At 65.6% G+C, this 56,247-nt stretch carries 55 protein-coding genes and 8 pseudogenes (1 of these 63 only partly in view); 22 read left to right on the top strand and 41 right to left on the bottom strand.

The genetic code is table 11. The features are described 5' to 3' along the window. Positions 1–188: 188 nt before the first annotated feature. From hcaB to GFS60_RS30245, 4 genes are read right to left on the bottom strand one after another with little or no spacing between them, the layout of a single operon-like run. Positions 189–1,004 carry a 3-(cis-5,6-dihydroxycyclohexa-1,3-dien-1-yl)propanoate dehydrogenase gene (gene hcaB, locus GFS60_RS30230; protein ID WP_159927764.1) on the bottom strand — a complete coding sequence of 272 codons (816 nt, stop codon included), beginning with the start codon at positions 1,002–1,004 and terminating at the stop codon, positions 189–191. 5 nt (positions 1,005–1,009) lie between these two features. Continuing rightward, positions 1,010–1,282, bottom strand: a complete 273-nt coding sequence (locus tag GFS60_RS30235; RefSeq protein ID WP_005253629.1) for a hypothetical protein — start codon at positions 1,280–1,282, stop codon at positions 1,010–1,012. A gap of 13 nt (positions 1,283–1,295) precedes the next feature. Further along, positions 1,296–1,814, bottom strand: a complete 519-nt coding sequence (locus tag GFS60_RS30240; RefSeq protein WP_159927766.1) for an aromatic-ring-hydroxylating dioxygenase subunit beta — start codon at positions 1,812–1,814, stop codon at positions 1,296–1,298. A 3-nt stretch (positions 1,815–1,817) separates the two neighbouring features. Beyond that, complete coding sequence (locus GFS60_RS30245; RefSeq protein ID WP_159927768.1) at positions 1,818–3,224, bottom strand: Rieske 2Fe-2S domain-containing protein; 1,407 nt, start codon at positions 3,222–3,224, stop codon at positions 1,818–1,820. A 253-nt stretch (positions 3,225–3,477) separates the two neighbouring features. Here GFS60_RS30245 and GFS60_RS30250 point away from each other — a divergent pair, with 253 nt between their 5' ends. Next, positions 3,478–3,873 carry an SCP2 sterol-binding domain-containing protein gene (locus GFS60_RS30250; protein WP_007298130.1) on the top strand — a complete coding sequence of 132 codons (396 nt, stop codon included), beginning with the start codon at positions 3,478–3,480 and terminating at the stop codon, positions 3,871–3,873. Positions 3,874–4,341: 468 nt separating this feature from the next. Here GFS60_RS30250 and GFS60_RS30255 read toward each other — a convergent pair whose 3' ends face one another. Beyond that, positions 4,342–5,013, bottom strand: a complete 672-nt coding sequence (locus GFS60_RS30255; protein ID WP_159927770.1) for a V4R domain-containing protein — start codon at positions 5,011–5,013, stop codon at positions 4,342–4,344. Then, positions 5,010–5,699, bottom strand: a complete 690-nt coding sequence (locus tag GFS60_RS30260; RefSeq protein ID WP_159927772.1) for a GntR family transcriptional regulator — start codon at positions 5,697–5,699, stop codon at positions 5,010–5,012. The genes GFS60_RS30255 and GFS60_RS30260 overlap by 4 nt, the downstream gene beginning before the upstream one ends. A gap of 467 nt (positions 5,700–6,166) precedes the next feature. Here GFS60_RS30260 and GFS60_RS30265 point away from each other — a divergent pair, with 467 nt between their 5' ends. Further along, positions 6,167–6,427: a rubredoxin gene (locus GFS60_RS30265; RefSeq protein WP_005253614.1), complete on the top strand. Its 261-nt coding sequence runs from the start codon at positions 6,167–6,169 to the stop codon at positions 6,425–6,427. Next, positions 6,424–8,235 (top strand): FAD-binding protein, encoded by a 1,812-nt coding sequence (locus GFS60_RS30270; protein ID WP_159927774.1) that lies wholly within the window; start codon positions 6,424–6,426, stop codon positions 8,233–8,235. Before GFS60_RS30265 ends, GFS60_RS30270 begins: the two co-directional genes overlap by 4 nt. 24 nt (positions 8,236–8,259) lie before the next feature. On the opposite strand, the pseudogene GFS60_RS39370 reads toward GFS60_RS30270, so the two are convergent. From GFS60_RS39370 to GFS60_RS30290, 6 genes and pseudogenes are all read right to left on the bottom strand, one after another. After that, positions 8,260–8,622 (bottom strand): annotated as a pseudogene (locus tag GFS60_RS39370) (hypothetical protein); the annotation flags it as partial. A 165-nt stretch (positions 8,623–8,787) separates the two neighbouring features. Continuing rightward, a pseudogene (dmpG, locus tag GFS60_RS30275) lies at positions 8,788–9,568 on the bottom strand (4-hydroxy-2-oxovalerate aldolase); the annotation flags it as partial. Then, the gene (locus GFS60_RS40155) at positions 9,550–9,813 is read right to left on the bottom strand and encodes an acetaldehyde dehydrogenase (RefSeq protein WP_328799851.1); all 264 of its coding nucleotides are present in this window, start codon (positions 9,811–9,813) and stop codon (positions 9,550–9,552) included. The pseudogene dmpG and the gene GFS60_RS40155, both read right to left, overlap by 19 nt. Positions 9,814–9,875: 62 nt before the next feature. Further along, positions 9,876–10,163, bottom strand: coding sequence for a hypothetical protein (locus GFS60_RS30280; RefSeq protein WP_159927776.1), 288 nt, complete (start codon positions 10,161–10,163; stop codon positions 9,876–9,878). A gap of 29 nt (positions 10,164–10,192) precedes the next feature. Beyond that, positions 10,193–11,155 carry a 3-carboxyethylcatechol 2,3-dioxygenase gene (locus tag GFS60_RS30285; RefSeq protein WP_159927778.1) on the bottom strand — a complete coding sequence of 321 codons (963 nt, stop codon included), beginning with the start codon at positions 11,153–11,155 and terminating at the stop codon, positions 10,193–10,195. Positions 11,156–11,210: 55 nt separating this feature from the next. Continuing rightward, positions 11,211–11,723, bottom strand: coding sequence for a flavin reductase family protein (locus tag GFS60_RS30290; RefSeq protein WP_005253601.1), 513 nt, complete (start codon positions 11,721–11,723; stop codon positions 11,211–11,213). A gap of 452 nt (positions 11,724–12,175) precedes the next feature. On the opposite strand from GFS60_RS30290, the gene GFS60_RS30295 reads away from it, so the two are divergent. The 6 genes from GFS60_RS30295 (at position 12,176) to GFS60_RS30320 (ending at position 17,909) form a co-directional block, all read left to right on the top strand. Further along, positions 12,176–12,817: a GntR family transcriptional regulator gene (locus GFS60_RS30295; RefSeq protein WP_012687233.1), complete on the top strand. Its 642-nt coding sequence runs from the start codon at positions 12,176–12,178 to the stop codon at positions 12,815–12,817. Between the two features lie 598 nt (positions 12,818–13,415). Beyond that, on the top strand, positions 13,416–14,276 hold the full coding sequence (locus GFS60_RS30300) for an alpha/beta fold hydrolase (protein WP_159929023.1): 861 nt from the start codon (positions 13,416–13,418) through the stop codon (positions 14,274–14,276). Continuing rightward, positions 14,273–15,769 carry a 4-hydroxyphenylacetate 3-hydroxylase family protein gene (locus tag GFS60_RS30305; protein WP_159927780.1) on the top strand — a complete coding sequence of 499 codons (1,497 nt, stop codon included), beginning with the start codon at positions 14,273–14,275 and terminating at the stop codon, positions 15,767–15,769. The genes GFS60_RS30300 and GFS60_RS30305 overlap by 4 nt, the downstream gene beginning before the upstream one ends. After that, the gene (locus GFS60_RS30310) at positions 15,766–16,530 is read left to right on the top strand and encodes an SDR family oxidoreductase (RefSeq protein ID WP_159927782.1); all 765 of its coding nucleotides are present in this window, start codon (positions 15,766–15,768) and stop codon (positions 16,528–16,530) included. Before GFS60_RS30305 ends, GFS60_RS30310 begins: the two co-directional genes overlap by 4 nt. A 10-nt stretch (positions 16,531–16,540) precedes the next feature. Beyond that, a complete protein-coding gene (locus tag GFS60_RS30315; protein WP_159927784.1) occupies positions 16,541–17,020 on the top strand; it encodes a cupin domain-containing protein in 480 nt (159 codons plus the stop codon). A 7-nt stretch (positions 17,021–17,027) separates the two neighbouring features. Further along, a complete protein-coding gene (locus tag GFS60_RS30320) occupies positions 17,028–17,909 on the top strand; it encodes a VOC family protein (RefSeq protein ID WP_159927786.1) in 882 nt (293 codons plus the stop codon). 2 nt (positions 17,910–17,911) lie between these two features. Here GFS60_RS30320 and GFS60_RS30325 read toward each other — a convergent pair whose 3' ends face one another. After that, entirely contained in the window at positions 17,912–18,061 is a 150-nt protein-coding gene (locus GFS60_RS30325; RefSeq protein ID WP_159927788.1) for a hypothetical protein, read from the bottom strand. Between the two features lie 547 nt (positions 18,062–18,608). Next, on the bottom strand, positions 18,609–19,088 hold the full coding sequence (locus GFS60_RS30330) for a hypothetical protein (RefSeq protein WP_236603554.1): 480 nt from the start codon (positions 19,086–19,088) through the stop codon (positions 18,609–18,611). 496 nt (positions 19,089–19,584) lie between these two features. Between GFS60_RS30330 and GFS60_RS30335 the strand changes: the two genes are divergently transcribed. The 3 genes from GFS60_RS30335 (at position 19,585) to GFS60_RS30345 (ending at position 21,635) form a co-directional block, all read left to right on the top strand. Further along, a complete protein-coding gene (locus GFS60_RS30335; RefSeq protein ID WP_159927790.1) occupies positions 19,585–19,824 on the top strand; it encodes a hypothetical protein in 240 nt (79 codons plus the stop codon). Positions 19,825–19,878: 54 nt separating this feature from the next. Further along, positions 19,879–21,110, top strand: a protein-coding gene (locus GFS60_RS30340) for an IS3 family transposase (protein WP_159927925.1) whose coding sequence is annotated in 2 segments (ribosomal slippage) — positions 19,879–20,200 and positions 20,200–21,110 — 1,233 coding nt in all. Because the reading frame shifts where the segments join, the coding sequence is not laid out codon by codon here. 99 nt (positions 21,111–21,209) lie between these two features. Next, entirely contained in the window at positions 21,210–21,635 is a 426-nt protein-coding gene (locus GFS60_RS30345; RefSeq protein ID WP_159927792.1) for a hypothetical protein, read from the top strand. A 296-nt stretch (positions 21,636–21,931) separates the two neighbouring features. On the opposite strand, the pseudogene GFS60_RS30350 reads toward GFS60_RS30345, so the two are convergent. Continuing rightward, positions 21,932–23,138 (bottom strand): annotated as a pseudogene (locus GFS60_RS30350) (IS4 family transposase). A gap of 128 nt (positions 23,139–23,266) precedes the next feature. Here GFS60_RS30350 and GFS60_RS30355 point away from each other — a divergent pair. Beyond that, complete coding sequence (locus tag GFS60_RS30355) at positions 23,267–23,614, top strand: hypothetical protein (RefSeq protein WP_159927794.1); 348 nt, start codon at positions 23,267–23,269, stop codon at positions 23,612–23,614. Between the two features lie 451 nt (positions 23,615–24,065). Here GFS60_RS30355 and GFS60_RS30360 read toward each other — a convergent pair. The 14 genes and pseudogenes from GFS60_RS30360 to GFS60_RS30415 all read right to left on the bottom strand — a co-directional run. After that, positions 24,066–24,290 (bottom strand): annotated as a pseudogene (locus GFS60_RS30360) (integrase core domain-containing protein); the annotation flags it as partial. 43 nt (positions 24,291–24,333) lie between these two features. Next, positions 24,334–24,639, bottom strand: coding sequence for a hypothetical protein (locus GFS60_RS30365; protein WP_159927796.1), 306 nt, complete (start codon positions 24,637–24,639; stop codon positions 24,334–24,336). Further along, complete coding sequence (locus GFS60_RS30370) at positions 24,636–26,549, bottom strand: tyrosine-type recombinase/integrase (RefSeq protein ID WP_159927798.1); 1,914 nt, start codon at positions 26,547–26,549, stop codon at positions 24,636–24,638. The genes GFS60_RS30365 and GFS60_RS30370 overlap by 4 nt, the downstream gene beginning before the upstream one ends. After that, positions 26,515–27,345, bottom strand: coding sequence for a tyrosine-type recombinase/integrase (locus tag GFS60_RS30375; RefSeq protein ID WP_236603555.1), 831 nt, complete (start codon positions 27,343–27,345; stop codon positions 26,515–26,517). The genes GFS60_RS30370 and GFS60_RS30375 overlap by 35 nt, the downstream gene beginning before the upstream one ends. Further along, positions 27,243–27,590, bottom strand: coding sequence for a site-specific integrase (locus GFS60_RS39380; protein ID WP_236603556.1), 348 nt, complete (start codon positions 27,588–27,590; stop codon positions 27,243–27,245). The genes GFS60_RS30375 and GFS60_RS39380 overlap by 103 nt, the downstream gene beginning before the upstream one ends. A 107-nt stretch (positions 27,591–27,697) precedes the next feature. After that, positions 27,698–28,698 (bottom strand): annotated as a pseudogene (locus GFS60_RS30380) (IS3 family transposase); the annotation flags it as partial. 483 nt (positions 28,699–29,181) lie between these two features. Beyond that, complete coding sequence (locus GFS60_RS30385; RefSeq protein WP_159927800.1) at positions 29,182–29,703, bottom strand: hypothetical protein; 522 nt, start codon at positions 29,701–29,703, stop codon at positions 29,182–29,184. Between the two features lie 253 nt (positions 29,704–29,956). Continuing rightward, positions 29,957–31,255 (bottom strand): vWA domain-containing protein, encoded by a 1,299-nt coding sequence (locus GFS60_RS30390; protein ID WP_159927802.1) that lies wholly within the window; start codon positions 31,253–31,255, stop codon positions 29,957–29,959. Positions 31,256–31,430: 175 nt separating this feature from the next. Then, positions 31,431–31,772, bottom strand: coding sequence for a hypothetical protein (locus GFS60_RS30395; protein WP_159927804.1), 342 nt, complete (start codon positions 31,770–31,772; stop codon positions 31,431–31,433). After that, positions 31,769–32,035, bottom strand: coding sequence for a hypothetical protein (locus GFS60_RS30400; protein WP_159927806.1), 267 nt, complete (start codon positions 32,033–32,035; stop codon positions 31,769–31,771). Before GFS60_RS30400 ends, GFS60_RS30395 begins: the two co-directional genes overlap by 4 nt. A gap of 3 nt (positions 32,036–32,038) precedes the next feature. Further along, positions 32,039–32,551: a hypothetical protein gene (locus tag GFS60_RS30405; protein ID WP_159927808.1), complete on the bottom strand. Its 513-nt coding sequence runs from the start codon at positions 32,549–32,551 to the stop codon at positions 32,039–32,041. A gap of 126 nt (positions 32,552–32,677) precedes the next feature. Beyond that, a complete protein-coding gene (locus GFS60_RS30410) occupies positions 32,678–33,319 on the bottom strand; it encodes a 3'-5' exonuclease (protein ID WP_159927810.1) in 642 nt (213 codons plus the stop codon). Between the two features lie 86 nt (positions 33,320–33,405). Continuing rightward, positions 33,406–33,537, bottom strand: a complete 132-nt coding sequence (locus tag GFS60_RS39985) for a hypothetical protein (protein WP_268962629.1) — start codon at positions 33,535–33,537, stop codon at positions 33,406–33,408. Between the two features lie 159 nt (positions 33,538–33,696). Then, positions 33,697–33,876 carry a hypothetical protein gene (locus GFS60_RS30415; RefSeq protein ID WP_159927812.1) on the bottom strand — a complete coding sequence of 60 codons (180 nt, stop codon included), beginning with the start codon at positions 33,874–33,876 and terminating at the stop codon, positions 33,697–33,699. Positions 33,877–34,209: 333 nt separating this feature from the next. Between GFS60_RS30415 and GFS60_RS30420 the strand changes: the two genes are divergently transcribed. Further along, positions 34,210–34,452, top strand: coding sequence for a helix-turn-helix transcriptional regulator (locus tag GFS60_RS30420; protein WP_159927814.1), 243 nt, complete (start codon positions 34,210–34,212; stop codon positions 34,450–34,452). 1,554 nt (positions 34,453–36,006) lie between these two features. Here the strand turns inward: GFS60_RS30420 and GFS60_RS39990 are convergent. Continuing rightward, the gene (locus GFS60_RS39990) at positions 36,007–36,129 is read right to left on the bottom strand and encodes a hypothetical protein (protein WP_268962630.1); all 123 of its coding nucleotides are present in this window, start codon (positions 36,127–36,129) and stop codon (positions 36,007–36,009) included. A 567-nt stretch (positions 36,130–36,696) separates the two neighbouring features. Between GFS60_RS39990 and GFS60_RS30425 the strand changes: the two genes are divergently transcribed. The 4 genes and pseudogenes from GFS60_RS30425 to GFS60_RS40430 all read left to right on the top strand — a co-directional run. Further along, positions 36,697–37,698 (top strand): AraC family transcriptional regulator, encoded by a 1,002-nt coding sequence (locus GFS60_RS30425; protein ID WP_159927816.1) that lies wholly within the window; start codon positions 36,697–36,699, stop codon positions 37,696–37,698. A gap of 133 nt (positions 37,699–37,831) precedes the next feature. Continuing rightward, positions 37,832–38,233 (top strand): annotated as a pseudogene (locus tag GFS60_RS39385) (VOC family protein). Between the two features lie 125 nt (positions 38,234–38,358). Beyond that, positions 38,359–39,552 carry a serine hydrolase domain-containing protein gene (locus tag GFS60_RS30435; RefSeq protein WP_159927818.1) on the top strand — a complete coding sequence of 398 codons (1,194 nt, stop codon included), beginning with the start codon at positions 38,359–38,361 and terminating at the stop codon, positions 39,550–39,552. A 102-nt stretch (positions 39,553–39,654) separates the two neighbouring features. Then, positions 39,655–39,883: pseudogene (locus GFS60_RS40430) on the top strand (SDR family mycofactocin-dependent oxidoreductase); the annotation flags it as partial. Positions 39,884–40,662: 779 nt separating this feature from the next. On the opposite strand, the gene GFS60_RS30445 reads toward GFS60_RS40430, so the two are convergent. Both GFS60_RS30445 and GFS60_RS30450 read right to left on the bottom strand, forming a co-directional pair. Further along, complete coding sequence (locus GFS60_RS30445; protein WP_159927820.1) at positions 40,663–41,067, bottom strand: Lsr2 dimerization domain-containing protein; 405 nt, start codon at positions 41,065–41,067, stop codon at positions 40,663–40,665. Positions 41,068–41,189: 122 nt separating this feature from the next. Next, a complete protein-coding gene (locus GFS60_RS30450) occupies positions 41,190–42,362 on the bottom strand; it encodes an IS30 family transposase (RefSeq protein ID WP_442972221.1) in 1,173 nt (390 codons plus the stop codon). A gap of 685 nt (positions 42,363–43,047) precedes the next feature. On the opposite strand from GFS60_RS30450, the gene GFS60_RS30455 reads away from it, so the two are divergent. The 3 genes and pseudogenes from GFS60_RS30455 (at position 43,048) to GFS60_RS30465 (ending at position 46,183) form a co-directional block, all read left to right on the top strand. Continuing rightward, positions 43,048–44,220 (top strand): ATP-binding protein, encoded by a 1,173-nt coding sequence (locus GFS60_RS30455; protein WP_159927824.1) that lies wholly within the window; start codon positions 43,048–43,050, stop codon positions 44,218–44,220. Positions 44,221–44,325: 105 nt separating this feature from the next. Further along, positions 44,326–45,263 (top strand): annotated as a pseudogene (locus GFS60_RS30460) (phosphatidylserine/phosphatidylglycerophosphate/cardiolipin synthase family protein). A gap of 350 nt (positions 45,264–45,613) precedes the next feature. After that, on the top strand, positions 45,614–46,183 hold the full coding sequence (locus GFS60_RS30465; protein WP_236603560.1) for a helicase associated domain-containing protein: 570 nt from the start codon (positions 45,614–45,616) through the stop codon (positions 46,181–46,183). A gap of 125 nt (positions 46,184–46,308) precedes the next feature. Here the strand turns inward: GFS60_RS30465 and GFS60_RS30470 are convergent, their stop codons facing one another. The 5 genes from GFS60_RS30470 to GFS60_RS30490 all read right to left on the bottom strand — a co-directional run bounded on the left by GFS60_RS30470 (position 46,309) and on the right by GFS60_RS30490 (position 50,205). Further along, positions 46,309–47,106, bottom strand: a complete 798-nt coding sequence (locus tag GFS60_RS30470) for a hypothetical protein (protein WP_159927826.1) — start codon at positions 47,104–47,106, stop codon at positions 46,309–46,311. Beyond that, on the bottom strand, positions 47,106–49,100 hold the full coding sequence (locus GFS60_RS30475) for a hypothetical protein (protein WP_159927828.1): 1,995 nt from the start codon (positions 49,098–49,100) through the stop codon (positions 47,106–47,108). The genes GFS60_RS30470 and GFS60_RS30475 overlap by 1 nt, the downstream gene beginning before the upstream one ends. After that, positions 49,097–49,489 (bottom strand): hypothetical protein, encoded by a 393-nt coding sequence (locus GFS60_RS30480; RefSeq protein WP_159927830.1) that lies wholly within the window; start codon positions 49,487–49,489, stop codon positions 49,097–49,099. Before GFS60_RS30480 ends, GFS60_RS30475 begins: the two co-directional genes overlap by 4 nt. A gap of 193 nt (positions 49,490–49,682) precedes the next feature. Then, positions 49,683–49,868 carry a hypothetical protein gene (locus GFS60_RS30485; protein ID WP_159927832.1) on the bottom strand — a complete coding sequence of 62 codons (186 nt, stop codon included), beginning with the start codon at positions 49,866–49,868 and terminating at the stop codon, positions 49,683–49,685. 109 nt (positions 49,869–49,977) lie between these two features. Further along, positions 49,978–50,205 carry a hypothetical protein gene (locus tag GFS60_RS30490; protein WP_159927834.1) on the bottom strand — a complete coding sequence of 76 codons (228 nt, stop codon included), beginning with the start codon at positions 50,203–50,205 and terminating at the stop codon, positions 49,978–49,980. Positions 50,206–50,470: 265 nt separating this feature from the next. On the opposite strand from GFS60_RS30490, the gene GFS60_RS30495 reads away from it, so the two are divergent. After that, positions 50,471–51,415 (top strand): phospholipase D family protein, encoded by a 945-nt coding sequence (locus GFS60_RS30495; protein WP_159927836.1) that lies wholly within the window; start codon positions 50,471–50,473, stop codon positions 51,413–51,415. Between the two features lie 605 nt (positions 51,416–52,020). On the opposite strand, the gene GFS60_RS30500 is transcribed toward GFS60_RS30495, so the two are convergent. From GFS60_RS30500 to GFS60_RS30515, 4 genes are all read right to left on the bottom strand, one after another. Then, the gene (locus GFS60_RS30500) at positions 52,021–53,667 is read right to left on the bottom strand and encodes a flavin-containing monooxygenase (RefSeq protein WP_159927838.1); all 1,647 of its coding nucleotides are present in this window, start codon (positions 53,665–53,667) and stop codon (positions 52,021–52,023) included. A gap of 151 nt (positions 53,668–53,818) precedes the next feature. Further along, positions 53,819–54,964: an acyl-CoA dehydrogenase family protein gene (locus GFS60_RS30505; protein WP_159927840.1), complete on the bottom strand. Its 1,146-nt coding sequence runs from the start codon at positions 54,962–54,964 to the stop codon at positions 53,819–53,821. Positions 54,965–55,117: 153 nt separating this feature from the next. Then, positions 55,118–55,384 (bottom strand): helix-turn-helix domain-containing protein, encoded by a 267-nt coding sequence (locus GFS60_RS30510; protein WP_159927842.1) that lies wholly within the window; start codon positions 55,382–55,384, stop codon positions 55,118–55,120. Between the two features lie 176 nt (positions 55,385–55,560). Continuing rightward, positions 55,561–56,247: the end of a long-chain fatty acid--CoA ligase gene (locus GFS60_RS30515; protein WP_159927844.1), read on the bottom strand. Its footprint extends 894 nt past the window's final position; only the last 687 of its 1,581 coding nucleotides appear in the window; its start codon lies beyond the right edge, outside the window; the stop codon is at positions 55,561–55,563.

Here is a 56,247-nt window from a genome sequence, read left to right on the forward strand (position 1 = left end):
TCGTCGTTGACGTCCTAACGGTTCGGGACGCGCCCCCTCCACGGTGGCCGTTGAAGCTCAGGAACGGCCGGGCTGGGCAGGAATGATCGCAGCGGACACCAGCCCGACGGCGGGGACCGTCGCCGGGCTGGTGGACGTCCGAACCCGTCACGGCGCGTGGGAGGAGTGACCCACCCACGCGCCGACCCTCACTGCGTGAGACCGGCCATCCGCGTCATACCGCGGACCCCGAGACCGCCGTCGCTGTTGATGATGGTGCCGGTCATCGCCGAGGTCCGCTCCCGGGAGGCGAGAAGCGCGTATGCCCATGAGTGATCCTCAGGCTGGGCGACGATTCCCAGCGGATTGATGCCCTCGATCAAACCCTCGATGTCCGGCACGTCCTTGAGACGTTGGCCCTCGTTGGCCAGAGCAGGGATGCCGCGCAGCTCGGTGATGGTGCCACCTGGTGCCACGCCGTTGACGCGCACCTTCGGCGCCAGCTCGTACGCGAGCTCGGTCACGAGGCCGCGTACGGCGAACTTCGACGACACATACAGCGGGCCACCGCCACCGGGGTAGAACGCAGCGTTGGAGAGGGTGAGGATGATGTCACCCTCGTTCTCGATCAGCTCGTCGAGCGCCGCCTTCACGCTGAGCAGGTTGCTCTTGACGTTGACGCCGAAGAGTTGATCGAACGCCTCGCTGATCTTGTCCTTGGGCAGTTGCGGAATCTCGGTGAAGTAGTCGAAAACGCCGACCACGCAGACGAGCGTGGTGAGCGGCCCGAACGCGTCCACGACGTCGGCGACGGCGCGTTCGTTGTCGGCCATCGACGTGGCGTCGCCTTCCGTCACCACGACGGAGTCGGCGGGCAGTGCGTTGCGCAGGTCCTTCACCTTCTCCGGGGAGATCTCGAGGATCCCCACTTTTGCGCCCTGTTGCACGTAGAGCTCGACCACAGCACGGCCGATACCCGATCCGCCGCCGGTGACGAGCGCCACCTTGCCGTCCAGGAATCCCAAGGGAATCAGTCCTTTCTGAATAGAGCCGACAGGGGGCTCGCTTTGAGTTCCGAGCCCGGTCCGTAGGGCGTGTCGAGCAGCGCCGAGTACATGTCCGGCGTCTGCCAGGTGAGGCTCTCGAGTTGCAGCGGATCCAGATGGGTCTGGAATCCGAGGCGCGGCGAGGTGATGACGAGACGCTCACCACTGCCGGTGCGGGTGTAGCCGACCTGGATCACCGTGAACTCGTTGGCGATCTGGATTATCGGCTCTCCGCGGTCGTTGTGGATGATGCTCATGTAGGCTCCTCCGTCACATGATCAGGGCGAGGTTGTGTGTCATTATCGTGGTCTGATCAAGGAGCACAACACGTTTGGCGAGACGGAAGCCGTCGTCCGCGCGCCGGAGCACGTCCTTACGCTCGCCCGAGAGGACGTCGTAGGTAGCAACGTCACCGCGGGTGCGGTAGAGCAGCAGGTTCGAGGTAACCTCGAACTCGTCCTCGCTATCGCCCGGCGCGACTTGAACGTTGGTGACGAAGTGCCGTGAGCGCGACGGCGGGTCCTCCGCCCACGCGTACTCGGTCTCGAGGCGCAGCACGCGCATCTCCATCGAGTCCGCGTCGTCGTCCATGTGGGTCATTCCCTCGACGACGTCGGTCACGGCCTCACGCTCCCGGGTGACCCGCAGGGGCACAATGTAGCTCAGGTCCTCGGCGACGAGGTCCAGCCATTCCCGGTACCTACCGGCGTCGAGCAGCCCGGCCTCCATGTAGAGCCATTCGGTGATCTCACGGACGGTGGTGTCCGAGATCTGTGTCTGCGTACTCATGGCCTACGCCTCCGCTTTCGCTGGGGTCTTGGGGCCGGCCGCCGCCGATGTCTCCACCTTGCCGTTGCCGTTGCTGTTGCCGGCGTGCAGCGGTGTGTCCGCGAGCATGAGCTGCATCCAGTATTCGAGGAAGTTGCGCTGGTTGGCCTCGGCGTAGTCCAGCGGGTAGGCCTCCCCGGGTCCGGGCCAGTTCGGGTCGGGCTCGAGAACGCCGCGCCCCATCTGGTAGTTGAGCTCCCCTGTCTTGGCGAACTGACCACCCAGAACACGGGTGATACTGCGCCAGTTCTCGGCGTCGTCCTGTTCGAAGGCGCCGGAGATCCCGAAGGTGCGCAGGTAGGCCTTGTAGCTCTCGTCCTTGAACCAGTCGGGCGCATCCTTTTCGACGAGGAAGAACGACATCACCTCCATCTTGTCCGGTCCGAGCGGGTGCCAGAGGCGCAGCGTCAGGAACGGCGTCGGTGGGGAGAGGTGGTCCTTGGCCATCAGGAAGTTGCCGATCGACAGATTCGGGAACACGGTGCCATGGATGAAGGCATTGGGCCGGAAGATCTCGACCTGCTCCGGCGTGAGCCGACGCCCCAACTCCTCGACGATGTTCTCCGGCATGCCCATGAACTCCGGCAGCGGCATACCCGGCGGCGGACCGATGATGCCCAGGCCGTGACCGTGCTCGGTGTGGACGTGCTCTCCGTAGAGTGCGAACTGCGGGTCGGGCGGGGCGAGCCCCAGCTCGACCATCGAGCGGTGGGTCATCATGGTGTGGTAGGCGTCGCCGACGAAGTTGTCTGCGCCGAGCTTCCAGTTCGCGTCGACCACCCACCGCTGCGGGGCGCCGACGACCTGCAACCCGGCGTCACTGCGGTCCAGAACAATATCGAGGTAGAACTTCATATCGCCGAGGTAGTCCTCCAGCGAATCGGCGTTCGGGTCCAGCGAGCCGAAGATCAGGCCCTTGTAGGTGGCCAGGTTCGGCATCGGCCGCAGGTTCCAGTCGGACTTCTTCAGCTGGTTGCCGTACGCGTCCTTGCCGGCCGGCACGCCGACCAGACTTCCCGTGTTGCTGTAGGTCCAGCCGTGGTAGGGGCACCGGAAGTGTGAGGCGTTCCCCATCTCCGCGCGGCACACCTGCATACCGCGGTGGCGGCAAGCGTTGAGGTGCCCGCGGATTTCGCCGTCCTCGTCGCGGCAGACGATGAACTGATCCTCGGAGATGTACCGCACGACGTAATCACCGCGCTCGGGGATCTCACTCTCATGCGCGAGAAAGACCCACGCGTGACCGAAGACCCGCTCGCGCTCGACGTCGTGCACCTCGGGATCGTTGATGATCGAGGCGGGGACGGTCCAGTCGGACTTCACGTCGTGCAAACCCTTCTGGAGGGTCTGCCGGAGTTCGTTGCTCAGCATGCTTTCGGCTTTCTCGAGTCAGACATTCTCTTTCTCCTTCTGGAAGTGCGGGCCTATACGAACCCTGGAGTGCGGGCCATCGAACCCTGAAAGTGTGGTCCTACGAAGCGAATTCGATCCCGCGCAAAGCCAGCTACTTGACTGACGTTCTAACATGTTAGTATCTTTGTTCACATCGGTCAACATAAAATTGTGTCGCAGGTCACCGACGACCGGATTGTGTGTCGTGGGCCACCAACAAGGAGAGCGCAATATGACAACACCCGTCCTTTCACCCGAGTGGATGCAGACATACGGCGAGCTGTGGAACAACACCGAGGCGACACGCCAGGGACTCAAGAAACTGAGTATGGTCATCGAGTACCGACTCGCCGAGGACGAGAGCCGCGCAGGTCAGATCCAGGTGGTCCTCGGCGAGGTCGTCCGGGCGGGCGCACCGGCTGACGGCGTCAAGCCCGAGTTCGTGCTGACAGCCAATACGGACACCTGGCAGCGCCTCGGCCTGGGCGAACTCCCGGCAGCCAAGGCGATGGTCACCCGCGAGGTCAAGTTCCGCGGCCCCATGGCGGTCGCTATGGCGAACCTTCCATCCCTGGAAGCAGCGATGAAGATGATGGGCCAGATCGACGGCACCGACTGGTCGGTGTAACCGGAAAGCCTCGCGCACGAGGGTGGTGTCCGCCCTGCATCGAGCATCCGACGCCGCCGCGAAACAACAGATGAGGACCGTCCCGGTCGACGCGCGACCGGGACGCCGCCCTGGGCTTGGTCACATCATCAGCATTGGACATGCGCGGGTCGTGTACGGACGGCACTCCACCGATGATGCCGAGGGCGCGTTTCCTCGCCCTGCCGCAGCGAGGTTGGGACCCGCTGCGGCCCTTGATCATTCCAACCTGAAGCGACGGGCGGGCTGTGCGGACCTCTCGTTGGCGTAGCGCGTGCCCGTGCTCGTCGGCTGTCCACATCGTTCGTCTTTCCCTTGCGCGCGCCGCGGTTGGACGCTGCTGCGTCAGGGTGAAAGGGGTGTGGTCAGCGCAGTACTCAGGGCTCGCATGGACTGTGGCGCACGCAAGGGGGTCGCCGCTCGTCGGCCGGCGACCTTGCCGACGCGTCGTCAGGCGGACGCGGCGCGGGGCATACTGGCCGGCATCACTTTGTACTGCTTGGTCGGGCGGTGCAGGCGCGGATCGCGCATCCACAGCGACACACGATCGCGGTGGGCCATCGCGAAGCGGCAGTACGACACGCCCTCTGCCCGACAGGCGATCTCTTGCACATCGATTGGGAGGCCTGTCGCCTCCGAGGCCCAGCCCGCCGCGTATCCCGCCTGGAGATGGCAGGCCCGGCCGCGGTGCCCGTCGTTCAGCGCCTCTCGCGCGCTGAACGAGTTGTCCGACTCCCACAGCACGAGGAAGTCCTCGTCGAGCTTGGGCTCCCATAGCAGCAGTTGCACGTCTCCGTAGCCCGCCCATGCGAAGTGGAACGGGCCGGTAAGCACGCGATACTGGGGTTCGGTCATGCCGATCTTGCGGTCCGCGAAGAACGCCGCCGCGTGGCTGAGCCCGATGAGCCGACCGAACCGGTACATCACCGCGGGTGCCAGCTCGGCACCGAGGATCTCGACCAGCTCGCGCGGCAGGTCGCTGGCCACGACGTGGGTCGGAACCAGGGCGTGTGGAACACCGGCGAGCGACACCTGGGCATGGCCCGGGTCGCGCGTGAAGCGCTCCTGGTATTCACACATGTCGTCGAGGGCACGAGCAATCAATGCCGACAGCTGTGTCATGGCTTCTCTCCTCCTCGCTGCGGGGCGGCACCCTCCAGGTAGACGACGAAGCGGTCGCCGCACCGACGGGTGTGCTGCTCTGCGAGGGTCCGGGCACGCTTGGCGGTACGTCGCTCGAGCGCCTCGAAGATGGCCCGATGCTCGGTTCTGGATTCCGTCATCGACTCCCCCATCTGGTCGCCCGTGAACGGAAGCCGCGCAAGCTGATAGCGCAGCAGTGACCACACGCCCTCGACGGTCTGGATGAGCCGCGGCATGCCGCTACCCTCGATGATCTTCAGGTGGAATTCGTAGTTGAGGTCACCGTAGGCCACTTCGTCCCCATGATCAATGGCCGCTTCCATCCGCTCGAGCACGCCACCGAGCTCAGCGAGCTGCTGGGCGCTCATCGCTTTGGCGGCCACCTCGGCGGCAAGGCCCTCGAGCACGCCACGTATCGCGAACAGCTCGGTGACGGTCGTGGAACTCGGCCGAACAACGCGACACCCGACCTGGGGGATGATCTCCACGAGTCCCTCTGACTCCAGCCGCTTGAGGGCCTCGGACACCGGCGTGCGACTGATCTGCAGCTCCTCGGACAGAGCGTAAGTCGAGAGCGTGTCGCCCGGCTGCCAGCGACCGCGGAGGATCTCCGCGGTGAGCTGCTCATACGCTTGACCGCTTCGATTGAGGCGCTGACTGACCATGGGATCCTAGGTGTGCGAAGTGATCGATTCACTCCAGTGTATTGCACCGGTGGACGCGCAGCCGATCCGACTAGAATGTTACTACGCTAGCCGGGTACGGTTGATGCCACTGCGGTGTGGTGGATCACCCGAACCCACGCCGACGGCTTGGCCGACACCATGAACGTCACACGCGCCGGAACATCAAGCTCTGCAACGCTTCTTCGATGCCGCGCCGCTAGGGACAACCGAGCCGAGGGTGCGTGGCGGGGGTGTGATTTCGCCGAGGCCAGGTCGAGGGCCTCCCGGGTGATCGACGTCCGCGAGCAAGCATCCGTGCGCCCGCCGGAGCGCCGCACGATGCCTGCCGAGTCCCCACCCCCGATCCGTGGACCAGCCGTGTCCACCGACGGGGAGGTGGCAAACCACCTTCCACTACGTTGAATAGCGCGCTAGCATACTAGTATCAAACAAATCGAGGAGGGTTCATGAAGATTCTGATCGCGACGGAAGAGACACAGGCGGACCCCGCAACCGAGCTGTGGGTCTGCGAGGTCTGTGAAGACGTGTACGACCCCCAGCTGGGTGACCCGGACGGTGGCATCCCCCCGGGAACTGCCTTCCAGGACATCCCCGACGACTGGGTCTGTCCGGTCTGCGGGGCGCGCAAGAAGGAATTCCGGAAGCTCAGGCCGGGCGAGGAATACCAGGACGTGAGCGAAGACCTCGTAACGGGAGAGCTGGGATGAACGCTTCCGGCAGCGGCCGCGTCCTCGTCTGCCTCAAGCAGGTACCCGCCCCGGGGGCGGTCTCCTTCGACGAACGCACCAAGCGCATTCGCCGCGATTCCGACGCCGCGATCACCAACCCCGCCGATCTGTGTGCTCTCGCGCACGCGCTGTCGCTTCGCGACGCGCTCGGCTGGGAGGTGGTCGCCGTCACCATGGGGCCGCCCGCCGCCCAGGCCACCCTCGCCGACGCACTACGCCGAGGCGCCGACCGCGCCGTCCATCTTCTCGACCGGCGTTTCGCTGGCGCCGACACGCTGGCGACGGCGCGCGCGATCACCCGGCTCGTCGAACGTGAAGCGCCGGACCTCGTCCTCACCGGCCGCTGGACGCTTGACGGCGCCACCGCACAGGTCGGTCCGCAGGTCGCCGAACTGGCCGGGCTGCCGCAACTCACGCAAGTCGTGGCCCTGCACACCGGCGACGACGGTCGCATCCGGGCCGAGGTGGAAACCGACGTCGGCACCGAGGACTGGGCCATCGAGCTGCCGGGGTTGATGTCGGTCGGACGTGGAATCGAGCCGCCCTGGGTCGTCGACGCCGCCGACGCCGCGGCCATCGAGACGGTCACCGCCGATGATCTCGGAGGAGGGCCCCGCGACTTCGGGACCCGCGGCTCGCCGACCTTCGTCGTCGAGATCCGTCCCGGCCGCAGCATGCGCTCCACGGAGCACGGCGCCGACGCCCCCGCCGCCGCCAGCATGCTGGCCGCCGCGTTCGCGGCGGCCCGCGAGGACCTCCGGCCCGCGACCTACGCTGCCGGTCCGGCATCCCCGCCGCGGGAGATCTGGGCGGTCGCCGAGCCGCTGCCGGGTGGCGGGCTGCACCCCACCAGCCTCGAGGCCCTCGCCTGCGCCCGCTCGATCGCTGCCGAGCTGCACTCCACGACCGTTGCCGTCCTCCCCGGTGCGCACAGCAGCGACGCGCCGCGCGTCCTGCACGCGCACGGGGCGGACCGGGTGATCGTGCTCGGTGACGCCGGGCTCGAGGAGTACGCCACGGAGCCGTTCACGAGCGCCCTCAGTGCGGCGATCATCGCCGGCTCGCCGTTCGCGGTGATCGCCCCGTTCAGCGCCCGGGGCCGCGACTACGCGCCGCGCGTCGCGGCCCGGTTGGGCCTCGGGCTCACCGGGGATTTCGTCGCGCTCGAGGTACGCGGCGCGGACAGCGACGACCCGGACCTGCTCTGGCTCAAGCCGGCGCTCGCGGGGAACGTGCTCGCGCCTGTCATCGCGCACACCACCCCATCGATGGGCACACTGCGCCCCGGGTCCTTCCCGGTCGCCGCCGTCCGAGACGAGGGCGATCCGCAGGTCGACGTCCTCGAGCCGGCCGCCCAGGTCGCCGACGACCGGTGCACGCCGATCGAGCGGCGCGTCGAGAATCCCGACGCTCCCCATCTGACAGCGACGCGGGTGGTCATCGGCCTGGGCCCCGGGCTCGATGCGGCGACGCGCCGGGCGGCCGAGCAGTTGGCTCAGGCGACTGGCGGCGCGGTGGCGGCCACCCCAGCGGCGGTGGCCGCGGGCGACGCACCGCGGCAGATCGAGATCGGGCCACTCGCCCGCACGATCGCCCCCTCGATCTATCTGGGCCTGGGGAGACACGACCCCGGGACCCTCCGTGCGGTGAGTGGAGCAGGGCAGATCGTCGTGGTAGACCCCGACGCCCAGCTCGACGAACTGTCCGGCCTCGCCGACGCAGTCGTCACCGCGGATATCGAACCGGTACTTGCTGATCTGTTGGAGCTTGTCGCGGCGGTGCACTAATCCCTCCTCCGGAACTGGCTCACCGTCCCGGTCGGCGCCGGTGAACGGATCGGGCAGCATCGCCAGCCACTTGCGCAGCAGCGCATCGATCCGTGCCCCGGTGAGCCGGTCGCAGATCGCCTGCAGCACGGCCGGATCGTCGACCGCGGCGAACCCGTTGTCGAGTGCCAGTGCGGTGAACCCGAGCCCTGCCCCCGCGGCCTGACGCTGGGCCCAGTGGCGGCCGTTGATACAGAGTTTGGCGTTGCAGGAAAAGGACGAGCAGAACTCGAGGAAGAACGGGCCGAAGTCGGCGGCGACGCAGTAGAAGTAGTAGTGGTTGACCATGCCAGTGGACCTGACGCTCCACGGATAGCTCCGACCGTCGGCGTCGCGGCTTTTCTCGGTGATGGTGGGCTCCGGTGGGTCGGGCGGCCAGTAGGCCAACCAACCGCTACGACGATCCATGCACCCGATCGACGTCGTCGACCAGGGTCACCACCCCGACCCGCCGGTGCCCCTGAGCGCAGCCGCCACCACACGACTCGTCGGGCGGGCGAAGCCCCGTAAGATCTAGGCCGAGAGGTCGGGTGCGATGTCGACGATCATGTCTTCTTGACCGCCGACGAGTCCGCGCCGCCCGACCTCGACGAGGATTTCGCGGGTGTCGAGTACGTAGGTGGTGGCCGCACGCTCCGCGTGCCGGAGGAAGCTGGAGTAAACGCCCGAGTAGCCCAAAGTGATTGTCTCCCTGTCCACTTGCACCGGACGGTCCTGCAGCGGCCGGACGATGCCGTCAGCCGTGTCCTGCAACTTGAACAGATCACCGGTGTGCTTCCATCCGGTCAGGTCTGCGAGGGCGATGAACGCTTCGATGGGGGTGTTGCCCGCTTCGAACTCCTTGCCCGGCCAGGGATGCGTCGACCCTGGCAGCTCCTTCCTCGACCGCAACCCCGGAGTTAGCCACGGACAGTGACAGATTCTGGTGTGCGTGGATTCCGATCTCCGTCTCGGGATCGAGGACCTCTCGGTAAGCGCGCATCCGCGCTCGTATGTCGTTCATGGTCAGACGGCCACCCGAGTCGGTGATGTACACGCAGTGCACGCCGTAGGCTTCCATCAGCTTGGCTTGCTCGGCGAGGTGCGTCGGTGACGCCATGTGGCTCATCATCAGAAACCCGGAAACGTCCATGCCCAATTCTCGTGCCGCGCTGATGTGCTGCGCGGAGACGTCCGCCTCGGTGGCGTGTGTGGCGACGCGGACCGATCTAACGCCGAGTGAATGCACGAGCTTCAGCTCGTCGATTGTTCCGATACCGGGCAGCAACAGTGTGGTCAGCCGCGCCTTCGTGAGAGCTTGTTCCCGTACCCGGCGAGTCTTTCTGCGTTCGCGATGTGCGCTACAGCCGAGGTGACGTCGAAGACGATGTCGATGTCTTCGACGCCGGGCATGCCGATGAGACCGTCGACACCGGCAGCGGTAGCGGGCACTCCGAGACGGGTAGCCCGGGCCAGTCCGTCGGATCCGGCCCACTGCGGCTGCAGCATCCTCGATGGTGAGGCCCGGCCCGCACGATCCTCGTGGAGGATGAATGCCACCTCGGGTTCCACACGTGGGGTGATGAATCGGTCCGCAGGAACGCACCGATCGGACTCGAAGATCATCTCGTCGAGCAGGAATCCGACGTCCGGCTGGTCGACCCCGAGCTGAGCTGCATCACTGCGAGGTCAGCCCCACTTTGTGCCCGCGCAGCACGCTGCCCGAGCAGGTGAGCGCGCACGCTGGTCTGGATCCGGTAGGCCCCGTCGATGGTCAGGCCCGGACAGCGTTCGGAGAGCGGGGAGATCGGGATACGCGTGGTTGCCGCAGCGAGGAGATCGCCGGTGAGAGCGCCGAGGTCGGCCGGCTGCGCCTGGTCGATGGTGTTCCGGCGTGTCGGCGTCATCATGCGCGCACCGTTCCGGCCGCGACCGCTGTTTACGTGAGGCCGGCGGTCGTGTGAACGGGTACGGCCGTGGTCACGGCGAACCCGGCGATGTACTCGGGAATGGGCCGGTAGTACTCGGAGGTCACCGTGTACTGGCCGGCGGCCGCTTTCAGGGCGTTGTGGGCCGCGACCCAGGTGCGCACTTCGTGGGCGGAGTTGCCTGCCGTGGCGGCCATCTCCTTGGCGGTCCACGCATCGAGCTGTTCCAGCTCCCCGGAGGCCAGGATGTCAAGAAGTTGCCGGTCCCACTCCGGGGCGAGGTCCATGATGCCGGCCTCACCCCTGGTGAAGGCCTTGGCGGTGTCGATAACCCGCTGCTGGCGGACCGCTCGCGCCGCGGCGGTGGGGTGGCGGCCACCCAGCAACATCTTCCGTTGTTCCCCGGTCGCTGCCTCGAGCCGCGGTACCGGCGGGTCGTGGGACAGACCACCGGACCCGAGGAGCAGAACCTTCCCGTCGAAATTCTTCAGGAATGTGCCCACGGCCTCGCCGAGCAGACGGATTCGCTTCATCGGCGCGAACGGTGCCGCCACGGAATTGACGAAGATCGGGATCACCGGCTTCGTCGCGATGCCCCCGAGCAGGATTTCCAAGGGCTGGACCGCACCGTGGTCGACTTCCATCGCGAGGGAGACCGCAATGTCCACGCCCTGGTCCAGCACCGACTGCGCCATCTGCTCGGCAAGCGCCGAGGGCACGTCGAGCGGGCCGGCGGAGCTGCCGAAGTCCCCCACGCCCGAGGCCTCGAAGCCGATGCAAAACGGCGGCATGAGCTTGTAGAAGAACCCGTTGTAGTGATCGGGGGCGAAAGAAACGACGAGGTCGGGGTCGTAGTCTTCGATGAACTGCCGGGCCTGCGCGAAGGCCCTGTCCACCTCTGTGCGGACCTCGGGCGGGGGGTTGTTGAACTCCAGCAGCGGACTGTGTGACGTGCAGACCAGCGCGAGCGTCATTATCGGTTCCCTTCGGTGAACAATATGGTCTTCGCCTCAGCGGGCGGGCCAGCACTCAGCCGGCAAGGGTGAGCGGGCCGGTCGGTTCCAGGCAGAAGCCGGACCAGGCGTCGGAGTACTCGGTGTCGTGCGCTGCGCGCAGTAGGTGTCGGTAGCCGCCGGAGTAGAACACGAGTGGATCGCCCGGGGCGTCGTCCAAATGGTGGACCTTCCCGATGAAGAGGGTGTGGTCCCCGGCGCGGTGGGCGTCGACCACCTCGACACTGATGCGAGCCAGGGCGCCCCGTACCAGGGGGGCACCGGCGATCTCGTCGAAGCTGAAATCCGGAAGGAGGTCGGGGCGCCCACTGAAGTGCCGGCTAACGGTTTCCTGGTCGGCACCGAGAAAGCTCACGCCGTAGCGGCCACTGGCGAGCAGCATCTCGTGCATCTTCGCCTTGGTAGCAATGGACACCATCGCCAGAGCCGGGTCCAAAGACACCGACATGAATCCGTTGGCGGTCATGGCGTGGATCCCATCGGCGTGTTTGGTACCGATGATCGTCACTCCGGTAGTGAAGCGCCCCATGACATTACGGAAACGCCGGGGTTCCACAGGGGGCGCCGCATCCGGGCCGGTAGTAGTAGTAGTAGTCGACGTCGATGTGCTCATTGCTCCGCCTCTCGTACTGAGATCTTAGTATGTCAGCTTAGGGGTGTGTGATCGACCTGACAAGCCTCTCCGTCAAAGGCGACCGGAAGCTGTTCCGGTCCACCGGCGATCTACGTCGTCGTCGACCGCCGGTACGGCAAGCCCCACGGTCGGCCGCATTCACCTAGCCCAGAGGGCGTTTGATGGATCCTCTGGGCACCATCTGTTCCGTCGCCGCGTTCGGTTGGACCGCATCATCGAGCGCCTCGAGTACGATCGTGTGAGCCGTATCCTCGAGCGAGATATGGTATTGAAATACTAGAATCTGACAGGGTCTAACTCTCATCGGTTTGGTCCCGTGCAGTGATCGTCGAGAGGCTGGATGTTCCATGACCATGACCATGACCGCGTCGGGGAGCAAGACGGACCAGATCTACGACGCCCTCCGCACCCGGCTGATGCAAGGGCATTACCAGTTCGGGGAGGTCCTGAGCACCTACGAACTCGCTCAGGAGTTCGGCGTGAGCCGCCGGCCGGTCATGGACGCTGCGATGCGGCTGGCGTCCGAGGGATTCATTTCCATCATCCCCCAGGTGGGGTGCCGGGTGATCATCCCCGACGAAGAGAGGGTCCGTGAGCATTTCGCCCTGGCCGGAATCCTCGAAGGTGCGGGCGCCAAGCTGGCAGCCCTCAACGCCACCGAGGTGCAACTGGCCGACATCGATGCTGCACTTGGCCGCTGCGCCGGCCCAGCCGAGGCGGACGATGCGGCGGCCTTCGCGGCCGCGAACCGCGACTTCCACTCCGCCGTGCTGGCAGCCAGCGGCAACCAGCGACTGACCGAGCTCGCCAAACACGCCTGGGATCTGAGCGATTTTTACATCCAGAAGAACCGTGTCAGCACGGACCTGCGCAGATCTCAGAGTGAACACTCCGACATTGCAGGGGCGATCTCGCGCCGGGAACCAGGGCTTGCGCGAGAGCTCATGGAAGGGCATCTCTCGCGATTCTGGATGGGCGTTCACATCTAGCCATTCGCCGGTCACGTCCGGCAGGCGACGGCAGCGGGTCACCCTCGACAGGGTGTAAGCCCGCGGCCCAGCCGTAGCCGGGCGCGAAGCGCCATCAGGCTCCGGAGTGCCGGAGAAAGACCGACCCGAGCGGCGTCCCCGCCCCGTGAGTTGAATCCGGCCGAATGGCGCGTGCCCGTCAGGGCGAACACGGGGAGGTCGACGGCGATGATCTCTGAGGCGACCGCCGAGATCGTTCCGAGAGCAGAACGCGAGTAGCGCGCACACTCCGCTGTGCGGGCCGGGGAAGCACGGCTTACCCCGTGCGCCGCATCCGCCCGCGGACACCGAGCCCGGGCAGGGCACGGAGCCGCTCCGCTCTCTGCATCAGCATGTGTGGGGCATCGCTGTGTCGTTCACCGCATCCGCCCGGCGGCCGCACGCGACACTCCGGTGAAAAACAGCATCTTGTCATTGAGATCTTAGTATGCCAGCATGTTACGTGTGATCGCAGTCACTGGTCGGATATCAGTCAGGTACCGGGGATAGGCATCCGGCCGGCGAAATGTATCGAGGCGGCATGACTGCCGCCGAGCCGGCTGCAACAGGAAGGATTGCCGTGGAAGAGCATGTGAGCATCTGGGGAGACCTCGCGGGTGTCGACCTGGTTCAACGAACGGTCGATGTCGACGGAGTCGCGACGCGGGTCGTGGAGGCCGGGAGCGGACCGAGCCTGATCCTGGTGCACGGGACGGGCGGGCACCTGGAGGCGTACGCGCGCAACGTGCGGGATCTGGCCAAGGATTTCCATCTGGTCCTGTACGACATGCCCGGGCACGGTTACTCGGACAAGCCCGACCGGCCGTACACCATCGACTATCTCAGCGATCATCTCGTGGCGTTGATGGACGCGCTGTCCATCGACCGGGCCGACCTCTCGGGCGAGTCCCTCGGCGGCTGGGTCGCGGCCTGGACGGCCGCGCACCACCCCACGCGCGTCCGCGGGATGGTCCTCAACACACCCGGGAACATCACCAACAAGCCCGAGGTGATGGCCGGCCTGAAGGAATCGAGCATGAAGGCGGTTCGTGAGGCCAACCCGCAGACCGTGCGAGCCAGGGTCGAGTGGCTCTTCCACGACACGTCCCTGGTCACCGACGAACTCGTGGGCCTGCGGCTGCGGATCTATTCCCAGTCCGGCTTCGAGACGGCGATGGCCAACATCCTTGCGGTGCAGGACTGGGAGTACCGGCGCCCCTTCGTGTGGTCACCGGCATGGTGTGACCGCATCCTCGCCCCGACCTTGTTGCTGTGGACCGACCACGACCCGACCGCCGCCGTCGAAGAGGCCTCCCTGCTCGAAACACTCATCTCGGGAAGTCGCCTGGAAGTCATCGAGGGGGCCGGGCATTGGCCGCAGTGGGAGAAACCGGACGAGTTCAACGAGGCACACATTCGATTCTTGAAAGGAAAGTCATGACCGCACGAAACGGCGCAGCGTACCTCGAGAGGTTGCGCACGCACAGTCCCGAGTTGTGGGTGGGATCGGAGAAGATCGTCGATGTCGTCGGGCACCCGGCCACCTCGGGCGCCGCCGCCGAGATCGCCCGCCTGTACGACCTCCAGTGCGAGGACGGCAACGAGGACATGCTCTTCGAACCCGCCGACGGCGACGGCCCGGTCGGAGTGCAGTTCCTCGAGCCGCGCTCCCGCGAGGACCTCGAGCAACGACACGCCATGCACAAGAAGTGGGCGGATTCCACCCTGGGCATGATGGGTCGCACCACGGATTTCGTGAGCGCCATGCTGATGGCCTGGAACGCCAATGCCGACTTCTTCGGCGACAACGCCGACAAGGTACGCGACTACTTCCGGCACGTGCGGGACAACGACCTGTTCCTGTCCCACGCGATCGCGGACCCGCCCGTGGACCGGTCCAAGCCGGCGTCACAGCAGCCCGACCCCTACACCTATCTCGGGGTCAAGGAGCAGACCGCGGAGGGCCTGATCGTCAGCGGCGCGAAGATGCTGGCGACGGCCGCGCCCTACTCCGACGAGATCCTCGTCTGGCCGTTCTCGCTGCGCAAGTTCGCCCCGGAGGAGAAGCCCTACGCCATCGCCTTCGCCATCCCGACCGACGCACCCGGCGTGCGGCTGATCTGCCGGGAGCCGTTCGGCGGCGGCAATGCGTTCGACCAGCCGCTGTCGAGCCGGTTCGACGAGATGGACGCGGTGGTCGTCTTCGACGACGTGCTCGTGCCCTGGGACCGGGTCTTCATCAACCAGGACTACGAGCGGGTCAACCGGATCTGGGAGATCAACTCCAACGCTTTCACCGGAGCCCAGACCTCGGTCCGCCTGATGGCGAAGCTGCAGTTCGTCGCCGGGCTGGCGAAGCGGGCCACCGAGGTGGTCAAGACCGACCAGTTCCCGCAGGTCCGGGACGCCCTCGGGGAGATCAGCACCTACATCGAACTGACAAGGGCCGCGATCCTCGCGTCCGAGGCCGGCGCCACGCCCAACCAGGACGGTGTCCTCTTCCCCGACCTCCGGCCGCTGTACGCCATCCGCAACTCCGGAAACCGCTGGTATCCACGGGTGCGCGAGATCCTCCAGCAGATCCTCGCCGGCGGACTGCTCTATCAGCCGGCCGACGTCAGTGCGTTCGACTCCCCCATCGCGTCGGACCTGGCCAAGTTCTACCGCGGCCCCGACAACAGCAGCGTCGACCGCATTTCCGTCTTCAAGGTGGCAGCGGATCTGGCGGTCTCCGCCTTCGGTGGACGCCATGAACTCTATGAACGCTTCTACGCCGGCGATCCGATGTTCCTGCGCATCAACACCCAGTTCAACCAGTACGACTGGACGGAACCGCTGGGACTGATCGACGGCCTGCTGGCCACCTCGGCCGAACACGCACGGACCGCCGGCGCCGCAGAGCCGGACCGCACCGAGGGCGGCGCCGCGGCATGACCGTCACGGGCAAGCGGGCGCTGGTGACCGCCGGGTCGAGCGGGATCGGTGCCGCCGTCGCGGCATCGCTGCGGGCGGGCGGCGCGGAAGTCTTCATCACCGGAACCCGACCGCACACGGCCGACGTCGCCCGGGACCTCGGGGCGGCGGGCTGGGCGATCGCGGACTTCACCATGCCCGGCGCCGCCACCGGCGCGGTCCGGTCTGCCCTCGACACTCTCGGCGGTGTGGACATCCTCGTCTCCAACACCGGCGGCTCGCGGGCCGCTCCGGCCACCGAACTCGCACAGGCGGACTGGGAGTCGGCCTACCGGTTGATCCTCGACAGTGCCATCTCGCTGACCAATGCGGTCCTGCCGGGCATGTTGGCCTCGGAGTGGGGTCGGCTGATCTACCTCACCTCGGTCGGTGTGGTGCGGCCACTGCCCCGCCTGCACACGTCCAACGTGATGCGTGCCGGCGTGGCGGCGCTGGCTCGGTCCCTCGCGGGTGAGGTTGCGCCGAACGGGATCACTACCCACGTCATCGCCCCGGCGCACGTCGATACCGCGCGGCGGAGGGCCTTGGTGGCGGCGGCCGCCACGTCGGCGGGTACCTCCGTGGAGGAAACGGAGCGGCGGCAGCTCGCCGCCGAGCTCCCCGTCGGCCGCTGGGGGCGTCCGGAGGAGATCGGTGAGCTCGTGGCCTATCTCTGCTCGGAGCGCGCCAGCTTCCAGACCGGGTCGACGCACGTCGTCGATGGCGGAATGACCTCGATCTAAGGCGGAAAGAATGACGAATTTCGACGTGTGGATGGAAAAGCTGCACGACATGAAGGATTTCGACCCGGAGCGTTCGCTGCCGGACGGCCTGGTCACCGGCCCGGACAGCGCGCGCTGGCTCGAGGAGGAGATCACCGGCAACCCCAGCCGGGTCGGGGTACTCGCGGACGTGCCGGCGAAGTCCATGGAGTTCTACCTCCAGGAGATTCCGGCCGGAACCGCGACCGACCTTCAGCGGCACTTGCACGAATCCGTGCACTGCGTCGTTGACGGCAGCGGCTACTCCGAGATCGGCGCGAAGACCCTGCGCTGGACGGCAGGGGACTTCGTCTACACCCCGCCCTGGGTCTGGCACCGGCACTACAACGACGGCACGACGAACGTCCGAATGATCCTCGTAGAGAACTCGCGGATGCTCGACAGCCTCGGCATCAACCGGCGGGAGAGCGCCGGAAACATCCCCTACCACGACAACATCGACAGGAGTTGATCCAATCATGGGAATCTCACAGGTGTCCCACGCCGAACTCGCCGTAGGCGACCTCGAAGCAGCTGTCGGCCTTCACGTCGACGTGCTCGGCATGAAGGAACTCGGCCGGTCCGACGGTTCCGTCCGCCTCACCGCGGGCGTCGACGAAAGGTGCGACCTGGTACTGACCTCGGGTGGCACCGGCGTTCGCCGGTTCGCCCTCAGGGTGGACTCGCGCGACGACCTCGAGTACTACGGCAAACGCCTCGCCAACGCCGGCGTCGAACACAGCACCCGCAGCGACGAGGATCCCGGCGTGAGCCAGTCCTTGCAGTTCCAGACGCCGACCGGCCACGTGATGGAGCTGTCACTGCTCACCGACGCTGAGGGGCCGCAGTACATTCATCCGGCGCGAGCCGCCCATCGCGGCGGGATCCGGGCACTGGACTTCGACCACATCACGCTCCAGGCGCAGGACCCGAAACCGTTGGTCGAGTTCATGGTCGACATCCTGGACTTCCAGATCTCCGACATCTTCGCTCCCGCACCCGGCGTGATGGGTGCTGCCTGGCTCCGTGCCAGCGACCTGCACCACGACGTGGCAATCATCTCCACACCCGAGCCCGGAAAGTCGCTGCACCACTACGCCCTGGGAATGGAGTCCTTCGACCACCTCAAGGTGGCCGCTGACGAACTCGCACGACACGGTGTGCCGATCGAGACCGGACCCGGCCGTCACGGTGTCGGCGCCAACCTCTACACATATTTCTGGGTCGCGGGTAACCGTTACGAACTGTCCGCCGAAATGCCCCGGGTGCGCCCCGGTGCGCCCGGAATGTGGGACAACTTCCCGAAGGCGTTCAGCCCCTGGGGCCTGACCCCACCCGAATCGTTCGGACACGCCTCCTAGGCCTAGGAACCGTTGCCGCCGTTGATCTTCCCTGTCAGCGGCGGCACCGGCACCAATGCCTCATACAGGTCGATCAATGCATCAATGGGCGGATCCCGATCCGCCCATTCCAAGGTGAGGAGACCCGCGAGCTGGCGGACTTCTCGATCCAAGGATTGTTTACCGCGGTAGCCACTACTAACGATGTCCGACCGACGTGCTGGATCGCGTCAAACAACTATTTACGGTTCACGCGTCCGGCCATGATGGCCCGTCAATCTCAAGCCGGTCGACCATCTGAGCCCACTGATCGGGGCGACGATGCCACCGTCAGGCTGCAATAGATTTCCCTACTCATGTGGTGGTGCCAGCGCACAATGCGCTGCCGCCTGTAGGTCACCGATACCACGGAGCGAATCAGTTCTGCGATCTCGAACGAAGTACGGTCCACCTCTCAACAGTGAACGCACCTGACCCCGGCCTGGACCTGGCGATGCTCCGCGGCGGGCACCGTCGGCGAAGGCCGGCCCGGGCGCCGTCGCAGACATCCTGACCCGGATCGAGGCGCACCTCGCACGGCACGACGGCTACGTCGCGTTCTTCGGTGGCAAGGACTCCCTGATCGTCCTCGTCCTCGCCGCCGCGTCGAACCGGATGTGCCGGTGGTGTTCTTCGACTCCGGCCTCGACTATCTCGCCGAACTCGCACGATCGCCGCGGGTCAGCCCTGCTGCGACGCCCACCACGACAGCAGTTCTGGGGTCCAGGTCAGTGTCGTGTCGTCGATGGTTACCTGCCCCCACCGGGCGTCGGGAAGCAGATGTTTGCGGCCGGGCTGCAGCGGCACGATCACCGCAGTGTCCGCGTCGATGGTGGTGGAGAGCACCTGGTGTAGCAGAGCGGTGTTCGCCCGTCGCAGCATCACCGGCTCTCGGGTGACGATGTGCGCGTCGGTGTGCAGTGGCCGGTGCCGGTAGATCCACACGCACACCGCACACAAATTGCGGCCGACCAAGTTCGTCCACGACTCATACCCGGTGAACCGGCGTGATACGACCTGCCCGACCGGGATCATCACCGCGGTGCTGCGGCCGCAGCGAGCACACCCGGTCACCCGATCATCGGGTGTGGTGACCTCAGCGAGCCCCTCAGCCACGGTGTATGCGGCCGAAGCCACGTCGGTCACTGCGGTGATGGTCATAGCCGGCACCGTATCCCGCTCACGGGGCGGTGCTGCAGAGGTCGGCCTGACCGGCTCGTCGGTGTCGGCACCCGGAGAAACTGCGACGAAAATCGTTGACGAAAGAGGCGTTCAACAGCGAGGGCAATCTCCTGGCGGCTCACAAGGAACTTGCACCTGGTGTCCGGATCCGGGGGTGGGTCGCGGTCGAAGTTGCGGCCCCCTAGCGACTGTCGCCTTTCGAAGCAAGACGTCAGCGTGGTGACGGGACGCCCACTCGGCGCCACCATTCGGGCCTGGCTGGGATCACACTTCGCCCCGGGCTGAACACGGGTCGGCTCGGCGGAGCAGCCTTCCTCCGGATGACGCGTAGACGGCAGCCCGAGGAGTACACGCACGGGCAAATCACCACCACATGGAGTACCGCACTACTTCAGGTAAGGCGCGTCCCCGCGCGCAGGGTCCTCCTATGGCCGATCGAACCCTCACAGGACGGACCGCACACCAGGAGCACACCATGACCACAACCGCCGACAGACCCATCGATACCCGCCTGATAAATATCGTCCACGACGCGATTCGTCGCGATCTCGGGCGCACCTTCGACACGTTGTCCATCCCGATCGACGTGCGCCGACGCGCCCTTCTCGCCGATCACCTGCTTTGGACTCTCGCGTTCCTCCGCCGCCATCACGCCAGCGAAGATGCGAACCTCTGGCCTCCGGCCGGACGGCGGTCGCCGGGGGTTCCCCCCTGAATGAGGACATCGTGAACACTGGGTCGTGAGGGCCCAGAGGAAGAGATGTCACCAATGGTCATGAAGGCGTACTCGGCGGAGTTCAAGGCCGATGCCGTCGCACTGTATCTGTCCGATCCGAGCCACACCTTCGACGGCATCGGCAACGACCTGGGAGTCAGCCGCGAGACTCTGCGCAACTGGGTCCGCGCGGAACGCAAACGCACCGGTATCTCCACGGCTGAGCTGCGGGCCAATGGGGCGGCGCGGCCGGCATCGCGGGCAGGCGAGGTATCGTCCGAGTCCGTGTTGGAGGAAGAAAACAAGCAGCTTAAGGCCCAGATCCGGAAGCTCGAAACCGAACGGGAGATCCTGCGCAGGGCCGCGAAATATTTCGCGGGCGAGACCAACTGGTGAGCCGCTTCCAGTTCGTCGACGACCACCGCGACACCGCTCCGGTGAAGTGGCTGTGCCAGATCCTCGAGGTGTCCCGGTCCGGCTTCTACCGGTGGCTTGCCGCCGCACCGGCCCGTGCTGAACGCGCCCACGCCGACGAGGAGCTCGCGACGCGCATCCGCGCCATCCACGACGACTTCGATGGCACCTACGGGGCCCCACGCATCACGGCCGAGCTGCGCGATGTCGGGATCGAGGTCAATCACAAGCGGGTGGAACGGGTGATGCGCGAGAACGGAATCGTCGGGGTGCACCTGCGCAAGACGGTCCGCACCACGGTCCCCGAACCCTCCGCGACTCCGGTGCCGGACCTGATCCGGCGCGATTTCACCGCGAGCGCACCGAACACCAAGTACGTCGGGGACATCACCTACCTTCCGGTCGGTGACGGGCAATTCCTGTACCTGGCAACAGTATTGGATCTGAACTCGAAACGGCTGGCGGGTTGGTCGATCGCCCCACACATGCGCACCGAGCTGGTCACTGACGCGCTGCGGGCGGCGGCCGCCGCCCGTGGTGCCACCGGTCTCGACGGGGCAATATTTCACAGCGACAACGGCGCCCAATACGTCTCGCAGAACTTCGCGGATGTTTGCCGCGAGCTGGGAGTGACCCGGTCGCGAGGCGCGGTCGGAACGTCAGCGGACAACGCCGCCGCCGAATCGTTCAACGCGACGTTGAAACGGGAGACGCTCCAGGGCCGGAAGCGCTGGAACAGCGCGGGTGAGGCCCGCGCCGCCGTCTTCCGTTGGATCACCCGCTACAACACCAGAAGGAGGCACTCCACTCTCGGCCAGATCTGTCCGATCGACTTCGAGCAGCGATCGGCTACGCTGGCCACCGCCGCATAAGAATTGGTGTCCACATCTCGGGGGGAAGCCCCGCCCTCCGCGAAACCACTGCTGGACGAGCTGACCAACGATCATCGTCGCGTCCACCACGCGGCGACCGTGGTCGAACTCGCGGTCTGCGACTACCGCGACTCCGGCACCGTAGCGGCGCGCGAGTACCTCCGTGGTGCGCTGGAACGACTGTGCGTGGTCCTCCTACTGCAGATGGACCGTGATGAAGATGAAGCCGCGTCGATTGTGGCCGCAACTATCACAAGCGCCGAATGGGACGCCTGGATTTACGAACTCCTCCGTACCACCTCACTGGCCGAGCTCACATGGGAACGGCGCTGGCTCACCGATCATCTCGATGCCGAAAGCCGGTCCATCGCCGCGCATGCCTTCCGCATATGCCACCGGTCATCCCCGCACAGCATGTCGATCCTGACAGCCCGCCGCCGCATCCGGGTGCTCTGGAGCGTTCACCACGCTGCAACAGCACGACCTCAGTTCGATCCCGCACCGCTCGCACCCGAGGCCGATTGAGCTCCAAGGTCTTCCACCACTGATATCGACCCTCATCCCACGAACCTGCAAAGGAGGTCCTACCTACCTACCTACCTACCTACCTAAACCCAATACCGTTCAGTTAGCGTCCGCGGATGGTGCATAACGGTGACTGGGTAGGTTGCGGATGGTGTTGGTGGTGCGCGCGTTTGGCGGCCCATTTGAGGACTTTGCGTTTGACGACGCGGGGGTTGGCTCGGAGTCGGCGTACCGGGTTGACGCGGCGCAGTAGTTTGGCGATGCCCTGATCCCACAGTCGGATGACTGCGGTGTGGTTATGAGGGGGAAAAAGAACTGTGGGACAGCGATCGTCGGGTGATCCGCAAGGCGGCGACGAAGGACATCCGGTCAGGGTCATGTCGGCCGGCGGTTGCGGCGTCGCGCATCAGGGTGCGGATGGCGTAGTGGCAGCACAGGTGCCCCCAGATTTCCTGGCGGACCAACGGTGGGGATTTCGACCGCAGGACGGCGCGGGGGCCGCGTTGGTGGGTTTTGAGTTCGTCGAAGGTGTTCTCGATTTCCCAGCGCTGGGCGTAGGCGAGGGCGAGTTCTTCCGCGGGTGCGTCGGAGGGGGTCGAGGATCGTGGTCAGCAGTCGGTACTGCTCGGGGTTTTCCCGCCCGTCGTCGAGGGTGTAGTCGATCACGCGCACCGTGAGCGGTGTGCGTTGCTGCCGATCCGTGCCGGAGGTCGGGACGATTTGTGCCAGCCAGGATCCCTCGTCGAGGGTGTCGAGGTGTCGAGGTGAGAGGGTCGATTTGACCCTCCACAGCAGGTCGGCGCCGGTGGCGGCGGCTCGGGTCCACATGTCGAACCCGTAGAAGCCGCGGTCGGCGAGCAGCAGCATCCCGGGTTCGAGGGTGTCCATCAGATCGTGCGCCAGCTCCCGCTCGGAGATGCGGCACGGTCCGATCGCGGCGTCGAATACCGCGTGGGTGCCGCATTCGGCGACCGCCACCAACCGTGCCTGCGGGAACGCGGACTTCTCGCCGCGGCTCGATGCCGGCCGCCCGAAATGCTCGACGTTGGCCGGTGTGTCGGGCAGGTCGAGGCAGGTCCCGTCGAGGGCCACCAACCGGCGCCCCGCGAGCCAGGAACCGGGCGTGTCCGTGTCGGCGAGAGGTCGGGCGACCCGGCGGAACAATTCCCGCACCGGTTCGTATCCCAGGCGTGAACGGGCCTGGAAGATAGCCGATTTCGTCGGCGGCGACCAGGACTGCGACCATCCTGACGACCACGACAAACCGTCGGTGAGCTGCTCGAAGACCTCCTCGTAGGAGCCTTCCGAATTCAATGCCATCCCGATCGCGAAATACGCCGTCACACGAGCGGTCAACGTCCGACTCCGCTGCTCCCGACGACCGCATTCCGCGATCACCTCATCGACCAAGGACGCGGGAAACACCCTGGTCAACAACCCCACCGACACCACATCCGACAACCGCCGATCCGATACCGGCTTCACCCATCCACTCCGAGGCACGCCCCATCATAACCCGAGCCTCACTAACTGAACGGTATTGTACCTAAACCCGTTCCACCGCAACACTTCACCGCACCATCTCCACCCACACCTCCCGGCACATGCCGGGCACCAGAAAGGCGTTCACCATGAACAAGAACTCCCTCCGCACCGCGATCACGACAGTCGCCATCGCCACCGCGATCGTCGGGATCGGGGCCGGTACCGCCAACGCCAGACCCACCGCCATCCCGGATCCGGCACCGCGGGTCGGGGTCCTGCTCGGCAGCGACGCACTCGTCGACCCGGGCGAGAACTGGACCTGCACCATCCGCCAAGGCGCGACCGTCGGGACCGAAAACGGGACCGGCCTGACAATGAACCGCCATGTGGTGATCAACCCGATGGTCGGTGACTGGCAGCCAGGGCCCGTCAGCGGTTTCTGCGTCGGACCTCAAGGACTCCAACCGCTCGCGCCCGGAGCTGCTGCCGGGTAGGCGCGAGATCGACCGCAGCGCTACCCGTCTCACCTCCTGTCGGGTCGACGGGTAGCGCTGGCAGCTCGGAATCCGCTCACAACGGCACGGCAGCCCGCGGGTCGAAGGAACCAGCGCTTCGCCACCGCGGCCGCCGCACTCGCCCAGGCAGGCCCGGCCAACGCGTCCGCCGAAGGAGGCACCGCGCAGTCCATAGACCAACCCACAGGACCACCACATCGAGTGGCCGACACGACCGCTCCACTCCGGTCCGAGCACCACCACACTCACGACAACTGTCGGGAGAGCGACCAACACCCGGGGTTCGATCGAACCTCGACGACACGGAGAATAATCATGAACAAGAAAGCTCTAGTCACCGTCGCCTCGACCACCGCAGCCATCGCAGCGATCGGCCTGATTTCCGCAGGAACCGCAGGTGAGGTTGCCCCTCGGGAGTAGACACCCGATTTCATGCGGCGACTGACAGCGTAGACGACGCGATCAGTCGTTGTTCGAACTCCACTGGGGTGAGGTATCCGAGCGCGGAGTGACGGCGACGTCGATTGAAGTACGAGAGCCACTCGAACAGGTCCAGCCGTGCCTGCGACTTCGACGTCCAACTCCGTCCGTGCAGCCATTCCCTCTTGAGGCCTTGGAAGAACGACTCGGCGAGAGCATTGTCGTAACTTTGACCGGCTAATCGCGGCCCAGTTTGTGCCGATCGAGGTCAGAATGGTTCATCGTCGGGGCGGTGGATTGCGGCGAAGGCGGCGCAGTTGTTCTTCGTGTTTGGTGACGGTGGCGGCGAGCGCCTCGACCACGGTGCGAAGGTGCGCGACCCCGGTGGCGAGACCGGTCAGGGTGCGGGCGTCGGTTTGTCGGGTGCGGTGTTCATCGACGACGGCGCGCAGTTGCTTGTCCCGGTAGAGCGTCGCCCGGCCGATCTGGGCCTGTTCGGCGACGGCGGTGAAGGTGATCGGCTGTCCCGTGGTGGCGAGTTCGGCGCAGATCCGTTCGACCCTGACCAGGGCGTTCTCGCTCATGCGGTCTCCGATTGCGCGATGAGCGCGTCGAGTCGGGACACGAGGGTGCGGTGCCGCTTCGCCTCGTCGATCCATCCGCGCTTTTCCGCATCTTCGGCGAGATCGTGAGCATCCACGCGTTGTGCAGCGAGTACTCCGAGGTGGGTGGAGTCGGTGTGGAAGCTCGGGCAGTGCTCGCAGATGTTTGCGTAAGGGCAAGAGCCTTGCGCTGGTGCCCGCAGGCAGTAGCCGCCGGCCAGGCGCGATTTGATCGCCGGTGCGTCCTTCCATCCGCCGTCGGTGATGTCGGTGATCGGGAGCTGGGTTCGGCCGGTGGGCATCGGCCCGATGTGGCTTTTCGCCAGGTTCAGGGCGCGTTCGTATTCGGTGCGCACGGTGCTGTCGAAGAGGTGCGCGTAACGCAGACTCATTTGGCTCGAGACGTGTCCGAGAAGCGCCATCAGTGCTTGCAGGGACACCCCGGCGTTAATGAGTGCGGTGGCGTAGGTGTGTCGGAGTTGGTGCGGCGTGACGTGCCCAAGGCCTGCCGTCTGGGCGGCTCGGTTCAGTTCACTGCGAACTGCATTCTGGGAGAGTCGCTTTCCATGGTGGGTGAATAGGAAATCGGCAGGTGCGCCGGTTCGGGGGTGGCGCATGGGTCGGCCGGGTGAGCGGGTGGCGGTGATGCGATCGACGAGGGTGAGGACTTCCTCGTCTAGGGGAATCATGCGTTCGGAGTTGAGTTTGCCGAGGGGGACTTTCAGCCAGGATCCCTGGCCGGGTATTTCGTGGATGCAGTCGAGTTCGAGGTCGAGGAGTTCACCGATCCGCAGCCCGCATGCCCGCTGCACCAACAGTGCATCGGCTGCGAGTCGGTAGGGCGAGTCCGACAGTGCCGCCGTGAGTTTGCGGTCCGCATCGACGGGTAGGTATCGAGGGAGGAAGCGTTGCGCCCGTCGGAGATCGGTGCGGAAGATCAGTCGCCGCGCGGGTGCGTCATCCCAGCCCCATTCAGTGATATCGGCGAGAAAATTGCCGACCGCATGCACGCGCCTGATTCGGTCCGCGACGGTGATCGGTTCACCGGTGACGGTGTTGACGGTGGTGGTCAGTGAAGCGATGAAAGGTTCGATGTGTCGGCGCCGGTCCAGCGCGGACAGCGAGGCGATGTCGGGGTCGATGGCGGCGAGGTATCGGCCGAAGTGCGCCAATCTCGTGGCGAGGCTGCTGACCGTCTTGGCCACGCAGGTGGCGCGTTTGCGTTGCAGGTAAGCCACGAACGCCGGGCGCAGCGCCGCGGGGACGTCGGCCATCCGCTCGTCGAGGGTGAGCGGCGTGACTGCCGGTCGGGCTTCGCTGTCGAGGATCCCGAGGTGAAAGAGAATCTGTCGCGCGCTGTGGGTGGTGCTCCGGTAGTGCCTCGCACCTCGGCCAGTGCGCATCTGGCGAATATCGCACGCGTCCAACAGGTCCTGAAGATCACTCTCGCGGAGATCGGCCAGGGGGCGGCCGGTCTGAATCAGCAGCCTCGCGATGATTTGCGACCCGATGGCCGATGCGACGCGCTGGGTGAATCCCAATTCCACTGCTGCGGAGATGAACTGATTCAGGTCCGGCTCGAGGCAACTGTCGGTCAGTTCGTGCCAGAGGCTCGCGAGTTTGCGGTTGAGGAGGTAGTCGTAACCCGGTTGCAGCCGTCGGCTGACCATCAGGAAGGTGATGAACGGACGGGTCGAGCAGTTCGCGGCCAATCGTGTGTCGAGGGGCAGGTCGGCCCACTGCTGGACCTGGGGCCAGCGCCGCAGGAAGGATCGGGCGGCTTGGGTGTAGGCGGTGTTGCCGCGACGGCGCCGCTTGAGGTGGACCAGGTAGGCGGCGTAGATGTCCGCCGGACTCTCAGGATCGGGCGCGTAGTCGTGTGCGGGCTGCATCGTATTCCGCCTTGACATGTGTTGGTGCCAAATGGATGTACCGGGCTGTGGTGTCGACGTGCGCGCGCCCGAGCAGTGCTTGCATCACTGCCAGATCCACACCGGCTTCGGCCATCGCGGTGCCGAAGGTATGACGGAGTGCGTGCGGGTGCCCGGCGGGCACTCCAGCTTTGAGCCGGTGATAGCGGAAGATGGTGCGCAGCCCGGCAGCCGTCAATGGCTGGCCTCTGTTCGGGCCTTTGGCGACGAGGAACAAGCGAGTGCTCGAGGACTCCGGTCGCTCGGTGAGCAGATACGTTTGGATCAGCCCTGCCACCTCCACATCGAGTGGCACCCGGCGTTCCTTCGCGCCTTTTCCGAGCACTCGTATCCAACGGGCGCCGATGTCAACGTCGGTAACGTCGAGGGTCAGTAGTTCGCCGGATCTCAACCCGGACAGCAACATCAGACCGGCGAGGGATCGGTCCCGCCACGTCCGCAGGCTGGAGAGCAGGTCGGCTGTTTCTCGGCGATCCAGGGACCGTGGTAGCCGCCGCGGCTCCCGTAAGCGCAGAACCGATCGGCGTTTCGGTCGCACCAGGTGTCCGAGTAGACCGCTGCGCTCCTCGGCGCTGACTCTGCGGGCTTCCCGTCCGCTGGGCATCGGGTTGCGCAGGTCGGGTTCGCGCAGCGTGCGGAAGGTGAACAGCCCGGTCAGGGCGGCGAGTTGATGGTGGTCGCCGAGTAATGGTCGAGGCGCTTGCCGGTCATCGACAGCACGTTCGCGGGGCGTCCTTCGATCGAGGTCTCGCGGCAATGCCGCATGAAGTCCAACACCGTGTTGGCGGTGACCGATTCGAGGTCGCAGTTCCGGAATTCGAGCCACCGGCAGAATGCGAGCAGATCGTAGCCGTAGGCGCGCAGGGTACGAGGTGAATAGTTTCGGTCGGCGAGATAGCCGAGGTATTGGTTGACCAGCGGGTAGTTGTCGGCATTGGGCCCGGACAACATCCAGGCGACGTCGGTGCCGGCCTCCAGACGCAGCGTTTGCTGATTCGTCATGAGACATGAGACAGGTGTAACGCCACCGTCGATGGGGATCAAGTATTTCCGTGGACGGCGTGTCGATGCATGGGTAACGATCCGGTGGATTAGCCGGTTAACAGGCATGACCCGACCCGACCTCGACTCTGCCGGATCCCAAGTCGGCGGCATACATCGACGAAAGCTGCTGCGGCGTACTGCGATCCGCGGTCGCTGTGGAAAATAACGCCACCGACTTCGCCACCGCGGGTGCGTACCGCCATCTCGATCGCGTCCGCGACGAGCTCGGTGCGCATATGGTCAGCGATCGACCAGCCCACCACCCGGCGTGAACAGATGTCGATCACCGTGGCCAAAAATAACCACGAGGATCCCACCGGGATGTAGGTGACGTCCCCACACCACTTCGTATTCATCGCTGTAGCGGTGAAGTCCCGCATCACCAGATCCGGAACGAGTGGAGCCGACCTGTCCGCGATCGTCGTGCGTTTGCTGCGGCGCAGGTGCCGGCCGACGACGTGGTGGATCCGCATCAGCCGGGTCACCCGTTTGCGGTTGATCCTGTGCCCGCGGGACCGCAGTTCGGCATGCACCCGCGGGGCGCCGTAGGCGCTGCGATGCTCGGCATGGATGGCGCGGATCTCGGCGACTGTCGCGGCTTCTTCCGCCGCATGCTCGGCACGAGTATCTTCGGTGGCCAGGTGCTTGTAGTAGCCGGAGCGTGAGGTCCCGAGCACACGGCACAGCCGCTGCACGCCGAACTCGGCGCGAAGGTCGGAGATGAAGTCCCAGCGGCGGGTCTTCACTTCACCTCCTTTGCGAAATACGCGGCTGCCCGGCGCAGAATCTCACGTTCGAGCTGCCATTCCTTCTCCGCACCCCGCAGCCGAGCATTTTCTGCCCGCAGGCGCGCGAGTTCGTCCGACTCGGTCTCCCCACCGGCGGTGCGGCGGGCCTCCGGGCGTCCCTCGCGGGCGGTGTCCTTACGAACCCACGTCCGCAGCGTCTCGCCACTGATGCCCAGGTCCGCGGCCACCGCCGCGTACGTGCGTTGACCATCGGCCGCGCGGTACAGCGCGACCGCGTCCTTCCGGAATTCCTCCGTGTACAGAGACTGGCGTCCCACCTCGAGATCCCTCCTGGCTCTCCACTGGAACCATTGTCAGGGGTGTCCACTTCGAGGGTGCAGCCTCAGAACGTTCGGCCGCACGGTCCTGGTGACTGGCCTCGGTGCGGTAGCCGACCGGTTTGACCGCCGGCGAGTTCGACCGTCCCAGCTCGGGGTCGAGGTGGGCCGGTGGGCCGTCCGGGCTGGCGCTGTACCCCACGCTGGATTTCCCCCGGATCTGTGCAGGCGGGTCGACACGGGCCGACCGCGAAAAAGTAAAGGGGCGTGGCAGACGGAAACGTTCCAGTTGGCGTCTGCCACGCCGGGCGGGGAACACCGGTGCCGGTAACCAGCCGGCGGCGACTCCCCGCCCCCTCAGCATACCGGAGATCCCCGGACGCACGCCCACGGATCAATCAAGGGGGACGTGCCATCTGCGCAGCTCAGTAGGGGTTACTGCTCATCGACTGAGGCCGGATCCCCCTTCCGAATCCGGTGTCGTCACTGACCGGCGGATCCACCGCTTCCGGCCGCCAACATCTGATGATCGGCCAGCTGCATCCGGGCATCTTCCGCGCGCAGCGACCACCATTGGATTCCCGCGACCACAACGGCGATCAGGAATGCGCCACAGGTCAGCGCGAACATGAGGGAGCCGAGCCGATCACTGTCGTCAGCCAGCGCGGGATCGATGACACGCATGCTCATGATCAGTAAGGCGCCCGACACCGCGACCAGCGCTCCGCCGATGTACCACAGGACGAAAACGAAACCTGGTGACATCCAGTGCCGTCGGCGGGGTAACCCGAACTCGGCTCGCCGCTTGTTATCCGCCGACCACGCCCGCCGGCGCGTGAGAAGACTTGCCACCGCGAGCAGTCCGCCCACAACAGCCGTGGCCACCATCGCAACGAGAAGAACAGTGGCAGAGACACCGGTCATCTCACTGTCGAATACCCTTGTGCCAACGACGAACAGGCAACACACCCCGTAGAACGCCACGAGCACCATCCAGGCGGCCATGGACAGGTTCTCCGCTCGTGCCCTGTCATTCCCCCCGCGCCACAGTTCGAAGCCGGTAGCTGGCCCCTCCCAGCATGAGAATCCCTAGCGCGACGGCTACGAAAGTCACCATGATCTGTCTCCTCCCTGCCAATGTCGGCCATTGGTCATCCCTACGACGGAACATAGCCGAAGGCACCCACACACTCGTGGCATGCCGTTCGAGGATCGAGCACACCGAACGGTGATCGCTTACCAGTCCGGATCTTTCAGGTCAGCTGAGAACACGGGCCTGTCGGGCCGCACGTAACCAGTCCGGATACTCACCCAAAAGCAGTTCGTACAGGGCTGTGTCCGTGAGCTTGTCGACGTTCTCGACCGCGAAGAACCCGGCGTTGTCGACGAGCCGGCCGGTCAGGGTGTCGAGCTTCTCGAGAACCCCGAAGCTGGACTTGCCGATTCCGATGAACTGCCAGAACGCCGGAAACGCACTGGCTGTCCGCATCAGGGCGGTGATCTGCGCCCTGGCGTTGAATCCGCCGTCGGTGAAGAACAGCACCAACGTCGGAACCGCAGTGGCTTTGTCGAGGGTGCCGATGATCTCTTCCATGATCGGGATCTCGTTGTTGGTGCCACCGATCGCATCGAAATCGATGCCCTCGTGCCGGCCGTGCAGATGAACATAGGTGTTCACCCAGGTGTCAGCGTCGGCGACGGTGACGTCCGGCAGCTTCACGAACCGCTGCGCGTAGGCGTAGGCCTCGAGGTTCCCGTCGGAATCGAGCTGCGTAGCGACCGGCACCATCCGCTCGATGATGCGTTTGACCTCACCGGACCGGTACCGCTTGGACATCGACCCGGTGTTGTCCATGACCAGGACGACGCGGCCGACCGGGTTGGCGGCGCGCTTGCTCAGCAGGACTTTCGCGACCTCCCGTTTCTGCAGATTCAGCTTCTCCCGCTTGACCAGGGAGAGCGTGGCCTCACCAGGAACCGTTCGGACACCGTCCCCGTCGACGGTCGCGGAAGTCGCCGCCGCGACAGCGGACTGTGCGGGTTCGGGTGCCTGGGCTGGGGTTTCGTCGACGCTGACACCGTGCTCGGTGACCAGGGCGTCGAGTCCGCCGCTCCAGCCGGCCGACCGGTTGCGGACCTTCCAGGACCCGTTGCGCCGGTACACCTCGAGCAGTACCGCGGACCGCTCGGTCGTGAGGCCTTCCGCCGGGATCGCGAACGAGGTTCCGCCCGCCTGGGTGAGAGTTACTGACAGGCCCGGGACTCCGGCGAGGCTGCCGGGCACGTTCTCATCGAGTGCGACGGCCACGGCGAGGGTGTCGATCGCCGCGGGCACGGCCGCGAGGTGCAAGGTCACCTGCCCGCCGGTGAGGGTGACCGCCCCTTCCGGGGTGCTGGGGTTGTTGAAGAACACCAGATCGGCGTCGGTCCGGACCTTCAGATCGGCGCCGAGCTGGAAGACGAACAGATCGACCGTTCCCTGCCGGGCGCCGGTCACCTCCACCGTCGTGGTTGCCGTGTCGATCGGGCTGTTCGCCCCGCGAGTCAGAGAGGTCATGGTGTGTTCCGGCCCGCCACGGTGGGGCCGAGTCCTTTCGTCAAGTGCCGCGAGGCGGTCGGTACGCCCGCGAGCAGGAGCCTAGTAACCGGATTCACCGGGTACGCACGTCGGCGCGCCCACAGACACGTGGGGGCGTGGGCGCGGGAGTGCCCGTGCGGGATTGGCTGTGCGGTTACCGCAGCACCGCGACGTGGTTGCTGCTGGTGTAGCGCGGGCTGTCGTGTTCGGTGCCGTCGTCATCACGCAGACGCAGAATCCACACCGTCCCGCCGCGCGGTGACTCGGTGCACGGCTCCGCCCGCACACCGATCAGGGTGCGGTAGGCGCCGGTGCAGGTCTGCGGATCGGCCCCGGTCTTCGACCACACGCTCCGGCCGATGCAGCGGCCGAGCATGACGGGTGGGACGACATTGTGCGTGCGGAAGAACTCCGCGAGCCGTGGATCCGTTGCCGGCAGCGGCGGATACGCGTCGAGCTCGGGCTCACCGAACTCGTCGAACAGGGCGGCGTTCACAGTCGCGGCCCGGCAGGGTGCCGCTCCCGCGCTTGCGCGAGGACCGCGGTGTAGAGGTCGAGGTGCCCGCACGGGTTGTCCCAGCGATCGCAGGTCAGCCAGTGGCCGTCCTCGTGGAACCTGTGTTCCTTCGGGATGCCGCGCGGCCCATGGCAGCCCGGGCAGACCCAGGTGAGAGTGACCGTGCGGATCTGGGTGGTAGGCGGCGCTGGTGCCCCAGCCGCTGCGGTCGATGACGCGGACAGCGCGTTCGGTGAGGTCATGGCCTACAGGTACGGGTACGGGCATGTCAAACCTCTTTCATGTAAGGGGGACGTGTCATCTACGCAGCTAGAGAGGGTTTTTCTGTGCACCTGCGGGATTCGGAACGCGGGCGACCCCACTGCGTGGTCGCCAGCAGGAGTCACCAGAGGGTGGTTTGGACGGGGACGGGGGTGTAGTCGCGGCCGGGCCAGGGTCGCGGCGATCGCTTCCCGGGCGAACGCGGTGACCGGCGTGCGGTCGAGTTCACGCAACACCTTCGCGGGCAGGTGATAACGAGGCTCGTCTCGCTCGCGCGTAGGTCCGAGGGCTCGCGGAAGAAGAAAGGAGATCGGGGTTGCGGTGAGCCGGCACAGCGCCAGGAACTGCTCCCACGTCGGGTCCTTGATGCCCAGCTCCCAGTGATCGACGTCGGGTTCTGTTGTTCCGCAGTCGATGTCGACCTGCGGCCCTTCGAGCCCGTTCATGTCGAGGGCGGCGGTGATGCGGTCCGGGACGAGTCGACCGGCCTGCCACATCCGACAAGCCCTCCGCGGCGGACAGCCACGCGGTAAGCGCCTCCTGATTCCGGCGGGCGAGGATGCTCCAGCGGTGGCGCTCGCGTTCGGCGGGATCGGCGCGCACACCGGGTGCTGCCCACGTCCTCACCGGGCCACCCGCTCTGCGCGGACCTCGTCGGGGCAGCCTGCGGGCGTGGGCTGGGGTTCAGCTGGGCCGGAGCTGATTCGGCCGTCCGCGATGCCTTGCAGTACCCCGCGAGCGGCTTCGGCGTCGCCGCGCGCCCGGTGGGCGGCGCCGAGCCGGATGCTCTTCTCGACCCCTTCGGCCTGGGAGCGGGCCAGCATGATGCACCCCCACCCGCGCGGGTTCGCGAGATGCGCCGGGTCGAGCCCGTACCGGTGGCAGTCGTGCACGATCCGGCCCATATCGAACTCGGCGTTGTACGCCAGCGTCACCTTTCCCGTCGTCACCGCCACCAGCTCGGGATGGACCGCCGCCCAGTCGGGGGCGCCGACCAGCTGGTCGGCGTCGATCCCGTGCACCGCGGCGGCGGCCGGGTGGATCGGTACGGCGCCCGGATCGACGAGGGTGTCGAGGAGCACGACCCCGGTGGCGGCGTCGATCACGGCGATCTCGAGGATCGCACCGTCGAAGTCGGTAGATTCGACATCGCAGACCACCGCCCGGCCGGGCCGCAGCATCTCCTGCGCCCACTGGCGGGGACTGAGCGCATGCGGCACCTGCCCCACTCGCGGGCTCGTCGCTGGTGACTCGGGTGCGGTCATGGTGGCCATCGTGACCGCACCCTCCGACACACTCCCCCGCGCACCGGCGCCAACAGCATCACCCGCTGGCATCGGCATGACCGGCCTCACTGGGCGAGCTTCGCGTCGAGCCATCCGTCGACGAAGGCGGTCATGATCTTCCGGCCGCTCCCGTCGCCGACGGCCAACCCCCGACAGTGCCCGGAAGCTGGGAATGGACTGAACGATTCCCACTGCATGAGACCTCCTCGTGGTGGTGTTCTCAGACGGCCCGTCCAAGCAGAACCTGGACGGCCTGGAACAAGCAGTCCGCGCATTCGGTGACCCGATGCTCGGTTCGCTCCGGCGTGGTGCTCTCCCACGGTGTGCCGTGGTGGTGCAGTGCCACGGCATAGCCGTCATCGCCGATGTGGAAGGTCCCGAACATGCCCTCCAGACCCGCCGTCGTACCCGATGGCACCGGCCCGGAAGGACAGGTAGTTGCAGGTAGCGTCCGGGTTACCGGTCAGGTCGGCTTCGTTGGCATCGGCGAGGCGGATGACCTCGGCCCCGATGTCGAGGTTGATGTGGATCGTCATGGGCATCCTCTTTCCCTGCTTCACCGTGATGTTCTGTCGCTGACATTACATCGTTACATTGTGATGTAGCAAGGCGTGAGGGTCACGATTCCCATACGGACTCCACCCAACAACCTCACAACACATCGTTGTATAGTTGCCGCCATGGAGCCATACCACAGCCCCCCAACACAAACCGAAGCATTACAGCACGGCGTTGTAGGGTCTAGGACATGGACACCTCACCCAGCACAACGCCGGCACGCCGCCACCTCCACCCTCCGGCAGCCCCGTCACGGCATGGCAGGGCTGCTTCCCTCACCATTGCCGACCGGGACGGGAAGGTCTGAGAACATGGTCAGCCCGCACCGCCTCACCACCGACCAAGTCATCGACCTGATCAACGAGGAAACCGGCACCGAGCTCTCGATCTCGACTTTCCGCGGATACGTCTCACGGGGGCAAGCACCGGCACCGGTGGAAAAGATCGGCCGCACCCCACTATGGAAGCGGTCGGACATCATCGAATGGGCGCACAACCGGCCCGGCCAGGGCGCGCGCACCGACATACCGAAGCGGCGGCGACACACCCAGTGACCGGCCGCCACCCCCATACCGTGCGACCATGGGGACGGTGCCGATGCGTTCAGGTCGCAGTGTCCACGCGCAGCCGCGGCAGCATCCGGTGCACCGCGCGGGCATCGCGGCGCCGCAACGACCCCTCCGCCAATAGCTCTCCCATCGTCTCGACCACACGAGCCGGAACGGTCACCTCGTGCTTGACCGCGCCGCCCAGCGCTTCAATCAGCGCCTTGTAAACCCGACCGGGTCTCGAGCGGGAAACTCACCTGGTCGAGCGTCTGCGCCCGGCAATACTGGACTCCCCTGCCTCGGCAGGTGGGCACCTGCCCGCACTATCTGCTCTCTGCCATCGACGGCAGAGAGCAGATTCATACCCCACGACTGCCTGACGCAGCCAGGACAGATCTGGAATACAGCCGCGAGGGAGATTTTCGTTCTGCGCCCTCAGCGAAGTGGAAAGCGGCCTCAGTGTGGCGGCGGCGCCGGTTCGGAGCTGTCGCCGACCGTCTACTCCCCGAGTAGCTGGGACCTACGTCTTCGACTGTCGGTCAATCGCGTTAGCTGGAGCGGTCGTTCGCCCCAGCCACCTCCAGGCCTCGCCGAGTTCCAGTAGGCGGTAGGGGCAGCGAACACGGCCACCGCACCGACAAGCACGGCCAGCAGCAACGTCGCCCATCCGCCCAGCCAGCCCCAGGCTGTCCAGTTCGTGAGATTCAGGTTCTCGGCGGCCGGAGCGTCGAATGGGTTTACTTGTATTCTTCCCCTTGACTTTTCACTTCACTTCGACCGCGTGGGATGCCCCCGCGATCCCCCGGCAGACGGGGTGTCGCATTCCCCCACTGCAGCCTCGGCAGCGTACGCGGGCGCACAGGGATGCGACTGGACATGTGGCGGTCACAGCCCAGGTTCCGGTATGCATGGGCGCGGGTACTGATCGTCTCAATGAGGTCGGTGACCGTGGTCGTGGGTGTCGCGGTGCTTGCCGCGACGGCGGTGTGGGCGTGGGCCAGGTGGTTGACGTGAGCTAATCTCTCTTCGTTTTGGCGACGACGTTCGTCCGCGGCGCGGGGCCGCGCCCTCGGTGGCGGCGAGTTCGGTGTCCAGGTCAGATATGGTGTCCGCAGCGTCGCGCAGCGCCTGGACGGCGCCGTCGGTCTGGGGGTAGGCCTGGTGGTCGTCGGGGTGAGCACCTCCCAGTCGATGCCGGCTGCCGCGGTGACCGCCTCACGCAGTTCAGCAGCGGCGAGAACCCGGGTCCCGAGGTCCACATGGCTGCCCGCAGGTCCAGGTCGGTGAACACCCCGTCCCGGAACGCGCGGGAACCCTTGATCTGCTCGACCGCCAGGACTGCGTCACTCATCAGCTGCCGCAACTCGTCCGGGTCCTGTTACGAGCTGTGCTCAGGTGAACCGGGCAGTCTGATGTTTCCGGACGCTGCGGTTGACGAGGTGCAGTCCGTCGATCGCCCCGCTGGTCAGCAGCACTGTCACCAGTAGCGTCGTCCCAGTCTCGGGTACAAAATCGAGGAAGTCACTGCCCACACTCTCCGACCGCCGGGTTGGCGGTCCCTCAGATGAGGTGGAGAAGGGCCGCGCCCACGCCGCCGACCATGAGGGTCAGCGCGGTGACCGCGGCCGAGATCGTCCCGGGTGACACCGTGTGCGGGCGCGGCGGCTGCCGTGTGGTGATCATGGGTGACGTGGTCGCGAAGTGTCCAGTCCAGCCATTCAGAGCGCGGGCAGTGACGGAGGTCCACGACGCCGCGGTGACCGGCGACCAGAAGGGGGGTATCCCTGAGCGGATATGCAGCGGTCAGGGTCGGCTCGGTGTAGCGGCAGGTCGTGCGAATCAACGGTGCCATATCGGGTCCTCCATTGCTGGATCATTATTCGAGATTCGAGAGATTTAGTGCCGTGCATAACCCGCCGAGCTCAATTCCACACCAAGTGAATACCCAAACAGTTGCTGAACAACAACAATCAGCCCTCGAAATCGGCCCTTCACACCCGCCCCATCCGAGTGCACCACTCAAGAGCTCGCCTCTTCTCGCCGTGGAGCGCAGTGCACACAGGCAACGTGTAGATCGGAGAACTCGGCGGCCGTGCTCACCAAGATCGGAATGGTGGAGGAGGGCCTGATGAGGGCACAAATGGGATTCGGGGGACCTCGGTGGATTTCGCTACTTTTTGCCGCAGTTCGACCGGCAGGCCGTGGCAGCTGTGCGTGACCTTCCCGGACCCTGGATGCGATACTCGAAGCATGTTCGAAGACGCCTTGCTCATCGACGCGGCGGGTCGGCACACCATGCAGCATCACCAGGCCTTTTCTCAGGACTGGGACCGCATCAAGGAGTGGTCCGACAACGTCTACATGCCGTACACGGTGACTCCGATCGGAAGTCGGTTGAGGCCGGCATCGGACATGTACTCGGCGGCGGTCGGCAAGATCGACGTCACCAGATTCTGTTACGGCATTCCGGTCTCCATCGGTGAGTTTTCGCCTGAGGCCGGAAATATTCTGGTACTGACGACGATCAGGGGCAATGGCAGACATGCTGTGGGTCGGGGCGCTGCGGCAAATACCGGAGTGGGGGAGACGTTTGTCGTCGATTGCAGTCGGACCGATTATTTCGTCGAATTCGACGAGGATCACCTGCAATTGAATCTCACTCTGCCGCATCAGCTTGCCGCCGATCACGCCCAGCGGTGGTACGGGTCAGCTCCCGACGACCGCCTGTGGCGACACAAGTGCGCCATTGGCGGGCATGGCTCGAGTTGGCTCGCATTGATGGACTACGTCGTACGCGCAATTGCAGAGTCGCCGGACGCGATGTCGGGCAAAAGGCTCGGCGCCAGGGTTCAGGAACTCATCACCGCTCAGCTGCTCGAGGAGTGGGCGACCCAGGCCGGACTGCAACTCGGTGGCGACGTCGCTTCCGCCGAACCGGCCTACGTGCGATCCGCGGAGGAGTACATCGATGCTTTTGCTCGCTTGGTGCCGACGGCGTCGGAGATCGCGGCTGCGGCGGGTGTCAGCGTCCGGGCGCTCACTGCGGGATTTCGACGGTACCGGGACACCACGCCGGGTCAACGACTGCGCACGCGTCGGCTGGAGGGAGTCCACAGCGAACTGATGCTCTCCGACGGGAGATCCGTCTCCGAAATCGCCAACGCCTGGGGGTACGTCAATCTAGGTATGTTTGCGGCGGCTTACCGGAAACGGTTCGGGGAGCTACCTTCGGAGACTCGGAACCGAATCTGAGGCAGTTGTTTGAACGTTGATGCCGATCGGCTTACACAGTGGATAAGCTGCCCAAATCTGTTGTTTCGTATCAGAGCGTTCTGCGAGGGTTGGAACCGAACGTGACAGCAATTCCGCGAGCTAGGAGCTCGTCATAGCAGCTCGACTGAATCCGTACATCAGTTTCAACGGTAGTGCGCGTGGAGCGTTGGAATTCTACAAGGGTATTTTCGCTGGCACCTGGCGCTGAGCACGATCGGTGGACTCGGCAATCCGGTGAAGGGCGGCGACAAGATCATGCACGGCATGCTCGAAACCGACCAGGAATACACCCCTGATGGGTGCTGACACTCCGCCTGGCATGCCATACAACCCGGCGACAGCATCATGGTCAGCCTAAGTTGCGACGACGGTGATGTGCTGCGCGGGTACTGGGAGCAGTTGTCAGACACGGGGACGGTGAGCGTTCCACTCGAGAAGCAGATGTAGGGCGAATCCTTGTTTAGGCAACTTCGGAATTTCCTGGGTGGTGAACATCGGAACGCTCCAGAGCTAAAGCTACGTCTTGCCCGGTTCTGCCGAAACGAGACAGCTTCTCTGCCGTTTTGAGGCAGAACCTGCGTGTGATCGTCGTTACATTCTGTCCGACAGGACAAGTTTCGAATCGGATGGAGAAATGCAGTGACGATCGAAGATATTGCGGGGAAGCCTCTTTTGAAGAAGCACCTCGACGACGTGCTGGCGCGAGCTACTCAGGGGGCCGACCGTGTGCCGGGTGTGGTCGCGATGATCACGAATCGGGAAGGCAACATCTATCAGGGTGCTGCCGGAGAGCGGACTCTCGGTTACGGCGTACCGATGACCCTTGATTCAACCTTTGCACTCTTCTCGACGACCAAGGCGATCACCGGTACCGCTGTTCTGCAATGTGTGGAGGAGGGTTTGCTCGATCTCGATGCACCTGCATCCACCTATGTTCCCGAGATCGGTGAGCTGAAAGTTCTGGACGGTTTCGACGACAGCGGTAACCCCGTTCTTCGGGAACCCAAACGAGACATCACCACTCGTATGCTGCTGCTCCACACGGCAGGGTTCGGGTACGACTTCTTCAATGAGTCCTACAATCGTCTCTCGCAGGAACACGGGCAACCCAGTGTGATCACGTGCAGCAAGGCGGCGCTCACGACACCGCTGCTCTTCGATCCGGGTGAGAAGTGGGAGTACGGCAGCAATATCGATTGGGCCGGACAGGTAGTCGAGTCGATCCGAGGTAAGCGACTCGGGGATGTCATGCGTGAGCGCATCTTCGAACCTCTCGAGATGACGGATACGGCGTTCACGATGAGCCCGTCGATGAAGGATCGACTTGCATCGATCCATCAGCGTGAGAGTGATGGAAGCCTCACTCCGATTTTAGGATTCGAGCTTCCGGCAGAGCCCGAGGTACACATGGGTGGTCACGGTTTGCACGGCACGGTCGGTGACTACATGAAGTTCATCCGTATGTGGCTCAACGACGGAGCAGGCACTTCAGGGCGCGTGTTGTCGCGGGAGGCGGTCGCCGCTGCCGTGCAGAACGGACTCGAAGGCCAGCACGTCGGGTTGTTGCCAGGAGTTCTTCCGACATTGTCCAACGATGCGGAATTCTTCCCCGGCGTACCCAAGGGATGGGCATACTCCTTCATGACGAATGAAGAGGTGGCACCCACCGGTAGGCCCGTCGGATCGCTGGCTTGGGCGGGCCTTGCCAACCTCTATTACTGGATCGATCGGCAAACCGGCGTCGGCGGCTTCTGGGCGACGCAGATTCTGCCGTTCGCGGATGCCGGATCCATTAGCGGGTACTTGGAATTCGAGACCGCCGTCTATCGATGATCGGCTAGGTTCCGTTGTCCGGGATCGGCTATTTCTTTCGCTCGGGTTCGAAGTACGTATGCAGCACAGCGCTCGCTGTCATACGTCGAACTAGGAGACGGCATGAATTGCCTCGAAGGTAACTTCGAAGGACAACTCGCACTGATCACCGGCGCCGCAACACGGGTTTGGCGCGCCCACGCAATCGCATTTACGGAGCGTGGCGCCGACATCATGATCTGCGATCGGTGCGCGAACAGTGATGTCGTCTCCTATCCCCCGCAACCGAAGAGGGTATCGCGGAAACGTTCGATTGGTGGAGGCCACCGGTCGTCGATGCATTGCAGTCAAGGCCCCGCGGCCGGCGGCGGTGAGGACGTCACCGTTGCGGCCGGTGAGCCGGTCCAGCCGCACCAGCGTGGAGCGGTTGATGTGCAGGCGGGTTCGGCAGGTGAGATCGCCGCGGGCGTCCTCCCGAAGCAGGTGGGGGCGGAATCGGCCCGCCGCGGTGAGGAAGCGGTGGGCGGCGACGCGGACGATCGCACTGCGTTTCGTGTGATGAGCCCGGGCCAGCTCCTCGAGGCGCCGGTCGGTGGCCGGGTCCAGGTCGAAGACTATTTCCACCCGTGGGAGGCTCCGGGCGGCGGCGGAGGCGCGGCGGTACTCATCGAGTGCGGCGGGTACGCGGTCGGGGTCGGAGAGGAGGCGGTGGGCGGCCACCCGGATCAGGGCGCCGAAGCGGCAGGGGCCGATCCCGCCGGCCACCTCGCCGAGTCGCTGTTTGGTCTGCGGATCGAAGCGCAGCGGGATCGGATCGCCGACAGGGACGCGGCCCATGCTGACGGCGGTCTCGGTCATCGCTGCCCCTCTCCGCGAGGGATTTTCCGAAGCTGGTCCGCGAGGGGCACACCAAGCGTCGGAGGGTGCTGGTCGAGGGAACGCAATGCGCCCCAGCACCGGGGGGGCGGATTCCAGCGGTCGTCGCAACACGCATGGTTTGGTAAAGCCTAGTGCTGCTCGTGAAATTTCGTTCGCGTACGCATCATCGTCATACATCCCGCCTGGCGCACGCTTGGCGGGCACTTCGAGTGCTTCCGCGCACGGTTCCCGGTTGCGGATGGTTGAGGGCTATTACCCCAGTGCGCGTGGCCGCACCCCTCGCGGGCGAGTAGTCACCTTCGAGGGCAGCCAAAGCCTGAATGCTTCGGCCGTCGCTTCCTGCAAAGTCGTCCCACGGGTGGCTACTTCGATTTTCACCTGCTGCAGCAAGTCTGGGTCCAAGCGGGCGGAGAACTGCGCACGCGTCGTAGCACCTACGGACGTTGCAGCAGACCTGGACGAAGTCGTCGGTTCGAGTGATCGGGTGGCATGCTCGATGAAGTAACCGATCTTCCTGTGGAACTCGCTGGCATGCTCGTCCTTCAGGTCGATTTCGTACTCGACACCGTTGACCGCGAAGGTGATCTTCTCACCTTCGTCGCCGAACACTGTCCCGTCGATGTCGTCAACGAGTTCGACAACCCTCTTACGAGCCACAGTGCCCCCGATTCCTCGTGTATGTCTCGATACAGTTCTAGCGCACAGTACTGGGAGCTGCGCGAAAAGGGGGTGAACGTCGTCGAGCGCCCGGTCCGTCCGCCAAAGCGGTGTTGCCGTCGCTACCCGATCGCCAGCGAAGTCGGTTCGGTAAGGCGTCGGAAGATGCCATGGCCTGGGCCGATCAATGTGGCGAGTCGTTCCGCCGGGGTGTCCCATCCGAGCACTTTCCGGGGGCGATCGTTGAGCTCGGCGGCCACCTCGTCGAGGTGGGCACGGGTGTGGCCGGACAGGTCCGTGGACTTGGGAAAGTACTGCCGCAGAAGCCCATTGGTGTTCTCGTTGGTTCCTCGCTGCCAGGGCGAGTGCGGCTCACAGAAGTACACCGGTATGCCGGTGGCGGCGGTGAATTCGTGGTGGCGGGCCAGCTCGGAGCCCTGATCCCAGGTCACCGAGCGCGCCAGCTGCGCCGGAAGCCCCTGCATCATGGCGATGAGCTCGTCCCGGACGATTTCCGGAGACCGCCCGCCGGGTAGGTGTAAGAGCATCACGTAGCGGCTGACCCGCTCGACCAGGGTCCCCATCTGGGATCGTCCGTCCTTACCGATCACCAAATCCCCCTCCCAGTGACCGGGTACGAGCCGGGCGGCGACCTCGTCCGGACGCTGGCCGATCATTACCATCGGCGCCACGAACCGGGGTCTGCGTGCCTGGGCCTGGCGGCGCGGCCGGCGCATGGTGCGACCGGTCCGCAGGAGGGGTTTCTTCCCGCGGGTCAAGCCGCCGCGGGCGGGCTGGTAGACCGCCTGGTAGATGGTTTCGGGTGCGAGATGCACGTCGGTGAGGAGCGGAAAGTCTCGGCGCAGTCTGTACACGATCTGCTCGGGACTCCACCCCTTGTCGAGATGCCGTTGGATACGTCGCCGCAGCGTGGGGTACTTGATCAGTTTGGCTGTCTTGGGTCGTGGGCGGCGTGCGCCGGCACGTTGCTGGGCCGCATAGGGCCGGTACTGCCCATCGGACGGGTCACTGTTGCGGCGGATCTCCCGGCTGATCGTCGAGGGGCTCCGATTCAACTCGGTGGCGATCGATCGGATCGAGGCGCCTTCCCGGAGCCGGTCGGCGATACGGATGCGTTCGGTAGTGCCCAGGTACCGGCCCGACTCGGTGTGCAGGGCCGATGTTGTCACCGGCGGAGCTCCCGGGTGGCCGCCGGACGGTTTGTGTCCGTTGCGCCACCGCTTGCCGGTGCGGTAGTTGATCCCGACGATCCGGCAGGCCTCTTGACTGCTCACGCCCTTGTTCACGAGATCAAAATAAGCGCGCCGTTCCCGATGCAAGGTCTCGCCACGCGAGGGACCCCGTTGCTTGCGTATCTCGAATTCCATCGCCACCCTGAACTGTCGGGTGTTGCGTCGACCGATGGAACCCAAGGGGGTGGCACTGGGGCGCGGGTGTCCAGGTCGGGGGGGACGCTGGACACGGGGGGCGTTCAACAGTGCAAAATTTGGGGGATGCGCTGCGAACGTCGTTGAGTGTACTTCTCCCCGAACGGTCGCGCACACGGCCTCGGCCCGCCGCTATGATGCTGCCATTCCCCCACTCCCCACTAATGATCGACGAGTAGTGAAGACTAGTGTCCCGGTTCGGCGACGGATACGGAACGGGAGCCGGTGTGTGAAGAACATGGCCCGGCTCGGCACAGGGTGAGCGGGCGTGACCGGTGGTTTCCTTTAGGAGATCGAACCTCGACATCGAGCGGCCATCACCCACCGCTGTCCCACCAGGCTTGAGACCACTCCTCGAACGGATTTCGGAATCCAGGTGCGCGCCCCTTTCCGCCGACGAATGAGGGACCCTCGACACCACCCGTGAGAGAGGCCACCCACACCGTGAAGGCGCGTAAACAGACCTCTCGGCACCTATCGCAACTTATAGAGATTTATGGAATCTTCCCTATAAGCGTCTATAGTTGCCGATATGGATCCCGCGCTGAACCCGTTCAAACCCGGCTCGGGTCTGCGGCCCCCTGCTCTGGAGGGCCGGGACCGGGAACGGGAGGAGTTCGATCTGCTTGTCGCCCGCAGCAAGCGAGGCAACTATGACCGCGGGATGGTGCTCTCCGGGCTCCGCGGGGTCGGCAAGACCACCCTGCTCAATACCCTGGCCGAGCACGCCGAGCGGCAGGGATGGTTGGCGATCAACATCGAAGCCAGACCGAACGAGGCCGGGATCGCCGCGGTCCGCGCCCGCCTCGGCTACGAACTCGCCGTCGGTCTGCGCCGCTTCAGCCGCAAACATCAACTCCACAAGGTCATCGACGATCTCGTCTCCCTCGCCCGCAGGTTCACCCTCGGCGTCGGCCTGGGCCCGGCCAAAATCGAACTCGCCCTCGGCGGGCGTGCCGCCAGCGGAGATATCGACCTCGACCTCGAGGAGCTGGTCGAAGCGATCAGCGACGTCATGCGCAAAAAGGGCGCCGCGTTCGGACTGTTCATCGACGAAATGCAAGACCTCGACCCCGATCTGCTCGGCGCCCTACTCGCGGTGCAACATCGTGCCAGCCAACGGGAATGGCCGTTCTTCGTCATCGGTGCCGGGCTGCCCAGCCTGCCCGCGGTGCTCGCCGACAGCCGCTCCTACGCCGAACGGCAATTCTCCTACCGCACCATCGGACCGCTCTCCCCGGCCGATGCGGCCGACGCACTCCGGGTCCCGGTCGAGGCACACGGGGGTGCGTTCACCCCGGACGCCCTCGAGATCGTCGTCGAAGCCAGCGGCGGCTACCCGTACTTCCTACAAGAGTTCGGCAAGGCGATCTGGCACACCGCCCCCACCTCCCCCTTCGATGCCGAGGACGCCCACCTCGCGGTCGAGGAAGGCCGCCGAGCATTGGACGACGGGTTCTTCCCGTCCCGATGGACCCGGGCCACCGACCGGGAACGCCGGTACCTGCGCGCCATCGCCGAAACCGGGGAACCCACGCCCCGGTCCGGGAAGGTCGCCGCAGCCATGGGTGTGGCGACCACCGCGGTCAGCGACGTCCGTGATTCCGCCATCAAGAAGGGTCTCATCTGGTCGCCCGAACACGGTCGCATCGCGTTCACCGTCCCGGGAATGGCCGATTTCATTCGTCGCCAGCCCACCGCCTGAAATCCGGTACTCACGCGCCGACTCGGATATCGCGCTCGCTGACAGCACGCTTATGGCACGCCGCGTCCCCCGGCCGCAGCCGTCATCTCGCCACCCTTTTCGGGTATGGGGACCACCTTCCATGGGCCGAGCCCCTGGCCGCACATCATCCGCACGCGGGGGCCACGGCATGCCGCGATCGCCTACCTCGGTGAGGACGCCCCCACTCTGCCGCTGCGCGCCGGGGACGTCCTCGTCGTCATGCGTCCCGGGCCCGGTGTGCGCGCATGACCTCCCCGTTTTCGCTCACCTATTATGTGGACGCCGGGGTGCGGGTGCTGTCGTCGCCGAACCTGCATGCCAACGTGATCGCCACCGACCGGCGGGCGGTCATCGGCTCCGCCAACGCCTCGTCCAGCTCCACCATCGCCGATGAGGCCGTGGCCATCACCGACGACCCTCACATTGTCGCCGCCGCGCGGAAGTTCATCGACAGTATCGGCAAGATTTCCAGGTCGGGTTACGTGTTCCTCGACAACGCCACCGCCATCTGGCAGATCGGTCGGGCCGTATCCCTGCCCGGAATCGGCGGCCGCAACGGTGCCGAGCCCGATTTCCTTCCCGCCCCGGTCACCCGGATGTTCTTGTGGCACATCACGACTAACAACCCGGCGTCGCGGAGGAACACGAGCGGGCGGCCCACACCAGCCGACGCCGTACGTCCGCGGGGGGTCGGCGGCGAAGTACCAGCTCGACTGGTTCCGCATCGACACCCCCGGTGGGCGTGGGCGGCTCCAGCGCGGTGGCGTCCTGCTTCAGGTCACCGCCGACAACGACTGGCTCTACCCGCCCGGGGGCGTGGACTTCGACCGATCGCGATCCCGCACACCCGCAAAGCGGTGGCGTACCAACTGCGCACCCGAGTCGACCTGGAGCCGATCGCGGTGACCGACGCAGAGTATGACTCGCCGACGTCGGGCATCCCAATCCCCGACTGCGCACCGGCCCATCGTATCGCCTCCGCCGGCCTGCGGGTCGCGCTGCTCGGACTCTGGAACCTCTGAACCGATCCGGAGGTTTCCAGGCTTGACCTGGTGAATACGACATGTCCCCGAGGGCGACGGCGCACCGACATCGCCGCGGGCACGGACTGGAGTGATCAGGCCAACGCCAGGACACGGGAGCGCTTCCCTGTGCCGGGGACCAGGCCAAGGACCTCGGCGTGCCGGTGCGCGACCGCGACGGATCCTTCGCTCTGGCGACCAACCGTGAGTTCCACCAGCTCTCACTACCTGCGCACACGTTGCAACCCAACACGTGTCGACTTCCGTGACAGATGGTCAAACTGATTGACATACTTGAGTTAATGACTATCCGGACAACGCTTGACGGCTTTCACAAGGATGCGATCTCGATGCGAGCAAACCGGTCCTCGGCCTCACCTCTGCAGCTCCACGCGGCGTTCCGCGCCGCCGCCGCCCATCACCCCCGAATCGCGGTGCCCGTCGACTATGTCACCGAATGCGGTTTTCGTCTGGGACTCTGGCAGGACCGCCAGCGGGTTGCCCGTATGCTCGGTACCCTTCCGCCTCAGCGCATTGCGCAGCTCGAGGCGATCGGGTTCGTGTGGAGTGATGACGATCTTCCACTTCCTGCCGTGTCACCGGCCGACGGCAAGCGGCGACGGATGCTTGCCGAAATCGCCGTCTACCGCGAAGAGCACGGCGACGCACTCGTTCCGGCGAACTATGTCACTGCCGACGGTGAACAGGTAGGCCAGTGGCTCTACCGGGCGGTGAAGAAGTGGCGAGCCAACGCATTGCCAGACAACGAGAGGCGTCCACTTGCTGCCCTCGGGGTCTCCCCCGGCCCACGCCCACGGGGCCCACGAATCAGCAAGGCCTGCCGGATAGACATCCCACCTCCCTTGTCTCCGGACGCCACTGGGCGCTCACCCCTCTTTCCGGCGGACAGTGGGAGTTGACCCGCTTGGTGGGCAGACCGCTGTCCCGGCCGGCCACGCCCTGGTCGAGGTGAGGGACACAGCGTCCTGAAATATCCAGCAGCCCTGTAATGTTCCGGCGCCCAGCCGAGGTTCGTGAAGGACTGTTAGATCCAGTCGATGTGGACGGAGTCGATGTGGTCGAAGTGGAATCCGAATTGGTCGCTGTATCTGTCGAAGCCCTTGTTCTCCGGGTAGTCGAGGGTGGCGTGCCGCTCGAGCAAGGCGACGACCCGGGCATGATCATCATTGGCGAGGGCGGCGGCGAGTTCGCGCGATTCTTCGCTGGTGAAGGGGGTGTCGGAGTTCGCGAAATCCAGGGTACGGACCCGGTAGTCGTAGCCCTCGTCGGCGCCGTTGCGGACCATCACCCCACCCTTGATCCGGATGACCGCGGTCTTCGGTGTGCCATCGGGGCGCAACACTCCGGCACGTTTCATGATGTCCTCGGCCCGCACCTTTTTGAGTTTCTTGCTGGCATCGGCGCGTAACTCGTTGGTCTCCCCCGACCGGTACCGGGACACCGCGGAACGGGACCGGCCGATCTTCGCGGCCACCGCGTCGATACCACCGAGACGCTCGATCGCCGCCCGCCGTTGCGCCCGCTCGAGGACATCCGCGTGCGGGATGCGGCCCTGTTGCGCCCACCGGCGCAGGGTGCGGTCCGACGGTGGGGTGCGGCCGGCGTCGATCGCCGCCTGCCGCAGACCCTCGTTGCCGAGTTCGGTGCGCAGTTGTTTGACGGAGACTTTGCTGGTCAGCCCGGCCAGTCCCCCGGTTGTGACCTGCTTCGACTTCTCCACCCCGCTGGTCGCGGCATTCGCGACCGACACCTTCAGGCCGTCGAGCCCGACCGCCTGCTGCGCCGGCTTCTTCGTCCGCGGCTTCGGCAGATGCAAAGCCATCAGTCCACCCCCTCCCCGTCTTCGTCGTCGGCGGTGTCCTCGTGGTCGGTGAAGGCGGCCTTGATCGCCAGGTTCACCTCGTGCACATCCGCAGCCGACGCCACCGCGTCCAGGACGGTGTCGGTGAGGGCCACGTCCTTTTCCACCGTCATCTTCCCCAACGCCTCGCTCGGGTCGGCAATGTCTTGACCGTTGGGGAGGAGGTATACCCAGGAGTCGGTGACAGTGCGGACCGGCCAACGATGATGTTCGCGGGCGATGCGCATCGCGACCCGGCGGCCCCGCCACCGGCAATGCGCGATGATCGACGCCCGCCACAACGGCTGATGATGATGCTGCATCCGGGTCGCGGTCCACATGTCCGGATTCACCATCCGCCCGATGTACCCCTTGTAGCAGGAACCCACGAATCCCTTCATCGCCGCATCCCCAGTCTCGACGGCGGTCTTGCGGGCCTCGCGCAGGATCTTCGCCCACTTGTCCAGCACCCGCCCCTGCTGCGGATACACCCACGCCTCGGTGATGTCGAGGTCGTCGAGGTCGGCGCCAATCCCGCCATCCGCCACCGGTGCGCACAACCCGTCGATACTGACCGAGGTGACCCAGGTCTGCACCGGCTGATCGGCGAGCATGTGCGGATGCGGCAGAGGCAGCTTCTCGGGCAGCGACAACGTCTGCCCCGCCGGCAGGGTGATCCGCCACAACCCGAACGGGGTGCCCTTCGCCCCTGATGCTGCGGCGGCCGCGGCCGACCCACCGGTCACATGTGTGGGTTGTCCGTAGCCGAGTTCGAGCATCCCGGCCGAGGCCAGATAGGCGGCGCGTTGGTCGATCGACACCAACCGGTACGCATCCTCGAGATCACTCGCCTGCGGGACCCGGGTCCAGCCGACCGCGGGCTCGAGATCCCCGCGCGGGGCGCCATCGAGCGGCGGCACCGGACCCGCGGTTGTCACCACGATGCCCTTACCGCTGCGGGTGCGTTCGCGTTTGATCTTGTCGATGATCGCGGCGCCGGTGCGGGCCGGGGTGGGCCCGGGGAGCACCCCGAGATGCTGGGCGCACCACGCCAGCCGGCGGCCCAGTTCCCGCGCCGCCGGGAGGTCGTCGTCGGGGAGATAGGTTCCTGCCGTGGGTGAGCCGAGGACACCCATATCGCCGACCCGGTTGTGCCAGCCGAAGTCCTTGTTCCAGTACGTCCACACATACGGTTCGATCACCACATCGACCATCGACGTGAAGTTCCCGATCGTGCGGGACAGGTGCACCACATGCCCGGGTTCGCCGCGCAGCTCCCACCCCGCACCGAGTAGCGGGGGCAGGGTGGCATGCAGGGTGGCGGTCAACTCCGCGGCGGCGCGGGTCCGCAACGCTTCCATGTCGTCGACGTCGTCCTCACTGCCCGGATCGATCACCCACCCGAGGAGCTCACATGCCGCCAACCCGACGATCCAGATCTGGGCGGGTGCCCCCAACGGGGTCAACGAGGCCCACCGAATCAGCTTGTCCAGCTTCTCGAGTGAATCGACCGGCCCGGTCAACTCCTTTCCCGACGGGGTATACGTCCCGGCGGCGGTCACGATCAACGCATGCCCATCCGCGGCCTCCCCCGCCGGCAGCGCCTCCCACACCGGCGGATCGGCCGCGACGCCGTCGGCCACGTCGCCGTCGGCCTCGGCGTTGGCCTCGGCGTCGGCGCTGACCAGCTCGGGAGACTCCGTGCTCGTGGGAGTTTCGGCGACGTCAACCTGCTCGTCCGACTCAGCGTCCCCCTGCTGGTGTAATTCAGCGTCCCCCGGCTCGTGCGAGTCAGCGTCCCCCTGCCCGTGGAATTCAGGGTGGGTGGCAACGGTGGGTTCCGAGCCCGCCTCATCGGTGACACCCGCCTGATCGGTTGCGTTGGGGGAACCGTCTTTTTCGGCGGATTCGCGGGGCGTTGCCGGGGTGGTGTCGGGCAGGGTGAAGAGGGGGATCTGTTCCCACGGGGAGCTCATGACTCCTGCTCGGCGATCCGGCCGTCGAGATCAGCCGGCGGGACGCGGTAGCGGTCGAAGAATTCCTGCAGGGCCACGTCCACGACATTGGTCACCGTGGATTGGCGATCGTTCACGAGCCAGTTCAGCCGGGCCTCCGTCGAGGCCAGGACCCGGGTGTTGAGCGGAACCTTCGTCGGCCCCTTCCGCGGTTCCAGCTTCGCCGTCAATTCCGGACTCGGTGTTCCCGCACCACCGAAGTCTCCCGCACCGGAAGCGCGTTTCCCCGACCCCGCGGCGCCTCGTCCGGCCCCGGTCGGGCGGCGGCGGGAGCCGCCTTGAGAATTTCCTACCTTCGCCATCCCCACCCACTCGTGTTCGGTGTGCCACCCGTATACGTGCGCGGACATCACCCTACCCACTACGTGCCTTGTTACCGGTATTTTCGCTGGCATGTTTGCGCGCAGAGTTGCGCCCAGGATCTGACCGGGGTGCTACCACCGCGCCGGAGGCATCGACGGGCGCTGGTGGCGACGACGCCGGAGACACTGCCCGGGCACATCAGCGCAGGAAACCGTCGTGACTCGACCACCGCGGGAGCCGTCATTCCACGAGCGTGATCGGTACCCCGGGGGTGATGAACAGGTGGTGCCGGGCGCCGTCATGGGTGAGCGACATCGTCACTCCCAGGGTGTGTCCTTCGGCGAACCGTGCGAGCAGCTCCCGGGTGGCCTCGAATCGGGTCTGGCTGATGCCGTAGGTGACACCATTGAAGATGAGGCTGGGCACCGTACCCTCCTTGTACTTGGCAGTGGATGCCGAAAGTCTCACTTGACAACCCCTCGTCCATAGGGCGGACACACCGGCGCGGCCGACGGAGGTAGCTGCTGGGGCGGGGTTACCAGCGGTGGACGACGGTCGGGTTCGGCTCGTCGCTGCCCCGAATCGCGATCGGAGTCGCCGGCGTGATCAGCAGGCGAACCGTCGAGTTTTGGCTGACGAAACCGACGAATCCCCCGTTGCCGCTGTCTGCGAAGATGCCCCGGATGTCGTCCTCGAGGCCGTGCGCGGCGGCCGCATCGGCGAGTGGATAACGGACCCCGTCGTAGATCGCTTCGTAACTCATGATCCTTCTCCCGCCGGTCGCGTCTCGTGGTGCCCATAGCGTACGAGCGCCGGTCCGCCGGTCGGGGCCGAAGCCGACGCCGACGCGTTGTCCGCAACCGAGATTCGACCGTATCGCTGCACCCCGGGCGACCGCCGTCAGCCCACCCACGCGACTGTCGACGCGCGCCGGGAGCGACGGACCGGCGGCGCCCCCCTTTTAGCTTCTTTTAGCGTTGCCCGGGACCGGCACCACACGCAAGGCGGGCCGGTTACCGTCTGTCGGTATGGGGACCACCTTCCACGGGCCGAGCCCGTGGCCGCACATCACCCGCGCCATCCGCACCCGGGGCGCCCGATACGCCGCGATCGGCTACCTCGGCCAGGACGCACCCGAGCTGCTCCCGCTGCGCGCCGGGGACCTGCTGGTCGTCAACGCCTCCAAGGCCGCTATCCGGGCGCACGCCACCTCCCCCGCCGCCCTCACCTACTACCTCGAGCGGGGGGTGCGGGTGCTGTCGTCACCGACCCTGCACGCCAAGGTGATCGCCACCAATACCCGGGCGGTGATCGGGTCGGCAAACGCCTCCGAGAACTCCACCCTCGCCGACGACGCCGTGATCATCACCGACGACCCCGACATCGTCGCCGGTGTCCGCACGTTCATCGACAGCCTCGACGAGATCACCGAGGTCGATCAGGTGTTCCTCGACGACGCGATCCTCGAGTGGGAGATCGGCCGCGCCGTCCCCCTGCCCGGGGTCACCGGCCGCGTTCGCACCGACACAGATTTCCTGCCCACACCGGTACGCCGGATGTTCGTCAAACACGCCGTCGATTACGAACCCACCGACACCGAACAGCAGGTCCTCGACACCCAGCGGGGCCGGCACAACGCCGCCGGCGGCCCGGTGGTGAAGTACCAGCTCGACTCGCTCCGCCTCGACACACGCGGCACCATTCGGCGCGGTGACGTGATTGTCTTCGTCTCCACCGGCGACGAGTGGATCCACCCGCCGGCCGTGGTGATCTCCGACCCGATGCGGATCCCACGATCGGGCGGAGCGGTGTTGTTCTTCCTACGCACCCGCACCGACCTGCCACCGGCGCCTCTCAACGACGCCGAGAAAACGCTCACCGACCTCGGGCACCCCGGCTCACGGCTGCGGACCGATCACTACGTCCGCTCCCCCAGCCTCCGGACCGCGCTACTCGCACTATGGAACCTCTGAGCGGACACGCCCACGACATGAGTGGCGCGCCAACACCGAGCCGCCCGGCCCATCGAACGCGCCGAGTCTGCACGGAACTCGACGGCGTTCTCATCCGCGACCTCTCGCCCTCGACAATGTCCGGCGTGTAACTGCTGCTTTCTCCCTCAACGGCGAACACAGTCTCTGTCGATGCCGTCGACCGGTTCACCACTGCCCGCTCCCCGCGAGAAGTGGATGCCGGGGTGGTCGAACCCCGTGAGCCACAAGACGGGCACCGCGCCTTGCACAATATGTCGCCCCCGATTTGCGTTGCTAGCTAGCGTAGCGCGGTTAGCTATCCTGGCCTTGTCGTCACGGCCGCGGAGCGTCTGGGCACGCTTGATGACGATGTCAGTTCTGCGGCGGGCCATCCGGTTCCGGCGGGAAAGATAGTGGACCGGGCTGCTGGGGCACATACGTCACTGTGCTGAAACTTTCCCCTCCCTCGCCACAAGGGGCACGACGTTCAAGTCACCGACCGCTCAGCGACTGGACGATGCGCCGTGCGAGTACTTCCAGTGCACCGTCGGGCGACGCCGTGTGGGCCGCGGAGATGCACCGTGACCCACGCGTCCTCTCTTCGGTCAGTTCGTCTCGAAGGCGGCGTAGCCGTTGGCCTTGATCTCGTCCCACCGCGCGAAGTACTGGGGAACACCGCCCGAGTAGTTGAGCATCTGCGCCGGCTTGCCGGGGACGTTCGCGCCCCAGTACCACGAGCGGGCTTTCGTGAACATCGAGTTGACGAACAGTTCGTCGACGTGTGCACGCCACTGCTTTTCCGATTCTTCGGTGTTTTCGAACCGGGTGATGCCGTTGTCGCGCAGGTGCTGCAGGAACTTCACAACGATCTCACCTTGGTACTCGGCGGAGGTCGGGCCGTTGCAGAAGCCGGATGGACTCTGGGGGCCGTAGAGGAACATCATGTTCGGGAACCCGCGGGTGGACAGGCCCATGCAGGTGTCGACGCCGGACTTCCACTTGTCCTGGATACTCAATCCGTCGACGCCGGTGATGTCGATGGCCATGATGCCGCCGCTGTTGTTGTCGAAGCCCGTGGCCAGTACGAGCAGGTCGCATTCGATGACGCCGTCGTCGGTCTCGATCCCGTGGGGCAGCACCCGGCGGATCGGGGTCAGGTTGGAGTCGATTACCTCGACGTTGCTCTGGTTGATGACGTCGAAGTAGTCCTGCTCGAGGGAGGGGCGCTTGACGCCGTAGGGGTGCGGCGGTGTCTCGGGCGCCACGATCGCGGCCTTCTTCGGATCGGTGACCCGCTCGAGGACCTTGTTGCGCCAGAAGTCGTAGAACGTGCGGTTGGCGTCCTCGTCGACGAGGATGTCCTGGAAGTTTCCGAGCCACATCTCGAAACCACCCTCCGCCCACATCTTCTCGTAGATCGCGTCGCGTTCCTCCATGCTCAGGTCGGCGGCGTTCTGCGGCAGAAAGTCGAAGTCGAATCCAGCAAAGGCCTTGTAACGTGCCTCGAACCGCTCGGGCAGTCCCTTCCGGAACTGTTCGTTGTCGTCGTGCGTGAGTGCGCGTTGTTGCATAGGAATCGCCAGGTTCGGGGTGCGTTGGAACACCGTGACGTGTTCGGCGACGTGACCGGCTTCCTGGACGACCTGCACGCCGCTGGACCCGGTGCCCATGACGACGACCTTGCGGCCCGTCATGTCGACGCCCTCCTGCGGCCAGCGAGCGGTGTGGTAGCAGTCGCCGGCGAACGAGTCGAGCCCCTCGAGGTTCGGATACAGCGGCTTGGCACCGAATCCGGTCGCGACGATCACCTGCCGCGCATTCTGCACCTTGCCGTCCGCGGACCGCGCGGTCCACTGCCGGGTCTCCTCGTCCCATGTGCAGGACTCGGCGAAGGTGTCGAACACGACGTCGCGGGTGAGATCCAGTTGTGAGTCGACATATTCGAAGTAATTTCGGACTCCGTCGTGCCCTGGATACAGTTCAGCGAAGTCGTACTTCTTCCATAATTCTTTGTGCGAGAACTGGTAGATCTGCCCGGTGCTGTCGGTGCGTGCGCCGGGATAGCAGTTCCACCACCAGATTCCGCCGAGTCCGCCGGCGGCGTCCCAGACCTTGGCGGTGAAGCCGAGGTCGCGAAGCCGGTCCAGCGCGTACAGGCCGGAGAAGCCTCCGCCGATGATCAGGACGTCGAGCACGTCGCTGTTCGAGTGTTTGCCGGTGCGGGTGGCCGTGTCGGCCTGGGATGCCGTCATGTCGTTCCTCCTCGAGATTTTCCCGGGACGTGCATTCCCGCCCGGACGCCTATGACGTTAGAACCGATTGCGTGATGTGAAGTGTCCGAAATCGAATCACGGACACATGTCATACTTTGTTCACATACGCAGGGCCAGACCACTATCGGGTTCAGAATCCGAGATCGCGGCCGATCAGTTCCTTCATGATCTCGTTCGATCCTGCCCAGATTCTCGAGACCCGCGCATCCCGCCACGCCCGCGCCACCCGGTATTCGTTCATGTAGCCGTAGCCACCGTGCAGCTGCACGCAGTGGTCGATCACCCGGTTTTGCACGTCGGCGGTCCACCACTTCGCCTTCGCCGCATCGACGGAGGTGAGCTCACCGGCCACGTGCGCCTCGACGCACCGATCGACATATGCCTGCGTGACCTCGATCTGTGTCACCAGGTCGGCGATCAGGAACTTGTTGTGCTGGAAGGTTCCGATCACCTGACCGAATGCCTTTCTCTCACGGCAGTAGTCGACGGTCTCGTCGAGAATCTGCGCAGCGTGCGCGAGGTTGGCGATGGCACATCCCAGTCGTTCCTGGGGTAGGAACGACATCATGTGGATGAACCCGCGATCGAGCTCGCCGATCACGTCGGCGTCGGTGACCCGCACGTTGTCGAGGAACAATTCTGCGGTGTCCGCTTCGTCCTGGCCGACCTTGTCGAGTTTGCGGCCGCGCTCGAATCCGGGCAGGGAGGTCTCGACACCGAAGAGAGTGATGCCCTTGGCCTTCTTCTCCGGCGAGGTCCGTGCCGCGATCACCACCAGATCTGCCGAATACCCGTTGGTGATGAACGTTTTAGCGCCGGAGAGCACCCAGCTGCCGCCGTCGCGTACCGCGGTGGTCTTGAGCGCGGCCAAATCCGAACCTCCGCCGGGCTCGGTCATCCCGATCGCGGTGAGCATCTCGCCCGAGCACACCCCTGGCAGCCACCGGGCCTTCTGCTCGTCGGTGGTCAGATGCACCAGATACGGTGCTACGACGTCACAGTGGATACTGACGCTCGACGCCAGAGCTGCGTTGACCTTCGCCAATTCCTCGATGAGCACCGCGTTGAAGCGGTAGTCGCCCGCGTCACCACCTGTGTACTCGGCCGGGACTTCGAGCCCGAGCAGATCGTGTTTGCCGGCTTCGAGCCAGAATTCCCGGGGCAGCGCCTTGTCGGCCCGAACGTCCTCGGCGCGCGGTTCGAAATACCGCGCCAGGAATTGGCGGACAGAGTCCCGGTAGGCCGCGTGGTCGTCGCCGTAGACTGTGCGTTTCATCGTTGATCATCCCTTCGGGTCGGTCCGACGTCACCGCCTACTGCGGTGGCGCGCGAGGAGTCGGGTAACCCGAGGGTCACCCGTCCTGCGCCCATCGTCTCCGCTCCGAGTCAGGTGGGGATGTCCCGTTATGCGACAGGGGCTTTCGGGAGGTCAGGATCCGTAGCGTCTGTTGTCCATGCCGAGCGCACGGATTGTGCGGTACAGCGGCGATCGGGCGACCTCGAGCCGATCCGCGGCGAGGGACTTGTTGCCGTCGGCTTCGTCGAGGGCACGCACGATCGTGTCCCGCTCGCTGCGTTCGAGGGAAGTGAGTTGTCGACCCGACCCGAGTGCGCGGTAGTCGTCGGGGACGTGCTCGAGTCTGATGTCGAACCCCATCGACCTCGAGATGGCCGTCGACAGCACCGCCGACGCCACGACTGCTCGATCTCCGGCCGCAACCCCAATGGAGCACCCTCGTGCGCGTCGATGTCACGATCATCCACCCGCGCGCGGATCCAGTCGGTCACCACACATCACCACCTCGGAACACCTCGCAGCCAGTACACCCATTATGTAACCGAGGTCACATCGGCTGTGAGTGTCCCAGAACGCTACACCTCGACGCCCGCGCACCACATGTGCCGCATCCGCGTCTTGTCGAGCTTGCCCACCGACGTCTTGGGGACCTCGGCCACCCGCACGAACGTGTCCGGAAGCCAGAATTTCGGCAGGGTCGCCGCCAGATGTGCCCGCAGTCCGTCGTCGGAGACGTCGTCGGTCAGCCGGACCCACGCGACGGGGCGTTCCTGCCACGTCTCGTGCGGCACCGCGATGACAGCGGCCTCGAGCACGGCCGGGTGCAGCAGCAGCGTGTTCTCCAACTCGACGGAGGAGATCCACTCCCCGCCGCTCTTGATGAGGTCCTTGACCCGATCGCGGATCTCGACCTGACCGTCGGGGTGGATCACCGCGACGTCGCCGGTCCGCAACCAACCGTCGTCGAACGCGTCGCCGGTACGGTCGTCGTCGAGGTACGTGCCGGTCACCCACGGTGAGCGAGCTTCGAGCTCACCGGTGGTGAACCCGTTCCACGGTAGACTTCGCCCCTCCTCGTCGACGATGCGCACCTGGAACAGCGGCAGGGGCTGCCCCTGGCTCGCCGGGACGTGACTGAAGGTCCCCATCGGCGAGGTCTCGGTCATACCCCACCCGTTGACGGTCGAGACTCCGTGCGCGGCCCACCAGTTCACCAGCCCCGACGGCGGTACCTGACCGCCCAGCCACAGGGTGTGCACGCT

The organism is Rhodococcus sp. WAY2 (genome assembly GCF_009859915.1).
In the GTDB taxonomy this organism is placed as follows: Bacteria; Actinomycetota; Actinomycetes; order Mycobacteriales; family Mycobacteriaceae; genus Rhodococcus_F; species Rhodococcus_F oxybenzonivorans.

Bases quoted from the DNA above. Each gene is read 5' to 3' on its own strand.
- GFS60_RS30235 (WP_005253629.1), bottom strand. From the start codon at position 1,282: ATGAGCATCATCCACAACGACCGCGGAGAGCCGATAATCCAGATCGCC.
- GFS60_RS30240 (WP_159927766.1), bottom strand. From the start codon at position 1,814: ATGAGTACGCAGACACAGATCTCGGACACCACCGTCCGTGAGATCACC.
- GFS60_RS30245 (WP_159927768.1), bottom strand. From the start codon at position 3,224: ATGCTGAGCAACGAACTCCGGCAGACCCTCCAGAAGGGTTTGCACGAC.
- GFS60_RS30250 (WP_007298130.1), top strand. From the start codon at position 3,478: ATGACAACACCCGTCCTTTCACCCGAGTGGATGCAGACATACGGCGAG.
- GFS60_RS30255 (WP_159927770.1), bottom strand. From the start codon at position 5,013: ATGACACAGCTGTCGGCATTGATTGCTCGTGCCCTCGACGACATGTGT.
- GFS60_RS30260 (WP_159927772.1), bottom strand. From the start codon at position 5,699: ATGGTCAGTCAGCGCCTCAATCGAAGCGGTCAAGCGTATGAGCAGCTC.
- GFS60_RS30265 (WP_005253614.1), top strand. From the start codon at position 6,167: ATGAAGATTCTGATCGCGACGGAAGAGACACAGGCGGACCCCGCAACC.
- GFS60_RS30270 (WP_159927774.1), top strand. From the start codon at position 6,424: ATGAACGCTTCCGGCAGCGGCCGCGTCCTCGTCTGCCTCAAGCAGGTA.
- GFS60_RS30280 (WP_159927776.1), bottom strand. From the start codon at position 10,163: ATGATGACGCCGACACGCCGGAACACCATCGACCAGGCGCAGCCGGCC.
- GFS60_RS30285 (WP_159927778.1), bottom strand. From the start codon at position 11,155: ATGACGCTCGCGCTGGTCTGCACGTCACACAGTCCGCTGCTGGAGTTC.
- GFS60_RS30290 (WP_005253601.1), bottom strand. From the start codon at position 11,723: ATGGGGCGCTTCACTACCGGAGTGACGATCATCGGTACCAAACACGCC.
- GFS60_RS30295 (WP_012687233.1), top strand. From the start codon at position 12,176: ATGACCATGACCATGACCGCGTCGGGGAGCAAGACGGACCAGATCTAC.
- GFS60_RS30305 (WP_159927780.1), top strand. From the start codon at position 14,273: ATGACCGCACGAAACGGCGCAGCGTACCTCGAGAGGTTGCGCACGCAC.
- GFS60_RS30310 (WP_159927782.1), top strand. From the start codon at position 15,766: ATGACCGTCACGGGCAAGCGGGCGCTGGTGACCGCCGGGTCGAGCGGG.
- GFS60_RS30315 (WP_159927784.1), top strand. From the start codon at position 16,541: ATGACGAATTTCGACGTGTGGATGGAAAAGCTGCACGACATGAAGGAT.
- GFS60_RS30320 (WP_159927786.1), top strand. From the start codon at position 17,028: ATGGGAATCTCACAGGTGTCCCACGCCGAACTCGCCGTAGGCGACCTC.
- GFS60_RS30330 (WP_236603554.1), bottom strand. From the start codon at position 19,088: ATGACCATCACCGCAGTGACCGACGTGGCTTCGGCCGCATACACCGTG.
- GFS60_RS30335 (WP_159927790.1), top strand. From the start codon at position 19,585: ATGACCACAACCGCCGACAGACCCATCGATACCCGCCTGATAAATATC.
- GFS60_RS30355 (WP_159927794.1), top strand. From the start codon at position 23,267: ATGAACAAGAACTCCCTCCGCACCGCGATCACGACAGTCGCCATCGCC.
- GFS60_RS30365 (WP_159927796.1), bottom strand. From the start codon at position 24,639: ATGAGCGAGAACGCCCTGGTCAGGGTCGAACGGATCTGCGCCGAACTC.
- GFS60_RS30370 (WP_159927798.1), bottom strand. From the start codon at position 26,549: ATGCAGCCCGCACACGACTACGCGCCCGATCCTGAGAGTCCGGCGGAC.
- GFS60_RS39380 (WP_236603556.1), bottom strand. From the start codon at position 27,590: ATGACGAATCAGCAAACGCTGCGTCTGGAGGCCGGCACCGACGTCGCC.
- GFS60_RS30385 (WP_159927800.1), bottom strand. From the start codon at position 29,703: ATGGCCGCCTGGATGGTGCTCGTGGCGTTCTACGGGGTGTGTTGCCTG.
- GFS60_RS30390 (WP_159927802.1), bottom strand. From the start codon at position 31,255: ATGACCTCTCTGACTCGCGGGGCGAACAGCCCGATCGACACGGCAACC.
- GFS60_RS30400 (WP_159927806.1), bottom strand. From the start codon at position 32,035: ATGACCTCACCGAACGCGCTGTCCGCGTCATCGACCGCAGCGGCTGGG.
- GFS60_RS30405 (WP_159927808.1), bottom strand. From the start codon at position 32,551: ATGTGGCAGGCCGGTCGACTCGTCCCGGACCGCATCACCGCCGCCCTC.
- GFS60_RS30410 (WP_159927810.1), bottom strand. From the start codon at position 33,319: ATGACCGCACCCGAGTCACCAGCGACGAGCCCGCGAGTGGGGCAGGTG.
- GFS60_RS39985 (WP_268962629.1), bottom strand. From the start codon at position 33,537: ATGCAGTGGGAATCGTTCAGTCCATTCCCAGCTTCCGGGCACTGTCGG.
- GFS60_RS30415 (WP_159927812.1), bottom strand. From the start codon at position 33,876: ATGACGATCCACATCAACCTCGACATCGGGGCCGAGGTCATCCGCCTC.
- GFS60_RS30420 (WP_159927814.1), top strand. From the start codon at position 34,210: ATGGTCAGCCCGCACCGCCTCACCACCGACCAAGTCATCGACCTGATC.
- GFS60_RS39990 (WP_268962630.1), bottom strand. From the start codon at position 36,129: ATGATCACCACACGGCAGCCGCCGCGCCCGCACACGGTGTCACCCGGG.
- GFS60_RS30425 (WP_159927816.1), top strand. From the start codon at position 36,697: ATGTTCGAAGACGCCTTGCTCATCGACGCGGCGGGTCGGCACACCATG.
- GFS60_RS30455 (WP_159927824.1), top strand. From the start codon at position 43,048: ATGGATCCCGCGCTGAACCCGTTCAAACCCGGCTCGGGTCTGCGGCCC.
- GFS60_RS30465 (WP_236603560.1), top strand. From the start codon at position 45,614: ATGCGAGCAAACCGGTCCTCGGCCTCACCTCTGCAGCTCCACGCGGCG.
- GFS60_RS30470 (WP_159927826.1), bottom strand. From the start codon at position 47,106: ATGGCTTTGCATCTGCCGAAGCCGCGGACGAAGAAGCCGGCGCAGCAG.
- GFS60_RS30475 (WP_159927828.1), bottom strand. From the start codon at position 49,100: ATGAGCTCCCCGTGGGAACAGATCCCCCTCTTCACCCTGCCCGACACC.
- GFS60_RS30480 (WP_159927830.1), bottom strand. From the start codon at position 49,489: ATGTCCGCGCACGTATACGGGTGGCACACCGAACACGAGTGGGTGGGG.
- GFS60_RS30490 (WP_159927834.1), bottom strand. From the start codon at position 50,205: ATGAGTTACGAAGCGATCTACGACGGGGTCCGTTATCCACTCGCCGAT.
- GFS60_RS30495 (WP_159927836.1), top strand. From the start codon at position 50,471: ATGGGGACCACCTTCCACGGGCCGAGCCCGTGGCCGCACATCACCCGC.
- GFS60_RS30500 (WP_159927838.1), bottom strand. From the start codon at position 53,667: ATGACGGCATCCCAGGCCGACACGGCCACCCGCACCGGCAAACACTCG.
- GFS60_RS30505 (WP_159927840.1), bottom strand. From the start codon at position 54,964: ATGAAACGCACAGTCTACGGCGACGACCACGCGGCCTACCGGGACTCT.